Here is a 57,671-nt window from a genome sequence, read left to right on the forward strand (position 1 = left end):
CAAAAATTCCAAAAATTCCAAAAATTCCAAAAATTCCAAAAATTCCAAAAATTCCAAAAATTCCGTTTCTTGAAATTTTGCAAGTAAAATTTTAAAACCGCAAGTAAAATCCCAAATCCTTGGCAAAATTTCACTCATAACAAAGCTTGCAAAATCATACTTTAAACTAGCTTTTGTTACAATCGCAAGTTTTTAAATCTAAGGACAATTATGAAAAAGCTTATATTTTTTATCTCCGCCCTACTTTGCTCTTTGAGCCTTTACTCCGCAGATATCAACCCGGATGCGCCGCTTAAGCTCGATCCTAGTGTAGTGCACGGCGAGCTGGCAAATGGCGTGAAATTTTATATCCTCAAAAATGACGTGCCAAAAAATAGCGCGCTTTTTTACCTCAACGTAGCTGCGGGCAGTGTTGATGAAAATGATGACGAGCAGGGTCTTGCGCATTTTGTCGAACATATGGCGTTCAATGGCAGCGAACATTTTGATAAAAACGAGCTCGTTCATACCTTACAGCGCCTGGGAGTGAAATTCGGCGCTGATCTCAATGCACAGACTGGCTTTGAAAACACCGCATACAACATCCAAGCCCAAGTGAGCGACGAGACGCTAAAGGACATATTTTTGGTACTGCGCGATTATGCAGGCGGCGTAAAATTTGACGAGAACGAAACGCAAAAGGAAAAAGGCGTCATCTTAGAGGAAGCAAAAAAAGGCTTTGAGAGGCGTTTTTACGAAAAGCGCGCCACATATTTATACCCTAATTCCATATTTTCCAGACGCTTTCCGATCGGACAAAATGAAATCATCAAAGGCGCCACCGGCGAGCAACTAAAAAAATTCTATGCGCGCAACTACCTTCCTAGCGCCATTAGTATCATAGTCGTGGGCGACGTAAACGTTGAGCAGATTAAAAACTTAATCAAGCAAAATTTTAGCTCTCTTTCTGCGCACGGCGAAAAAATCCCGCGCGATCTTAGCCTACGCCCATTTGAAGGCGGGCTAGCAAGCACCGTAGAACCTGAGCTCGGCACTAATGTCGCTAGCGTGCTTTACGCAGGCAAATATGAGCCGCTAAGAAGCTACGGTGCACTTAAAAATGAGTGGCTGCAAGCCTACGTATCGAGGCTGATGGAGCTTGGATACGACGCGATGAATGTGAATGCCAAAATTCCGCTTAAAGCCTATTTCGGCTCGGACGATCTGTTTAAAAACCGCAGACTATACAGCATAAGCGCGAATATTTTTAATTTCGACGTCAACGCCACGCTAAGCAGTCTTTTTAGCGCGATCAAAGGAGTGCGCGAACACGGATTTAACAATGACGATTTTGATAGCGTTAAGGCAGAATTTAAACATCAAGTGCAAGCCGATCTGCTTAAAAACGATACGCAAAGTGCGCAAATAGGGGCATTACTTGATTTCGTACAAAACGGCAATGTAAAGCTTAGTAAGCAAGACGAGCACGATCTAAGCCTCAAGGCGTTAGAAGAAATAACGCTAGCGGATGTTAATAAATTTTTCTCAAAGATAACGGATGGAGTGAGATTTACGGAGATTATCTCGGCAAAGGATTTGGGCATTAGCCAAAAAGACGCGAAGCTGCTCTACGAAAAAGCAGTGCCGTTTAATTTTGCTGCTCCGAAGCTTGCTTCCAAGCAGCTTGCGGGAGCAGATCTAAAAGAGACGGAATTTAAAACGCAAAAAGGCGCTAGCGGCACTGAAATTTTGGAGTTTAAAAACGGCGCGAAGGTAATTTTAAAACCCCTTAAAAGCGAGAAAAATAAAATCGCCCTCGCAGCCGTTAAAAAAGGTGGCTACGCGCATTTCGGCAAGGCTCGTGGCGAAATTCTAACCGCGCTGCTAAACTCGGGCACCATAGGCGAGCTAAACGAATACGAGGCGGGACGCTTGACCTCAAAATTTGATTATAAGCTAAGATTTAGGATGGACGACGCAGACTGCGGTTTTAGAGGCGCAGGAGCGGATCTGGAGGCGATGGCACACGAGCTTTACGCAAGATTTAGCGAGCCACTAATTCATGCAAGCTCGCTTACAAAATATAAAACCGACGCGCTTTCGGCGATTGCGCTACGAGACGAGACGGCGGAATTTAAATTCGGCGAGCAAATTTTAAAATCTCTATATTCAGGAGATACGGCTCGCAAGCAGCCGCTTAGCGTAGATGACGTAAAGAGCGCAAATCTTGCCGATTTACAGCGCGATGCGGATGAAATTTTTTCAGGTGCTGGAAATTTTATTTTTGTGCTTAGCGGCGATTTCGAGCCTGCGCGCGCGAAACAAATCCTAGCCAAATATATCGGCAATCTAAAGCCAGGCGTAAACAGCGCTACGCCTAAAACTCTGATGTTAAATACTTCTAGCGGAGAGATTGTGCAAGACTACGGCGATAGTGATAAAAGCGAAGTTCGGATGATTTTTTCAAACTATGAGCTGCAAAATTTCGACTTTGCAGACACTTATAAATTTCAAGCGTTAAAAAGCGTGCTAAGTAATCGTATCGTCGAGCAGATCCGCGAGGCGCGCGGACAAATTTACTCGGCGATGGTGCATAGCGCCTATGTGCGTGAGCCACAAATCGCAGCGAGCTTGAATGTATCGTTTTCTACCGAACCGAAAGATGCCCGTGTGGTTGCAGCAAGCGTGAGTGAAATTTTAAAGCAGATCGAAAGCTCCGGCGCAAAAGATAGCGAGCTGGCAAATTTCAAAAAAGCGCAAATTTTATCGACCAAAAGAGCTGCGCAGACGAATGATTTTTGGCTTGCTAATATCACTGCGCACGAGCTTTACGGCTATCCGCTCTATGACGAAAAGAGCTACGCGGCAAGCATAAATGCGATAAAAAGCGCAGACGTGCAAGAAGCGGCGCAAATGCTAAGCGATAGGCTATTTACGGCGATTTTGAATCCAAAGGAGCGTTGATGTTTGCTTCATTTTTTAAAAACAAAAAATGGGCATTTTGGGCATATTCGGGAATATTTTTTCTAATTGCGATTAATTGGTATCAAACTACCTTAAATGTGAGAATAAACGAATGGTACCGCGCGTTTTATGATATGTGCCAAAACATAGATCGTCATACACTAAATGATTTCTATACACAGATGAAAGTTTTTTTATGGATAGCGATGCCATACGTAGTCTCTGCGATTTCAGAACGATATGTAGCTCGTATTTGGACATTTAAATGGCGAGAGGCGATGACCTTTTCTTATTTTTCATACTGGAAAAAGGTGAGTAAAGATATCGAAGGAAGTTCGCAACGTATCCAAGAAGATATCTTTCGCTTCTCAAGAACTATCGAGGAAATGGGCACGAGAGTGCTTTCGGCGGCTATGACACTGTTTGCATTCATACCTGTGCTATGGGGGCTTAGTAGCAATGTTCCTTTTGAATTTCTAAAAAAAATCCCGGGCTCACTTGTTTGGATTGCACTTGCAATCAGTATCGGTGGACTAATAATTTCTTGGCTGGTTGGCTGGTATCTACCGAGACTGGAATACAACAATCAAAAGGTCGAGGCGGCCTTTAGAAAAGAACTTGTTTTTGCGGAGGAGGATAAGATAAATTACGCAAGCGAGGAAAAAATTCTTTCGTTATTTGATAAGATCAAATATAACTATTTTAAACTGTATCTGCATTACTGCTATTTTGATATGTGGTTCAACTCATTTTCGCAGTTTCTAATGATCGTACCTTACTTGATAATGGGTCCTGGGTTATTTACTAAGGTAATTACGCTTGGAGTTATGGTGCAGGTAAGTAACGCTTTTAATCAAGTGCGCGGTAGTTTTAGTATTTTTATGAATAACTGGACGACGATCACGGAGCTTCGCTCAATCCATATGCGACTTAAAGAGTTTGAAAAAAATATTGACTACAAGGGCTAGATAAAATTTCGCCCGTATCTTCCGCCGGAATTTCACTTTCTAAATTTAAAGCGAAATTCCGGGCCGCAAGCTTTTAAAATTTCTACACTTTTACTGCTCTCTTTTTTCTTGATGAGTAATATTTAGCTTTATAAATTTATAGCTTCCTACGAGCAAGATCATCCAAATCGCGATGAAAACTAAAGATTTGACCATTTTTAATCCTTAAAATTGTTATAATGCGGCGCGTAAAAAGCGCCGCCGATATGAAATTTAACCAAGCGCAAAGGCGCACATAAACGCCTCCGTGTGAGCAGCTTCTTGCCGCCACACGGCGTGCGGAAGCCGCGCTAGAGCGGGTGCCTAATAATGCTCGTTTGAAAGCCCCTCTTTATCGAGCTTTTTAGCATCCATCGCACGCCAAACATAGCTGATATAACCCAGCACGAAAGGCACTAGAAACGACACGTAAAACATCGTCTTAAGCGTATAGAGGCTAGAGCTTGCGTTGCTTATCGAAAGCGAGCTTTGCAGGTCGAAATTTGACGGATAAAACGCCGTGTGATTTAATCCTAGGATCAAAAATACGCTCGTTACCGCGCATACGACTCCCACTCCGTAAAAAAATATCCCGCGCACGCTGCTTGTAAATGCACCTTTGAATATCCCCACCAGCACCATCACGACACCTAGCAGCAGCAACACTAGCGCCGCAGGCAGGCTTAGGTAGTTATGCAGATACTTAAAGCTCTCAAGGCTTACGACGCCGCCGGCGCTGACTGAGTAGCCCTGCTTTAGCAAGACCCACGCCAAAAACGCGATGAAAAAAACCAAAAACGCGCTAGCGTTAAATTTAAGCGAGGCTTTGAGCTTGGCGATCATTTCAGGCTCGGCGATATTGTTCATCAAATATAAGCTCGCTCCCGTTCTAGCGCAGAAAAATAGCGCAATTCCCAAGATGTAATTAAACGGATTTGCTAACGCCTCAAGTCCGCGAGCGGGGTTTTTCCACTGCACGAAATTATTCTCGCCCAGCGCAAACTCGCTGCCGCTAAAAAGCGTAGAGACGATGATGCCAAGCAGGATCGTGCCTAGCGAGCCGTTTATGAAAAGAAAGGCTTCATAGGTCTTAGCGCCCAAGAAATTATCGGGCTTTTTTCTGTATTCGTAGGCGACGGCTTGGATTATGAAGCAAAAAAGCAGAGCCATCCACGCCCAATACGCCCCGCCGAAGCTGGTCGCATAAAATAGAGGAAACGCCGCAAAGCACGCCCCGCCGAACATCACGAGCGTAGTAAACGTAAGTTCCCATTTCTTGCCGATGGAATTTATTATAAAATCCTTCTCGGTTTCATTCTTCGCCAGCGTAAAAAGCAGCGTCTGACCGCCCTGCACGAAGAGCATAAAAACCAAAATTCCGCCCAGAAGCGAAACCACGCACCACCAATAAATTTGAAAAATTTCGTGCATCTTAAAATCCTATCTTTATCTGTTTTAGCATGATCTTTATCTCGGCTATGAATAAAACCGTAAATAAAACCGCAAAGAGCGCAAACGAGATCATTATGTTCGTTCCCGCTAGGCTCGTAGCTGCGACGCCCACCGGCATAAGATCTTGTATCGCCCACGGCTGGCGCCCTACTTCGGCTACTATCCAGCCCGCCTCGCACGCGACGTATCCCAGAGGGATGCTAAATACGCAAAGCCATAGAATTTTCTTGTATTCGGCGAGATTCTTTCGCATCGCCAAAAATAGCGTCACGAAAAATAGCAAGATAAAATAGCTTCCCAAAGCCACCATCACGTGGAAACTATAAAAGGTAAGCGCCACGGGAGGGACGATCTGCTTCGCATCGTCAAGGTAGCCGTAGCCTAGATTTTGCATATTTTGGTTACCGAATAAAATTTCCCGCGCCTGCTGCATCGCCGCGGTGTCATTCGCGTCTTTGGCGAGCTTGTAATCCTTTAGCGCTTGCAGGGCGATTTTGCCTTTTTCTATCTTTTTATCCGCGCCTTCGATGCCGAATTTTTCGTTTCCAAATACCAAATCATCGATGCCCGGAGTGAAATTATCAAGCCCTCTCGTAGCCATCAGCCCCAGCGCGTAAGGCGCCTTGATCTCAAATAAAAACGGCTCCTTATCGTCTCCGGGAAGTTTGCTCGGATTTAAAACTCCCGCCGCGACGATGCCCGCGTTTACTTCGCCTTTATACAGGCCCTCCATCGCTGCAAGCTTCATCGGCTGCTTTTGCGCGACCTGATAGGCGCTCTCGTCGCCGCTAAATAGCACGAAAAGCGAGCTTAGCATACCGAAGCTTGCCGCTACGATGAAGCTTTTTTTAGCAAGCGCGAAGTCTTTGTTTTTTAGCATATAAAACGCCGAAATTCCAAGCACGAAAAGCGCCGCGGTAATGTAGCCGCCGCCAACGGTATGTAAAAATTTAGCCACTCCGAAGTGAGATAGCGCGATATCTAAAAAATTACTCATCTCGTTGCGCATCGTATCGGGATTAAAGCTCGTGCCTGCCGGGTTTTGCATCCAGGCGTTCGCGATTAGGATCCAATATGCGCTTAAATTTGATCCGATCGCCACGAGCCAGGTCGAGAGAAGATGAAATTTCTTACTCACGCGGTCCCAACCGAAGAACATTACGGCAAAAAAGGTAGCCTCCAAGAAAAACGCCAGCAAGCCCTCGATCGCAAGCGGCGCACCGAAGATGTCGCCCACGAACCAGCTATAATTCGCCCAGTTGGTGCCGAACTCAAACTCCATTATGATGCCCGTCGCGACGCCGATGGCGAAATTTATACCGAAAAGGCGAAGCCAAAATTTAGTGATCTTAAGCCACTCCTGTTTGCCTGTCGCGACATACAGGCTCTCCATAAACGCCACGATAAAGCTAAGCCCCAGCGTTAGGGGCACGAAAAGAAAGTGATAAAGTGCCGTGAGCGCAAACTGCGCCCTCGACCAATCCACGCTAGCAAGCTCTTGCATTCCTACTCCTTAGTCAAATTTTTATAGATGAAATCGATTTTTTCTTGATCGGTTTTAAATTTAGAATCCAAGTTTTCGTCGAAAATGAAAAATTTCAGTAGCACGAAAATTATAAATAGCTTGATCAAAATCACCGCCCACAGCGTTTTGCCAAGCTTCATCGAAGCGAATCCATGCGCGTAAAATTTTAAAATTTTGCCGAAAAACATCAAATTTTAACCTTTAGCAATTATTAGTTTATATTTTTTATTATATAGTAATTAATTAAAATCTAACTTTAAATTTTAAAAATTTCGCGCTGATTTTATCCTATTTCGGAAAAAATTCCAAACTCTATCGCGACGCGCCGTAGCGCGCGTTTTCAAAAAAGCCGAGCGATCTCGCCGCTTTTTATTAAAATTTTGCTTCGTTCCGGGCGGCGTAAAAGATAAAGCTAGCGGCGTCGTATCGTTTAACGCAGCAAATTTAAAGCAAGATAAAATTTTACCGTTTGAGCGATATAAATTTAGCGCCGCATCCAGCTCTAAATTTAGCGAAGATTTGCGGCGTGACTCATAAGTTTAATTATCTCTTGGAGATCAAATTTACCGCCGAAAAAGAGATTGAAAGCAAGTGCGCCCTGATTTACAAGCATCTCCTTGCCGTCTTTTGCGGGCAGATTTTTTGCACGCGCGGCTTGTAAAAACGGAGTCTGCTTGCCGTAGATCGCATCAAAGGCAAATTTTGCGCGGGATAAAATTTCATCTATTACTCTCTCGGGTGCAGGTAGCGCGTCATCTTTGAGCCCCGCGCCAGTGGCATTGACGATCAGATCGTAGTCTTTGGATTTGAAATTTTCGTAGCTAAAAAATTCCTCGCAGCCGAAGTCAAATTCCTTTGCGCTGCGATTTAGGATATCGAATTTCACGCCGTTTTTGCCTAGTGCGTAGCCGATCGCTCGCGTCGTGCCGCCCGCACCCAAAATAAGCGCATTGCGAATCTCGCTAAAACCCAAGATCGCGCAGAAAAAGCCTTGCGCGTCGGTGTTAAAGCCGTGCAGGGCACCGCCTTTTAACACTAGCGTATTTACCGAGCCGATCTTCTGTGCCGCCTCGCTTAGGACGTCGCATGCTTTAAATGCGTCGAGCTTAAAAGGCACGGTCACGTTCGCGCCCGCAAGCCTCAGAGCTTCAAATTTAGCTCGTAGCTCCTCGCCGCGCTGCAGCAAAACCCGCCCGTAGTAGGCGTCCAGCTCCAAAAATTTTATAGCGTAATTATGAAGTAGCGGCGAGAGAGAGTGGGCGATCGGGTTGCCGAAAACCGCGAATCTGTCCACTATTTCACTCGGTAGATATACGCTCCGCTATTGATGCTGCGCATATCGCTAAGCGCCTTTTGTAGCGCCTCGCCCTCGAAAGGTCCTACTAAAATTTTAACCATGCTCTTGCTTCCGACATGGGTCTGCAGAGCGATCGGATTATAGCCTTTTTTAGTGATTTTTTTGGTGTCAGACCCGTTTGGATCGTAGGCATTGGATGCGAAAACCTGCACATAACTACCGTTTGCCACGCTGGTGCTTGTGCTCTTTGCTGCAACGCCAGCCTTTACGTTCTCGCTTTTAGACTCCGGCTTGCTAGCTTCTTTTTTAGACTCAGGTTTTGCTGGCTCTTTCTTGGTCTCAGCTTTAGCATGTTCCTTTTTAGCTTCCGTTTTTGAAGGCTCTTTTTTAACTTCTGCTTTTGCTTGTTTTTCGGGTTCTTTTTTAGGCTCTACTTTTTGCTCGACTTTTCTAATTTCGGTTTTAGAAGGTTCTTTTTTGATCTCGTCTTTTGCAGACTCTTTTTTAGGCTCGGACTTTTTTACGTCCGTTTTTTCAGGCTTTTTGGCTTCGTCTTTAGGCTCAATTTTTTTACTCTCTATTTTAACTTCGGATTTTTTTGGCTCTTCTTTGATTTCGGGCTTTTGGATTTCTACTTTCTGTGCTTCAGGCTGAGCGCTTGCGACGACCTTGCTTTCGGAATTAGGCTCTTGGGTTTTTATCTCTACTTTGGTTGGAGCTGCAGATGCTGTATTGGGTTCTGATTTCACTTCTACAGGCTCAGGCTGCGAAGGCTCAGGTTTTTGAACTTGTACGGCAGGCTTTTGCTCCGCTTTGGCAAGCTCTTCTTCACTAGGCATAGTAAGACCTGCGTTAGTATCAATATCGTCTTTATTAATAGCCTTCATTATGATTAAAATGATTAAGAATAAAACTACGACGCCGGCTGCAACGGTAAGACCTTTTTTTAAATTCGCGTTCTTATCGACATTGCCGCTATTGATCACTATGTCGTCTATGCTGCTCATATCGAAATTTTTGTCGTTCATACTCTCTCCTAAGATTATTATTTACTTTGTAAATTCTACCACGCAAAATTTACGAAATAAATAATTCGGGTAAGCTTACCCGAATTTATTAAATTTAATACATCGCGCGGTCGTAGATGATAAAGCGATGCGCCAAATCCCGCACTTCCTCTTTAACCTGCGCCTGAAGCTTGGAATTTGAGATATCGCTTAGCACGTCGGCGATTTTATTTCCGATAAACTCAAATTCTTTCTCCTTCATCCCACGCGCGGTAAGTGCGGGGCTACCGACGCGGATACCGCTTGTTACGAATGGGCTACGCGTCTCGCCCGGCACGGTATTTTTATTCGTCGTGATGCCTGCGTTTTCAAGCGCGGCGCTAGCGTCCTTGCCGCTGAAATCTCTATTTAAAAAGCTCATTAAAATCAGATGGTTATCGGTGCCGCCGCTAACAAGATCAAAGCCGCGCTTAACCAGCGTCTCGCCCAAAACTCTAGCATTTGCCTTGACCTGCTTGGCATAGAGCTTCCACTCCGGGCTTAGATTGTGTTTAAAACCGACCGCCTTAGCGGCGATGACGTGCATTAGCGGGCCGCCTTGGATGCCCGGGAAGATCGCCGAGTTAATCTTTTTGGCAAATTCCTCGTCGTTGGTCATTATGATACCGCCGCGCGGACCGCGAAGCGTTTTGTGCGTGGTCGAGCTTACGACGTGGCAGTGCGGAAACGGATCCGTGTGTTCGCCCGCGACGACGAGCCCTGCGACATGCGCTACGTCGGCGAAAAGAAACGCGCCCACGCTATCAGCGATCTGTCTAAATTTAGCAAAATCTATCTCGCGCGTATAAGCGCTCGCACCGCAAACGATCATCTTAGGCTTTACTATCTGAGCAATCTCAAGCACCTTCTCGTAGTTTATGCGGCCGTCGAGCTCCACGCCGTATTCGAAGCTCTCATACATCTTTCCGCTGCTTGAGACCTTCGCGCCGTGCGTCAAATGCCCGCCGTGGTTAAGCGCCATGCCTAAAATTTTATCGCCCGGTTTCAAAAACGCGGCATATACGCCTTGGTTGGCTTGGCTGCCGCTGTTTGGCTGGACGTTTGCAAACTCACAGCCGAAGAGCTTTTTGCAGCGATCGATCGCGATCTGTTCGATCTCGTCTACGAACTCGCAACCGCCGTAGTAGCGCTTGCCGGGATAGCCTTCGGCATATTTGTTCGTTAGCACCGAGCCCATCGCCTCCATCACCTCGGGATAGGTGAAATTTTCGCTCGCAATCATCTCCAAATAATCGCACTGGCGAGCAAGCTCTTTGTTGGTTAAACTAAAAATTTCATTATCGAATTTTTCTAAATTTGACACGTTCACTCCTTCTCTAAATTTAGCGGTCTCATCGCAGGGAACAAAATCACGTCGCGGATCGACTTTTTATTCAGCAAAATCATCGCCAAGCGGTCGATTCCAAGCCCCCAGCCGGTAGTCGGCGGCATCGCGTAGCTAAGCGCGCGAACGTAATCCTCATCCATCTCGTGAGCCTCGTCGTCGCCTGCATTTTTGGCATCGATTTGAGCCTTAAATCTGGCGTATTGATCGAGCGGATCATTCAGCTCGTTAAAGGCGTTGGCTAGCTCTTTACCTGCGATGTAAAGCTCAAATCTCTCGGCTATCTGCGGATTTTCGTCGCTTCTGCGCGAAAGTGGGCTGATCGAGATCGGAAAATCCACGATGAAGGTCGGATTTATGAGCTTAGCTTCTACGTAATTATCAAAAAGTTCGCTCTGCAGGTGGCCCAGATCGAGCTTTTCATTGACTTCAAATTTATCCTCTTTGAGTTTAGCGACGATCTTTTCGCGATCATTTACGATCTGCGGCTTGATGCCGCCTATCTGCGTAAGCGCGTCGAGATACTTTATGCGCGCAAAAGGCTTTGAAAAATCGATCTCGCGCTCATCGTAGGTTAAAATTTCGCCCAGCCCAAGCCTCTTAAATAGTGCTTTAAATAGCTCCTCGGTTAGGTTCATCGCGTCGTTATAATCATGCCACGCCCAGTAGAATTCTATGCTGGTAAATTCCGGATTGTGCGTCAGATCCATACCCTCGTTGCGGAAGTTTCGGTTGATCTCAAAGACCGCCTCCATGCCGCCTACGACGAGACGCTTAAGATACAGCTCCGGTGCGATACGCAGGTAGCGATCGACGTCGAGGGCATTGTGGTGCGTGATGAAAGGCTTGGCATTAGCGCCGCCTGCGATTGGGTGCATCATCGGCGTTTCGACCTCTAAAAATCCATGCTTTTCAAAAAAGCTGCGGATCTCGCTAACGATGATCGAGCGCTTGATAAAATCCTCGCGGACCTCGGGGTTCATTATCATATCGAGGTATCTTTGGCGGTAGCGCATCTCGATATCGACAAGGCCGTGAAATTTCTCCGGAAGCGGGCAGATCGCTTTGGATGCGAGCGTTATTTTGCTGGCATGGATCGAAAACTCGCCCGTTTGGGTGACGAAAGCGTATCCGCGCACCAAAATTATATCGCCCACTTCGAGATTTTTCTTAAATTTAGCGTAATCCTCCTCGCCGATGCTGTCGCGAGAGTAATAAATTTGAATATTGCCGCTTTGATCTTCTATGTTTGCAAAGGTGGATTTGCCCGCGACGCGCTTCAGCTTTAGCCGCCCGGCGAGGCTTACCTCCTCGCTCGCTTTTTTATCCTCGGTATCTTTGATGTAGCCGAATTTCTCTTTAAACTCGGCTATGCTCATATCTTTTTTTAGAAAGTGCGGATAGGGATTAGCCCCTAAATTCCGAAGTTCCGACGCCTTGTCTATCCTTTGGATTTCTAACTGGCTATCAAACAATCTACTTCCTTTTTGTCGCACATTCAGGGCAAATTCCATACAGCTGCATCATATGTCCCGTAAGCGTAAATCCGTGCTCTTTGGCGACGGCAAGCTGCTTGCGTTCGATAGTAGCATCTTGAAATTCTATGATCTTATTGCAGCTTTTGCAGATTAGATGGTCGTGGTGAGGCTTGTTCGCAAGCTCAAATTTCTTACCCTGCGCGCCAAATGAGATCGATGTCGCCATACCTGAATCCTCAAGCAAATTTAAGGTGCGATACACCGTCGCTATGCCTACGTTTAAATCCGGAAATTTCGCTTTGATCTCGTTGTGAAGCGCCTCAGGCGTGAAGTGTTTGTTATTGTTATAAAGCGTGCGGAGTAAAACCTCGCGCTGCTTGGTATATTTTAGACCGCTAGCGGCAAGCGCCTTTTTAAACTCAACAATTAGAGCGTCAAACTCTAAATTTTCGATTTTTGCATTCATAATTTTGTCCTTTCTGTAGAATTTACTTCTGAACTGGCGTTAAAATCGCTAGGTTCAGTGCTTTGATTTTGATCCGAGTTCATACGGACGGTAGAATTCTGATCTTTTAAGAGCTTGTCATCCATCTTAGAACCAATAGAATCCAAGCTTTGTTTGATCTTCGGATCGTCTTTGAGATTTAAAATCCAGTTTCCGATTTTTAAGAAAATCGGCGCAGTTTTGCTGCTTTCAAAATACTTTTTGGTCTGTTCATTCATCGACATAGGACCACTTGCAAGTGTAACAATAACGGCAAAAATCAAGAAAATTTTACTTACGCTAAAAACGAAACCGCCGATCTTATCGACAAAGCCCAGTCCACTCCATTTAAAGAATTTTGAAATGATTTCGCCTATAATCAGACACGAGATCCATACGCCAAAAAGCACAGCGATAAAGCCGATGAGAACCTGCGTCGTATCGCCCGAAAGCACGCCGTTTGCATTCTGTAAAGCTGGAATTTTTGCTGCAATCCACTCGCCCGCCATAGTTTTATAACGCATCGCGGCAAAAAGACCGCCGATGAGACCCAAAATTCCAAAGATTTCTTTTACGATGCCATTAGTGATACCGCGCAATCCGAAGAGCACTACGAGTACCAAACAGCCGACGTCGAACCAATTAATACCTTCCATCAAGCACCCACCACGCCTATTAGCTCTTGTAGGTTAGTCGAGTACCTAAACGCCGTATCTTTTGAAATTTGATTTGCACGGATCGCTTTAACCATCGCTTGAGTTTGAGTTATCATACCGGTAGATTGCTGATTTAGCTGCATTTGAGAGTAAATTTGATGCACCTTGTTTTCGCGGATTAGATTCGCTACGGCATTGTTATTTAGCAAAATTTCATGAATCGCGATACGTCCACCGCCAAGCTTCGGCAAAAGCGATTGCGAGATGACCGCGGTAAGTGAGACAGAGAGCATATTTCGTACTTGGAGCTGCTCGCCGCCATCAAAGCTATCGATAATACGGTTGATCGTCTGCATCGCGGAGTTGGTGTGTAGCGTACCAAATACCAAGTGACCGGTCTCAGCCGCGGTAATGGCAATCGAGATAGTCTCTCTATCGCGCATCTCACCAACTAGGATAATATCCGGGTCCTCACGCAAGGCAAATTTTAACGCATTAGCGTAGGAATGGGTATCGGTGCCAATATTTCTGTGGGAGAAAAGCGCTTTTTTATTGGTATGGACGAACTCGACCGGATCTTCAACGGTGATGATGTGCTTGCGCTCTTTTTCGTTGATCTCGTTTAGCATCGCGGCAAGAGTAGTTGATTTACCACTACCGGTAGGTCCGGTAACCAAAATCATGCCTTTTTCGTGCTTGACTACCTCTTTAAAAATCGTAGGGGCTTTTAAATCGTCCAGGCTAGGAATATCGATAGGAATAATACGAAATGCGGCAGCCAAATCACCGTTCATAGTGTAGTAGTAGTTACCACGGAAGCGTCCGATATTAGGAAGCTCGATCGCAAAGTCGAGCTCTTTATTTTCCTCGAGCGCACTTTTTTGAGCATCGGTAATGAGCGCGTAGCAAATATACTCGATATCCGTGCCCTTAAGCGGATCCATGGCAAGCGGGCGCAATGTTCCGTCGATACGTATTTGAGGCGCCGAGCGCGAAACTAAGTGAAGGTCGCTCGCTTTGTTAAAAACGACGGTTTTTAGTAGGGTTTCGATATCTACTAAATTTCTTTGAACTTCTTCCATAAAATTCCTTTCAATCGATGATTTTCGGTACTACGAAGTAGCCGCCTTCGGACTGCGGAGCATGCTTTAAGACGCTTTCTGCGACGTCGCTTTTGCGTGGAATATCTTTGCGAAACGGAGTACCGCCTTTCAGCGTAGTGATAGCCGCTTCGCCGCTTTGCAAATCCAGCTCATTTAGAATTTCTACAAAATCTACAATATTATTTAATTGACCTTTAAATTCTTCTCGCTTAGCATCCGGAATTTTAAGAGCGGATAGCCTTTCCAGCTTGCTTAGCAAGGCGTCGTCTATTATCATAACTTTCCTTTTTCTGATAAATGCGACATTATATCATAAAAATTCTTTATCTTAGGCGGTATTTAAAATTTTTTATGCTACAATTACGCCGATTTTCTCAAACAAAGGACTGAATTTTGGCTTTAAAAGACGACATCGAAGGCGTGAAAAAAGAGATTGGTACAGAAGAGCAGTTTCTAGAAAGCGTCATAAAAAGTGAAATTTTCGTAAAAAAATACAAAAAGCCGCTGATATTTTTGGCTGCGGTTTTGATCGTAGCGTTTATCGGATATTACGCAAATGAATTTCTAAGCGATCGCCGCATAGCAAGTGCTAATGCGATCTATGACGAGCTGCTTAACAAGCGCGACGACGCTAAGCTAGCCGAGCTTAAGCAAAAAGATATAAATCTATACGCTCTTTATATTTTGCAAAACGGCTCTGCAAACGAGCGAGCAGCGCTAGAAAATACCCAAGGCATCGATGTTATGCTAAAAGAGATAATAAATCTACAAAACGGCAAACAAGGCGGAGTGCTACTCGCCGATTACGATTCTTTGCTCAAAGGCTACGACCTACTAAAAGAGGGCAAAATCGAGCAAGCTCACGCAGAGCTAGATAAAATTCCGCTCAACTCGCCAGTTCGTCAAATCGCACTTGCTTTGAAACACTATGGAGGCAATAAATAATGAAAAAAACGCTGATATTTACGCTTTTACTATCGTTTTTATTTTTAGGCTGCTCGACGAAGCGCCAGTATTTCGAACCTAGCGACGAAAACATCACAGGTGATATGAAATTTAACGGCTCACTGCCATCAGAAATCGTAGCGGTTAGTAAAGATGGTGCTACGCTAAAAGACGGCGAAGTCATCTCTAAAAACGGCTTGGTGAAAAATTTCAAAGTCTTAAAAAGTGAGAAATTTTTAGGCGAATATGACGGAAATTTCGTCGTAACCGACATCAATGGCACGCTTAAAGTAGTTGGTAGCACAGGTGCCGTAAAATTTGAAAAAGCCCTCGGCAGACAAGCGCTAAGTGCAAATATACGCGGCGATGATTTGGCTTTAGTGATGAGCGATGATTCGATTATGCTTATCAAGCTAAGTTCGGGCGCAGTGGTACTCGATCATAAAGTAGGCGATGCATTCGCAATCGATTCGCGCGTGGCGTCACCGCTATTTATCAACCAGCTTATCGCTTATCCTGCGCTAGACGGACTAGTTAGCATCGCAGAAAACGTAGGTGGGCGCTCGGCACGCGATTTCGTCGTAAGCAATCAGCCATTTTTTAACAACATTATTGCCTTGGAAAATAAAGGCGATAACCTTTATGCCGTAACTGCCACTAGGCTAATGCTGGTAAGTCCTACGGGCAATAAAAACCATAACGTAGACATCAAAGACGTGATTTTTAGCGGCGATAGAATTTATCTTTTCTTAAAAGACGGCAGAGTCGAGCTACTAGATCGCGGGCTAAATTTGATCAAATCGCGCAAATTCACCTTCGCGCAATTTAGTGGCGCACTGCTTAGCGGCGGCTATCTGTATATCATCGAGCGTAACGGCTACGTCATCCGTGTAAATGAAAATTTAGAGGGACAAGCGATCTACGAGCTAAATGGCGAGTTCGAGGATAAGTCCTTTATCGCAGGTAGCTCGTTTTACTACGACGATAAAATTTTAAATTTTGATGCTAGATAAAATTTCAAAACTTTGCGTTCGCGAAGGGCTCTTGCTTCAAAAATTCCAAACGCTAGATATCGCTAGCTTCACGCGCTCGCGCTCATACGGCGCGTATTTCGGCGTGGATCTAAAAAGCTACAACGTCCTTTTGTTTATGCGCGACGCAAAATCTCGCTTTGTAATGCGCGACGCGGAATTTCTGCTCTCGCTCGCAAGCGGCATTAGCGCAAGCCTAGGCAAGGTCGTAAAAAAGCGCGTGCTGTTTTACAACTCGCAGATGTGCTCTAAAAGCGCGAAATTTTTAAAAGAAAACGGATTTAGCCTCTATGCTTTTGTGTGACGTAGGAAATTTCAGGGTTAAATTTTATAAAGGCGGCGTAACGCAAAGTATGCCCGTAGCGGAGTTTATGCGGTACGAGCCGAAGGAGCGAATTTTTTTCATTAGTGTCAATGATAGCGTGAAAAAAAAGCTGAAAAACCCTCTGTTTGTCGATCTCGCGCCGCACTTTGAGCTAAAAACCGCCTACCGCGGGCTTGGGATCGACCGCATAGCGGCGTGCTCGGCCGTAAACACCGGCGTCGTCGTCGATGCGGGCAGCGCGATCACCGTGGATTTGATGTTTAAAGGCTCGCACCTAGGCGGATTTATAATGCCCGGTATCGGCACGCTTTTAAAGTCGTTCGCAAGCATCGCGCCCGTGCTGGACGTAACGCTTTCAACCAATATCGATCTGGATCCGCTGCCGCAAAAGACCGTAAGTGCCGTAAACTACGGGATTTTAAAGCCGATAGTGCTTACGATCGAAAACATCGCGGGCAATAATAAAATTTACTTCACGGGCGGCGACGGAGCCTATTTGATGCGGTATTTTCGTAACTCAATCTATGAAAAGGATCTGATCTTTAAATCGATGGTGAGCTTAATCGCAAAAAAGGGGCTCGCATGATAACCATAGCCCTACCAAAAGGTCGCATAGCCGACGATACGCTTAAAATTTTTAAAACCATTTTCGGGCTTGATTTTGCTTTCGAAGATCGCAAACTCATAATGCAAGAGGGCGATTTTAAATTCCTCTACGTCCGCAACCAAGATATCCCTACTTACGTTATGGGAGGCGCGGCGGATATCGGCGTAGTGGGGCTTGACGTGCTTGAGGAGCATCGCCCGGACGTGCTTACACTGCTTGATCTTAAAATCGGAAAATGCCGCGTCTGCGTGGGCGTGCATGCGGGCACCCAGCTAAACTACGGCGCTCCGAGCCTAAAAATCGCTACGAAAATGCCTAACATCACTCGCGAGTACTTCGCCTCAAAAGCGGTCGCCGTAAATATCATCAAACTCTATGGCTCGATCGAGCTAGCCCCGCTCATAGGGCTTGCCGACGCTATCGTCGATGTCGTGGAGACCGGCGCTACGATGAAGCAAAACGGACTACAACCCGCAGAAACTATAATGCAAAGCTCCGCACACCTCATCGCCAACAAAAACAGCTTCGTGCTAAAACGCGATGAAATTTTAAACCTGCGAGATAAACTAGCCCGCACGATCGCGTAAACGCTCGCTTGCCCGCCGCACGGTATTTGCGACCAGCGCGGCGCACTTCCGTAAATCATCATTGCTCGTCTCGGCGCTGTCGTTTAAAAACCGCCGTTACAGATAGAATTTTGCGGCAGCAACCGCACCGATTAAATTTCAAACCAGCTTACAAATTTGATCTATCAAGAAACGGAGGCGCTTTACCAAGCCGCGCAGCATAAAATTTTAAAATTCTATCGCTACAAATTTTAAAATTTAGCCCTAAATTTACAGCTCGCGAAATTCTAAACCTCCACGGCGCAGAATTTCAAAATTCCAAAATCCGCTTCACAATTTCACGTCGTAAAATTTAAAATTCTCGCGAACTCTAAATTTGAGCTCAAATTCCTGCGGCTTGGAAACGGCAGAATTTCGGAATTTCAACTCGCGAAATTTCGCCGCTCAAAATCGCACGAAAATTAATCGGCGCTACTTTTTAAGCATAAAAAATAGCCCACGCCAAAATCAAGATGCTAGCCGACCACATCGCAACTAAGTAAAGCTCCGCAAATCCTGCGTATAAGCCAACTGCCATGGCGACATTTGAAAAGCTGCTTCATAAGGCTTACAAAGCCCGCACAAGCAGCATTATCACCTATATTTTCGGGCAGGATAAATACACTTGGCGCGAGCAATATATACAGCGCAAAAAATTTCAAATACAGCCGTTTAACAATTTTGATAAATTTTGGATTTAAGACAGGTTGCATCCCGGCGCCCGGCTCGAGCCCAGTTCGCGCTAGCTTGATTTTTTTGGGCACCGTTTACTCGCCAGCTTTGTTTCGGATTTTTTCTGCGCATCTTGGGTCTGTTTTTGCGTGCTTTACTAAATTTGCTCGGCGAAATTTTACCGCGATAAAATTTTACGTAATAAAGCTATACCTAAAAATTTCAAATCCGCTAAAGTTTAAAATTTTAAAGCTGCGTGGAGATTCACCAAAGTAAAACTTCGCAAAAATTTAGCTAGAAATTTAAAAGTGTCCGCGCCATTTATTGTACCGAAGGTAGGTTAAGTGCGACAATATAATTCATGCTCTGTCGAGGTATGGCGAGCTGTTATTGCGGTAACTCAAACGGCATGCCACCAAGCCTCACCGACGCAATAAAGCAGAGGCGGTCTGCGTTTTTGTAAATTTTGACAGATAAAATTCCACCGCGATAAACACAATAAATTTAGATATCGAGAGCGATCCGTGCGGTTTTGATTTCTGTGCGTCGCACAGTAAATTTTACATGCGGCAAGCTTTGAGCCAAAAATATTGTCGTCTCTTATCACAACCGCGCCAAAGTTTAGGCTCTCTGCGGCGCCAAAAACCGCTTACGTGCAGCGCGGGCAAGAAATTTTAACCCGCCTAGTGCGCGATGAAAGAGCTTTGCGGCGCCTACGCCGCGATAATTTCGCGCACCTTTTCGCTGAAATTATCGCCCACGATGTATTCGGTCGGATAAACTAGCACCTCGCTGCCGTTGCGGATCCGCAGAATCAGCCGCTTGGTGTTTCTCAGCGCCGTGTCGCAAAAGGCGAGATGGTAAATTTTATAAATTTTCTCACGACTTAGCTCGCCCAAATTTAGCTCAAACTCGAAATCCTGCGCGTTTTTGCGCTGCGCCTCGCGCTCTTTGCGCGCCTTAAGAGCGGGATCCTCCGCAGCAAACCCGCCCCTGCGCTCCGCAAAATTTCCTCTGCCAAAGCTGCCACCTCGTTCGCCACCAAAGTTTCTGCTGGAGCCGAAATTGCCGCCGCTAAAGCCCTCGCGCTCCCTACCACCGAAGCCTCGCATCTTGCTAGGCGCGTAGCCGTCGATGTTTTGCGCGGCATCTAGGGTTAAAATTTCATCCAGATAAATTTGAAATTTCCCGCCGTAAGGGGATGTGTTTTTGCTAAGCCGCACCCAAAACGCCATCGGGCGCTCCAGCTGCGCATCCGTTAGCGCAGTGACCGCATCACAAATATCGCCGAACGCACTCATCTCGAAGCTGCCCGCAAGATCAAGCACCGTAAGATTTGCCATCTGCTTGCCCGATTTAGTCGTGCGGGTATGGACATTTTCAATCTTGCCGACGCATAAAATTTTAACGCCCGCGTCCTCGTCGCCCACCAGTTCGTCAAATTCGTTCGATTTGGTATGTGCAATCGCTCCAAGCTGCGAAGAGTAAGCTTTGAGCGGATTTTCGCTCAAAAATACTCCCGCGCGCGGACGAAAGCTCGCATCTCGAGCGTTTTGCAGGCTCATCATCGAAAGAAACGACAGCTGATACGCCGCGCCGCCGACCGCGCTTTTTGAAATTTTGATCATAAAGGCGTACGGGCGCTCCCGCTCCTGCGAGCTTAAGTTTTCGATCGCCTTTAGCGCGTTATCGAACACCGCGAGCTCGAAGCTGCCGTGCAGATCAAGCACGTTTAAAATCCCCATTTTTTTGCCCGTTTTCGTCATGCGCGTGGACAGATCCTCGATCCGCCCCACACTAAGCACCTCGGCGCTATCGCCCTCGATCTCGCTAAACGCCGAAGATAGCGTATAGTCGATGCCTTCCATCTCCTCTTTGTAATCATCCAGCGGATGTCCCGAAAGATACACACCCACGGTCTGCTGCTCAAATTTTAAAATTTCGCCCTGCGGAAATTCCTTGTCGGTATCGACGAAGCTTACGCTCATGCCGCTCGTCATATCCTCATCCTCGCCAAAAAGCGAGCTCTCGGCGTCCTTTTTAATCTCGGTGATCTTTTTCATTACCTCAAGGATATTTTCCATATTTTGAATCATCGCTAATCGGCTCTTACCCAGACAATCCATCGCGCCTGCGTAGATCAGCGACTCGATGACCTTTTTATTGACGCGAAAATTATCCACGCGCGAAGCAAAATCGTCGATACTTTGAAATTTAGCCTCGCTTTGAAGCTCCAAGATATTCTCGATCGCAGCACCGCCCACACCCTTAATCGCGCCTAGGCCGTAGATGATCGAGGTGCCCGATTTGGAATTTTCGTCGTCCACGACGCTAAAGCCTCTTAAGCTTTGATTGATCGACGGCGGCAAAAGCCCGATACCAAGGCGGCTTGCCTCGTCGATATACTTTGAAATTTTATCGGTATTGCCCTCCTCCGAAGTAAGCAGCGCCGCCATAAATTCCGCCGGATAGTAGGTCTTAAGATAGGCTGTTTGAAAGGTGATCATCGAATATGCCGCGGCGTGGGATTTGTTAAAGCCATAGGAGGCAAATTTCATAATCAGATCAAATAACTCATCCGCCTTAGCTACGTCAAAGCCCAGCTCTTTGGCGCCGTTTAGATACTGCTCGCGCATGTGGGCAAGCTTCTTCTCATCCTTCTTACCCATCGCGCGACGCACGAGATCGGCATCGCCCAAGCTAAAGCCGCCCACCTTCTGCACGATCTGCATGACCTGCTCTTGATAGACGATGATACCGTATGTGGGCTCTAAAATTTCTTTTATCTCGGGGAAGATATAGCTAGCGCTCAGCTCGCCGTGTTTGATCCTGATAAAATCAGGGATTAGATCCATCGGCCCAGGGCGATAGAGCGAGATCATCGCGATGATATCCTCGAAGCGGTCCGGGCGCAGGTTCATCGCCAGATCCTGCATGCCCGCACCCTCGATTTGGAAAATCCCTAGCGTGTTGCCGCTTTGAATCGTCTCGTAGGTCTTGCGGTCATTAAAATCGATCTCCTCCCAGACGATATCGCGACCGTAGCGGCGCTTGACTAGCTTGGCGGCATTATCGATCACATCGAGGTTTTTTAGACCCAGGAAGTCAAATTTTATCAGATCGACGTCCTCAAGATAGTTTTTGGTGTATTGCGTTACTAGGCGCGCATCCTCGCCCTTATCCTGCTTAAATAGCGGCGCTTTGTTCCACAGCGGCTCATTTGAGATCACCACTCCCGCGGCATGCATTCCTGCGTTGCGATTTAGCCCTTCAAGGCCCAGCGCAAACTCCCAAACCTGCTGTGCGATCGGATCTGCGTCGATAAATTCTTTCAGCTTCGGCTCAGCGTCGTAAGCCTGCTTGAGCGTGATGCCAAGCTTGTCGGGGATCAGCTTCGCCATCTTATCGGCTTGCGAAAGCGGCATATCGCAGACGCGAGCTACGTCGCGAATAACGCCGCGCGCAAGCAGCTTACCGAAAGTCGCAACCTGCGCGACGTTGTATTTGCCGTACTGATCGATGACGTAGTCGATCACCTCGCCTCTGCGTGCCTGGCAAAAATCTACGTCGATGTCAGGCATCGAGATACGCGACGGATTTAAAAATCGCTCAAAAAGCAGATTATACGGGATCGGATCGAGGTCGGTAATGCGAAGCGCATACGCGCAGATGCTGCCCGCCGCAGAGCCGCGACCGGGGCCTACGGGGATATCGTGATCCTTCGCCCAGTTGATGAAATCCTGCACGATAACCATATAGCCCGAAAAATGCATGTTTTTGATGATCGCAAGCTCCTTTTCCAGGCGCTCGCGATAAATTTCATGATTGGCAGGATCAATAAATTTAAGGCGCTCTTTAAGCCCCTCGCGGCACAGATGATCGAATAAAAAATCATCGTTTGCAAAGCTATAGCGCTCCGAGGGCTGGGGCAGCGAAAGCCCGAGCCTATCGGCGTATTCGATCGTAAATTTAAAATTCGGCGGCGTCGGCGCGTAGTCCTTCTCGTCGAAGGCAAATTTGAGATTGCACTTTTGCACGATCTCGGCGGTATTTTCGATCACTTCAGGGATGTCCGCGAAAAGCCGCCTCATCTCCTCGTCGCTTTTTACGTAAAATTCCGAAACGACATGTTTTAGGCGGTCGCCGTCGTTGATCGTCTTACCCATCGAGATGCACTGATAGACGTCGTGGGCCTTGGCACGGTCCTTGCGCGAGTAGTGAGCGTCGTTGGTAGCGATGATCTTGACGCCGATTTCGCGCGAGAGGCGGATGAGGTCTTTATCGACATTTAACTGCTCGCCAATGCCGTGGCGCATGATCTCGAGATAAAAATCCTCGCCGAAAATTTCCTTATACTCAAGCGCCGCTTTTTTCGCCGCTTCGTAGCCGCCCGCGCCACGCTTTAAATTTCGCTCGCTTCTATTTAGATGAAATTCCACCTCGCCCGCTAGGCACGCCGAGGAGCAGATGAGCCCCTCGCTGTGCTCTTTTAAAATTTTTTTGTTGATCCTCGGGTAGTAGTAGAAGCCGTCCAAAAACGCGCGCGAGCTAAGATACATCAGATTTTTGTAGCCCGTCTCGTTTTTAGCAAGCAGTATCAAGTGGTAGCGCTGGCGGTCGCTTTTATCGCCGATATCGTCGTGGTTGTGCAGATAGGTCTCGATGCCGATGATCGGCTTAATGCCGTGCTTTTTCATCGTCTGATAAAAGTCTATCGCGCCGAACATATTGCCGTGGTCGGTGATCGCGCACGCCTTGGTACCGCGGCTCTGTAAAAGCTCGGCGAGCTCGCTTACTTTATTCGCGCCGTCTAGCAGCGAATACTCAGTGTGAAGGTGCAGGTGGGTGTAGTCGCTCATTGTTGGTCCTTTTTTGATTTGGAGATTATAGTAAATTCGGGCTTTAGAAACGGTCAAATTTAATGAAATTTTAGCTTAAATTTCAGCACGAAATTTTACGAGCAAATTTTGTTACGGAATTTTACTTCGGAGGTTTTACATTCTGGGTTTTGCGGATTAAATTTTGATAAAATTTTAAGTTTAAAATGCTGTGATGAAATTTTGCTATCGTAAAATTCCACTTATATGGAATTTTGAGCTAACGCAATTCCGCAAAATTCTACGACTTAAATCATCGTAAAATTTTGCGGTTTAAAATTCCGCTTACAAAGCCTTGCGGCTCTATGATCTTGAGAATTCCACGATCGCTTTGGCAAGCTCTCTAGTAGGATCGACGAAAATTTTATCGCTTTTGATTAACGGCAAAAATAGCGGCAGCTCAGTGCAGGCAACGACATAAATATCAGCATCGATTTTGCCTAGCAAATTCTCAAAAGCCCCCACGTATTCGGCAGTCTTGCCCGCCTTAACGCCTTTGTAGATACAATCCATCAAAATCGCTTGATTTTCTTCGCCAAGCTCCACGCTGATTAGCCCCGCTTCTTTGAGCGGATCGTCGTAAATTTTAGCTTTTTTTGTACCGATAGTGGCTAGCACAGCGATTTTATGAGCGTTTGGATAATTTTTACGGATCGCTTTTACGGTGACCTCGGCGATATGAATTAGCGGGATTTCCGCCGCAGCTTCTACATCGTCTGCGAAAAAATGCGCCGTGTTACACGCCATCGCAAACGCCTTGCAGCCTGCATTTTTGAGCCTAACAGCGCTCTCGCTTAGGCGCGGAAGCGGATTTTCACCTTTGCCTAAGATAAATGCCGTGCGATCTTCAATCTGCGGATAGCTATCAATTACAAGCGGAATATTTTCTTGATCGCTGCTCGCCGCAGTCTCTTCTATGATCTTCATATACAGATCCGCACTCGCCAAAGGTCCCATTCCACCGATAATCCCAACTCTTTTCATAGCTCGTCCTTTCTAAATTTTACTTGGGTTAATTCTCCCACTTACTCATATCCATTTCGTTTTCGCTCTTTGCGACGTAGATCGACGCCACAACATCGCCCGTTACGTTCATCGAGGTTCGCCCCATATCCAAAATCGCATCAATGCCTAAAATCATTCCGTAAGCGATCGCTACGTTACCGCTTACCTTGACGCCGATAGACTCGAGCACTAAAAGCAGCATCAGCGCGCCCGCTCCAGGCACTCCGGCAGTTCCGATCGCCGCAAGCATCGAAGTGATGATGATCGTGAGGTAGTGGCTGCTGTTTAGATCGATACCGCAAGCATTAGCGATAAAGAGCGTGCACACGCCCAAATACACGGTCGTGCCGTTCATATTCACCGTAGCACCCACGGGCAAAACAAAGCCGTAGATCGCCTTTGGAATTCCCATATCTTCGGCGGTTTGCATCGTAATCGGAAGCGTGCCGTTGGAGCTGCGGGTAACAAAAGCCGTAAGCATCGGCGGACGCACTTTTTTAAGGAATTTAATCGGGCTAACTCCGATAAGCATACAAATAACGCAATAAACCGCAAATACTTGAATCGTAAGTCCCACGTATAGGGTAATCGTGACATTTAATAGCGAGCTGAAAGCCTCGATACCGCTTTTATTAAACACTACAAACATTAGCGCAAAAACGCCAATTGGTGCGTATTGCATCACCCAGTGCACGACCTTAAACATAATCTCGCTCATTCCGTCGAAAAAATTATAAACCGTATCAGCGGAATTTTTAATACGAGCATCACTACTGTCGCGGCAAAACGCAAGCCCTACGCCAAGAAATAAGCAAAACGCGATAATCGGCAAAATTTCGCCCTTGGCTATGGAATCAAAAGGATTCGTAGGAATTATATTAAGCAAAATTTTACTCATACTAGGCGCGTTCGCTGCCTTTTCGACAGCCTTGGACGCATCGCTTAGATCAAGCCCGCTACCTGGAGAAAATACAAACGCACACGCTAGGCCGATGACGATCGCAAAAAGCGTAGTTATAGCGTAAAATATGATCGCCTTAACGCCTACTTTGCCCAGGTGCGCGGGCGAGATGCTGCTCGTGCCCACGATGAGCGAGCAGATGATGATCGGCACCATAATCATCTTTAAAAGTCTCACGAAAAGATCTCCCAAAGGCGTTAAAATCGCCACCCACGTAGTATCACCCACCGGCATATTTTTAGGTAGTAACATACCAATCGCAGAGCCCAACACTAAAGCGATAATGATGCGCCAAAGCAAGCTTGAGTTAAAATAAAAGGCTAAAATTCCGCCTTTTTTCGTTTGATTTTCTGACATGGACATCTCCCTGCACTAAGAATTTTAACGGAATTCTACCGCAACTTGCCATAAAATAAAATTTAATCGGTCGCCAAATGAAAGTTAAATTTGAAAATTCAATCGCGAGCTTGCCGCATTTTAAAGCTGAAATTATGCGGCAAGCTTTGTCTTTTGAAGTTATGAAGCGGAATTTCAAAGGAAAAACGACGCATGAAATTTATAGAATTTTGCGGATTTTGATGTAGTGAAAAGCAAAAAATTTTGTGGTGGTGGGCTCACTAGGACTTGAACCTAGGACCATCCGGTTATGAGCCGGATGCTCTAACCAACTGAGCTATGAGCCCGCCGCGTGGTAAAAAAGAAATGTGATTTTACAAAAATAATCTTAAAACGGCGTTAAAATCAATCATAAATTTCACGCTTATCGCTAAGCGAGTGTCACGATAAACTCTATGGCGCTCAGCACGGCTTTTGTGCAAAATTTCGCGTCGCTTTGAAAGCGAGCAAACAACAAATCAAAGCAAGCGATTTAAAATTTTAAAATTTAACGGCGCGATCTAAAATACGTCGCAGTGCATAAGCTAATGACAAACGCGGCGCTAGGATTTACAGCGCATTACGGCCTTGCGTAATCTTGCGCCAAATTTAAATTTAAAATCGTGCCGAAGTGAAAATGCCTCATCACATACGGAATGTGAGCGAACCGCGGAAGCTAGCAATGCGCCGTATCGCATACGGCAAATGTCAAAAGATAGCCGTCGGAGCAAGTGCACATGCCGTATTGCGTACAAAAAACACAAGCAAAACTTACAGGCGAGCCGCATAATCGTATCGCGTAGCACGGGCGCCTCGCGCGATACGGCGCCGTTTAGCGTTCGCAAAGATGGCGGATAAAAAGATAAATTTTGATGCAAATTTCATCTTTACGCGTAAATTCTCTTTTAAATCCGCCGCGATAAACTCGCCGTACTCGCGAACCGATCAAAAGCTTTCTACGCTAATAGGCGATCTCGACAATATCTCGGCGCCGTAATGATTTTCAGACGCTCCCTTGCAAATCTTATTTTCGGCATCGGGCCCTTTTTCGATAGTGATCGTTTTCTTTTTGGCATCTAAGCTGATTACGAAGCATTTGTAGATATTCGCGCCCATTAGATACGCCGAATTCACTCCGTTAGATATTAAAGGAACATTCGTCATAGCCGAAAGATCGGATGAGAATTTTCCATATCCCATATTATAGGTCCTTATATCAATCTCAGCAGTCATTAAATTTGTCGTCAACTTAGAAATCTCCGCATCCTCCCTAGTAGCCAATAAGTTCACTCTTGGTAGCACAACCGCTGCTGCGAGCAAAACAAGCACCATGCTACATACCGTAGCTACTATCGTCACTACGGATAGCTTCTGAGGCATTACGTCATATTCGCAGTTTTGTAGCGACTCTGCGGCTGCGCTTTGCTGCACTCCGCTTATCTCGTCCGCTTTAGCCGCAGCCACTCTACGTCTTAGCTCCTCAGCTAAATCGTGGCTGATGCAAACCTTATCTACGGGATTAAAGATAGTGCCTAGCGACTTGGCAAGCACGATAGCGCACGGAATTCCGATGATGGTAATGAACTGACCTATAACCGTAAAAATTCCGCCGATAAAAAGCCAAATACCAAAAACTATGATGTAAATGACCTTTACGATATTTGCGTAAGTCTGATACGTCATATGCACCGCGTCGGTTATCGAGCCTTTATTTTTGCGCACCATATCGTGTGTAAAGGGCAAAAACAGGAATTTGCCGTATTCCATAAGACCTAGCCCCACGGGAGCGGTCACGACTAAAATGGTAAGGATCAAGCCCGACAAATAGGTCAAGATAGCAAGGATCCAACCAGCCATAAAAAACCAAATAATGTTGCCTAAAATACGCATATTTTACCTCTTTATAAATTATGTAAATCAAGCGAGCCGTCTACCTCAGACAGCTCACACAGCCTCTCTCACCTGTTTTGTAGAGTATTTTCGCAACTCGCGCGGAAGGATGCGCCGAAATACTATGGCGCAGCAAAGCGCTAAGAGATGCCAAGGTGCACACTGCGCGCGGCGCAACTGCACCTGCGGCTACGGCGTACAAAACGAGTCTTATGCATGCAAACCACCGTACGCAAAACAACTGCGGAATGATAGGGGGGGGGGGGTAACGATTGGTAACAAGCGCTTTTGCGCGATAAAATTTTGCCACGCAAATGGCTATGGCAAGGGAGTTTGCGAAATTTAAAATTTATTTTGAAAAAGTTGGGAATTTTAAAATTTCGACGCAGAAATTTAAAAAATTTTATAAATTTTCATGAAATTTACGAATTGAAATTTTAAAATTTTCATAGCGCGGTAAAGCGAAATTTTAAAATTCTGCCACGAATTTTGGCGCGGGCTTTAGCAAAAACTTTCGTCACTGATTTTAATACAAATTTGACGCGCAGACTTACTGTGAATTTATGTAAATCCAGCATAATGCTTTGCCTAGGATTTTTGTGTAAAGTCTTTGCGACAAATTTTAGCAAGAAACCTTGCGAGAGCTTTGATGCGAACCTTTTCGAAAACGCTCGTCATAAATTTTTAAACGAATTTTATGCCTTCGAGCATATCTAGTCAATAAATTTTACGCAAATAGCATCCTTATCGCGGCAGTAACTAAGTTTTATCGAAATAAAAATTTAGCAAACGATTTTTACGCCACCGCAAGCGTATTTGCTGAGATGAAATTTCAAAACAAAATTCCGTCGCCACGTAAGCAATGCCGCTATCGGGGTAAAATTTATAGACAAAATTTTTAGCGCCAAAACTGCTACTTGATATCTCACAAAATTTTAGTGTCACTCTATCATAGACAGATACTGAATTATTTTACAAAATTTTAATCTCACGCCGTCTCAAGCCGAGCGTTATGCTACTTATGCAAATTCTAGCTTCGCGCTGCGCAGAGCCAAGCCGATCTGAGCCGATGCTAGCCTAATCCTCCGCTTCGCCCTCCGCCGCGATCGCTTCGAGACTTAAAATTTCATCGACATCCTCCAGCTGCGCTACGCCGCTTCCGGCGATGCTTCTGATACTTGCGTGCATCGCGATCGCGCCGTCTCGCGCACGCGCGATCTGTTTTTCGCGCTGTTTCCAGATGCGCTCCATCGCGTTGCGTTCCTTATTTAGGCTTTCTTGCATGCCGACGAATGCCGATACGATCGTCTTTATCTGGTTGGCAAACTCGGGCGAGGTCAGATAGTCGTAGAGCATCGCCGTTTTGCTATCTTGATTTTGCCCCGATCTTTTGGCAAAAGCAAGCGCCACGACATGTTCGCGCAAGACGGCGCAAAGCCCCTTAAATTCCTCAAACGAACAGATCCAGATGCTAGCATCGCTCGGCGCTTGGTGCAGCCTAGGGCTGTGAGGCGGCATCTGCTCGGTTACGATAACGCCGATCTGCGCGCCCTCGCCTATCATATCGTCTTTGAGTTTGTCGATCCATTTGGGCTCGAAGCTTTTCGTGCGCTTGCTCTCGTATAAAATTTTACCGCAGCCCACAAACTCCCTCGTATGCACTATCTGCACGCAGTCTGCGCCGCGCGCGCCCTTTTTGACCTCGTCTATCTCGTCCAAAGGAAAATTGAGCCGCAGATACTCCTGCAGCGCGAGCTCCTGCACCTCGCCCTGAAGCTGCTGCGAGCCTACTTCCGAGCGGCGCTTGAGCTCGTTTATTTGGCCGATTAGGCTTTGGATCTGCTCATCTTTTTGGCGGAATTTCAGCTCGTTTTCCTGCGAAATTTGCTTCGAAAGCCGCTCGCGCTCCTGATTCACGCGGTTGGTTAGCTCGATCTCGGATTTAGCTTTATTCTCGGCTTCAAGCTCGCTAAATTTACGCTTTTGCGCCTCCATTTCGGCCTTTATTAAATTTAGCTCAGAAATTCTTTGCGATTTTTCTTGCAGCTCCTTTTGTAAAATTTCAAATTTCGCCGCGTTTTCGCTCTCGATCTGAGATTTCGCAAGCGTTAAAATTTTCTCCCGCTCGCTGTTTAGCGCAGAATCGGTCGCCGCTTTTACGCGCTGCTCGAAGGCGTTTTCCTTTGCTTGTAGCTGCGCCAGATGCTTCGCGTACTCCTCGCGCTTAGCGGCGATCTCGGCTTCAAATTTAAGCGTAGCTTCGTTTTGCTGCTGCTGCCATTTTCGCTTCTGCTGCAAAATTTCATCTTCAAATTTAGCCTTGATATCGCGCTGCAGCGCTTCGTCTATATCAATCTGAGAGCCGCAGTGCGGGCACTTTACGTTAGCCATTTTTGCTTCCCAAACTCTGTTCTTTCATCTTTTCAAATTCCTGCGAAATTTGCGCGGCATTGGGCTCGTCCGCCATCTTATCGAGCACGGAGTTGTAGCGATTTACGAGCAGTATCGCAAGCGCCGAAAAGCAAAAGCCCGGCAGCAGCTCGTAAACGAGGGCCGAAAGCCCCGATAAGATCCAGCAAATGACCGTGATGCCGCCTACTAGCATACCCACTAGAGCCGAGAGCGCGCTCATTTTTTTAGAATACAGGCTGAAAAGCAGCACCGCTCCAAAGCTCGCGCCAAATCCCGCCCAAGCGTTTCCGACGACGTTTAGCACCGTATCGTTTGAGCCGAACGCCAAGATCGCGGCGACCGCGGCGATGATCACGACGGCGATACGGCTGCTTAGCGTCTGCGTGCGCTCGCTCACCTCTTTTTTATAAAACGCGAAGATAAAATCCTTCGTAACCGCGCTTGCGCTTACCAGAAGCTGGCTTGAGATAGTACTCATAATCGCCGCCAGCACCGCAGAGATTATGACGCCTAGGATGAATGGGTGAAAGAAAATTTTACCGAGCTCCAGGAAAATTTTTTCGGGATCGTCTATGCTAAGGCCCTTTTGTGAAAAATACACAAAGCCGATCAGACCGCTAAGCATCGCGCCCGCAAGACCTAACACCATCCACGAAATTCCGATGCGGCGCGCGCTATCAAGCTCGCGCGAGCTTCTAATCGCCATAAAGCGTACGATAATATGCGGCTGTCCGAAGTACCCGAGCCCCCAAGCAAGCAGACCCAAAACGCCTAAGAAGCTTTGATTGTAAAATAGATCGAGGTGGCTCGCGCCGTATAGCCGTACCTGCGCCAAAAAGGAGCTGTCCGCAGGGATCTGCAGCGCGCGGTAAGAAAACAGAGGGATCAAAATAAGCACCGCAAACATCAGCGCACCCTGAAATGCGTCGGTGATCGCGACGGCCTTAAATCCGCCGAAAAAGGTATAAAACACGACAATTAAGATCGTAGCGACCGCGCCGTAGGTAAAGCTTAGCCCGAAAAAGCTCTCAAATGTCTTGCCGCCTGCGATGATGCCGCTGCTAACATAGAGCGTAAAAAATATGATGATCAAAAGTCCTGAGATGATGCGAAGCGTCTTGGTGCGGTCTTTAAAGCGGTTTTCTAAAAAATCCGGGATCGTGACGCTGTCGCTTGCTACCTCGGTGTAAATTCTAAGCCTTTTAGCAAGAAATTTATAGTTACACCACGCGCCCACGCAAAGTCCTAGGGCTATCCAGATATTGCAAATCCCCGTCGCAAACATCGCGCCCGGCACTCCCAAAAGCATCCAGCCGCTCATATCGCTAGCGCCCGCGCTAAGTGCCGTTACGAATGGGCCCAGGCGGCGGTTATCGAGCAGATACTCGCTTAAGCTCGCATTTTTGTCATAATAATACCTACCTATAAAAATAAGTGCGCCGAAATATATCGCGATTGCGCAATAGGTCCAAAAGCTCATCGTTGCCTCCTTTTAAAAAAGCTAATTTTACTCTATTTCAAATAAAATTTTACTTTCGGAATTTAGCCAGATTTTAACGAAATTTTAGTATTCTTGCCGTTTAAATTTTAAGAAAAAGGCGCCTTGGTTGAACGAGAAAATTTTAAAGGTCGTATTTGTTTTGACTGTAATCGCCGTGGGGCTTTATTTCACCTATCCCGAACTGAGCGAAGCGCAAAAAATTTCATACGCCAAAAGCTACGGCATTACTCTTATTTTGACCTCCGGCGGCATTATGATCGGTATCGCATTAGGATTTATGCTGGCATTTTTAAAATTTCTAAACAATAAATTTTTAAGCTTCATTATCGACGAATACGTAGATATCATCCGCGGAACTCCAATCGTTATCCAGCTGATGGTGTTCGTGTTTATAATTTTTGCTACGTGGAGCAATAATATCGCAGCTGCGATCTTTGCGCTAGGGCTTAATAGCTCCGCCTACGTCGCAGAGATCGTGCGCAGCGGCATAAACAGCGTCGATCGCGGCCAGATGGAAGCTGCGCGCGCGATGGGGCTAGGCTACGGCACGGCGATGAAAGAGATCGTCTTTCCGCAGGCGATAAAAAACATTTTGCCCGCGCTTGCGAATGAGTTTATTAGCCTATTTAAAGAGACCTCGGTCGTGGGCCTCGTAGCAATTACTGATCTTACGTTTTTTTCAAAAAGCATGCAGGCTGCGCTTTATACCGTCCAGCCGATACTTTTTGCCGCAGTACTTTACTATGCAAGCGTGAAATTTTTCTCGTTTTTAGTAAAAATGCTAGAAAGTAGGTTAAACCGCAATGATTGAAATATCAAATTTAACCAAATCCTACGGCAATTTATCGGTATTAAAAGGAATTTCAAAGACCATAAATAAAGGCGATATCGTAGCGATCATCGGTCCAAGTGGCGGCGGTAAATCGACCTTTTTGCGCTGCTTAAATTTGCTTGAAATTCCAAGCGGCGGCACTATTAAAATAGACGGCGAGGATATTACCGATAAGCGCACTGATATTAATAAAATTCGCCGCAAGGTAAGCATGGTGTTTCAGCATTTCAACCTCTTTGCAAATAAAAACGTGCTGGAAAATTTAACTCTAGCGCCCATAAAAGCGGGCATTTATACTAAAGAACAAGCCTTAGCAAAAGCAGAGGAGCTGCTGCAAAAGGTCGGTCTTAGCAATAAGGCCTATACTTATCCGCACAAGCTTAGCGGCGGACAAAAGCAACGCATCGCAATCGCTAGAAGTTTGGCGGTAAATCCGGACGTGATTTTATTCGACGAGCCCACCTCGGCATTAGATCCAGAGATGATCGGCGAGGTCTTAAGCATAATGAAAGAGGTCGCCAAAGAGGGCATTACGATGCTTGTGGTAACGCATGAGATGGGCTTTGCACGCAATGTCGCAAATAGGATTTTTTTTATGGAGGACGGCAAGATCGCTGTGGATGATACGCCTAAAAACGTATTTGAAAATCCGCAAAATCCGAGATTGAAAGAATTTTTAAATAAAATTTTAAACCACTAAAGGAGAGGGAAATGAAAAAATTTATGAGATTTCTAGTTGCGGGCGCTTTGCTTTGCGGTTCGCTAGTCGCTAAAGACATCACCAAAGATACGCTCATCGTAGGTACAAACGCCGAGTATCCGCCGTTTGAGTTCGTGGATGAAAACTCGAAGGTTACCGGCTTTGATATGGATCTGGTAGCCGAGCTTGCCAAGCGCGCGGGCGTTAAATATGAAATTTTAAATATGAGCTTTGACGGGCTGATCCCTGCGATTAAAAGCGGCAAGATCGATATGATCGCCTCTGGAATGAGCGCGACGCCGGCTCGTAAAAAGGCTATCGATTTCACAGCTCCTTACTATAAAGTCGAGAATTTATATGTCAAGCGCAAGGACGATAACTCGTTAAATTCTAAGGCGGATCTACAGGGTAAGCGTCTTGCCGCTCAGCTAGGCACCATTCAAGAGCTTGCGATCAGAGATATCAAAGGTGCCGAAGTTAGCGCTACGGAGAATGTTTTTGTAGCCGTCATGTCGCTTAAAAACAAAAAGATCGACGCGCTTTGCGTGGATTCGTCCGTAGGCTACGAATATCTTAAGAAAAACGACGATCTAACCGCATTTTTTAAAGAATCCGACGGCAGCGAGGGCTTTTCTATCGCATTTGATAAGGGCAAATATCCCGAGCTTCTGGCTAAATTTAACGCGGCGCTTGAGGAGATGAAAAAGGATGGAAGCTACGAAAAGCTTTTGGAAAAGTATAATTTAAAATAATCCGCAAAATTTAGGCGCAAATTCCTCTCACAGAATTTGCGCCACCTAAGAGGAATCCTATGAAAAAGATATTTCCAGCACTTGCGATTTTGCTCTGCACGCAGAGCTTTGCGGAGCAAAAAGACAGATACGGCATCGCCGCGTTTGCAGGTCTTGGCAATGACGGCAGAAGCTTCGTTTTTACCTTTAGAAAGGCTCAAAAAGATCGTTTCTTTCCCTGCGACCTAAAAAATTTAAACATAATCGCTGCGGGCGCTTCTAGGTGCATAACGGACGCTAAGGAGCTGAAAAAATTCGACAAAGAATATAAAAAAGCTCTCGAGTCTGTGATAAAACCCGGCAAGCGCTACTACGTAAATTTAATCGATCGCGGCAATGACGCCTATGTCTGCGACGCAAGCGATCCTAAAAGCAATCTGCGATTGGACCTAGTAGCGGCGGGATTTGCCGTGCCGACAACCGACGATAGCGAACTTCTTTTAAAAGCCGCCGAGGAAGCCAAAGAGGCTAAACGCGGAATGTATAGCGCAAAATTTTGGGATGTTACCAACTGCATCCTAAACGGCGTGCCGATGCCTAAAAAAGACGAGGATAGATGAGCGAAATTTACGTGCTTAGCGACGATACCTTAACGCCGCCGCAAACTATCTTTTCGCAGATAGATGAAATTTTACGCTGCGGCGTAAAGCTCGTGCAGTATCGCAGCAAGCTCGCCGCGCGGAATGAAGCTTTAATCCGCTCTCTCATCGGTCTTTGCGAGGATTACGGCGCCAAACTCATCATAAACGACGATGCGGCGCTTGCCAAAAAGCTTGGCGCGCACGGCGTGCATATCGGAAAGGACGATGGCGAGACAGCGCAGGTGCGCGAGTTTTTAGGCGCGGATAAGATCGTCGGCGTTAGCTGCTACGCTGATCTTGCTCGCGCACAAAAGGCGGAGGCGCAGGGTGCTAGCTACGTAGCCTTCGGCTCGCTAAGGCGCGGCAAGACAAAGCCCGATGCGCCGCTTTGCCCCGATGAGCTCGTGCAAGAGGCGCGAAAATTTTTAAATCTCCCAATCGCCGTAATCGGCGGTATAAATTTAGAAAATTTAAATGAAATTTTAGCCCTCAAGCCCGATTATATCGCGATGGTAGAGGCGATCTACAGGCCCGCTTCGATCACGCAGAATTTAGCAAATTTAAAGGAAAAAATGGATGAGTATATTTGACGCCGTGATTTTAGGCATCGTCGAGGGGCTGACTGAGTTTCTGCCCGTAAGCTCGACCGGGCATATGATCCTAGCTGCGAAACTGATGGACCTGCAGCAAACCGACACGCTTAAATGCTTCGAAGTCGTTATCCAGCTAGGCTCGATCCTAGCGGTCGTTGCGATATTTTATAAGCGGCTTTTAGTCGATTTTAAGCTCTGGTGTAAGCTCGTCGTGGGCTTTATCCCTACCGCGGCGATCGGCTTTTTGCTCTACAAAAGCATCAAATCGCTATTTGTGCCGCAGACCGTCGCCTACGCGCTGATCGGTTGGGGCATTATTTTTATCGCGGTCGAGCTCTTTCGCAAGGCGCGCCCGAGAGAAGGCGAGCTGGAGCATCTGGATCAAATTTCATACGTTCAGGCCTTCATCATCGGGCTTTCGCAATGTTTTGCGATGGTGCCGGGCACTTCGCGCAGCGGCGCCACCATCATCGCAGGGCTTTTGTGCGGGCTAAGCAGAAACCTAGCCGCGCGCTTTAGCTTCCTACTCGCGATCCCTACGATGTTTGCGGCGACTTTTTACGATACCTATAAAAATTTAGACACCTTCGCGCAAAACTCCGACAATATCACGACCTTTCTCGTAGGCGGCGCGGTGGCGTTTATAGTGGCACTTGCGGCGATCAAGCTATTTCTAAGCTTCGTTTCGAAGTTTGATTTCATCCCGTTTGGAATTTATAGAATTTTAATCGGCGTCGTATTTTTCATCTTCGTTTTTTAAACGCAATCATCAAAGGAATTTCATGAGCCTTGTAAAAAATATCGGCGCATTTTTAAAAGACAGATTCAGCCTTCTATCGGTATTTGATGGTGCGGTGCTAAACACATACGCGCTAGTTTTAGTATTAAATTTAGCCCTAGGGTTGCTTCTTATCGCGCGCGGCGGCGAGCTGCTCTCTGCGCAGGCGCTGTTTTTCGTAGCGTCTGCGATCTGCGGCGTGACGATACTTTTTTTCGCGCTTTACGCGCTTAGTTTTTACAGCGCCAGGCTATATAAAATTCTAGCCTTTATGCTTCTGGCGCTAAACGTGGTCTTTGCGATCGCTCAGATTTTTTTGATCTTTAGCCTGGAGCTTACCTACTCGCACGGCACGCTGGACGCGCTAGTGCAAACGACGCCCAAGGAGGCCTTCGAGTTCGCGCATGCGTTTTTAAATTTCAAGCTTATCGCGGCTTTTTTGGCGCTTTTGATCTTCGTCTTCGCCGCTCTTAGGCTTAGAGTGAGCCAGCGAGCGCGAATGAAGCTATGTCGCGCGATAAAGCTAGCCTTTTTGCTTAGCTTGCTCGTTTTTATCGCGCATGCGGCGTTTAAAAGCTACGTAGCCAAAAGCTCGAAAATGCGCGCCAGCATCATAATCGCGCTAAATAAAATTCCGATTTATAACTTTGCTTTCGTTACGAAGGATTATTTCGGCGCCGATTTTAAAAGCGTGCGCGAGCTGCAAGCCGGATACCAAAGCATTTACGCCTCGCATTCGCATAAAACCGCGCCAAACCGCATCTCAAACGTCGTTTTTATTATCGGAGAGAGCCTGCAGCGAAATTTTATGAGCCTATACGGCTACTATCTGCCTACCACGCCGAATCTGCAAGCGCTTGAGCAAAGCGGAAATCTAATCGCCTTTAGCGATGTCGTATCGCCTGGAGCTAAGACCAACGACGTGTTAAAATACGTGCTAAATTTCGGCAATTACGAGAGCGAAAAACAGCGCCCGTGGAGCGCCAACCTCGACATCGTAAATCTCGCACGGCTGGCAAACTACGAGACCTTTTGGATCAGCAACCAGGAGCGCTACGGGCAGTGGGCGGTCGCAAGCGGCGCGAGTGCGCAGATGACGGATCACTCGGACTTTACGAATCAAATCCCGGTTTATAAATACGCCTACTCGCTCGACGAAGTTATGCTTCCTAGCATAAAAAATTTCAAATCGGGCGCGAAAAGATCGCCCCTTGCGCGCAAGGACGAAAGCTCCGCCGCAGAGGTAAATGGCACGCAGAAAAAGGATAAATTTTTCATCCTTCATCTGATGGGTTCGCACCCGAGCTACGAGTTTCGCTATCCGAAAAGCTTTGCTAAATTTAGCGCCGCGGATATTTCGCGCGAGCCGCTTGATGAGGGGCAGAAAAAAGAGCTCGCGCACTACCTAAACACCGTGGCTTACAACGATTTTATCGTGAGCGAAATTTATAAAATTTTCGCAAGCGACAACACGCTGATAGTTTATTTCAGCGACCACGCTCAGAGCCTTTATCAGTACCGCGGCAAGCTAATCCACGGTGGCATCAACCGCTTCACGCTCGAAATCCCGCTGATTTTCATGGCATCGGATAAGTTCAAAGAGCAAAACGCTGATCTTTGGGCGCGTATCGCCGCAGCCAAAGACAGGCCGTTTTTAAACGACGATCTCATCCACGCGATCGCAGAAATTTTAGAGATGACCGACCTACCGGAGTACGATCCCACTCGCTCGGTGATAAACGCGGATTTCAACGCCTCGCGTCCGCGCATCATCGAGGGGGTCGATTACGATAAGATTTACAGGCTGCAGAAGGAATTCGGCGAGTAAATTAGGTGAAATTTTGCGCCTTTTGGCTGTGCAGAATTTCGCCTCTTAAAATGCGCTCTTATCGCAAGCGCTCGCGCCCTAATTTGGTTTTCGGACGGGCGTGTCTGCGTCAAATCTACGCTATCGCAAAGCTCTGCGGTAGAATTCTTGTGTTGCGAAATTCTGCTTAGCAAAATTCGGCTTTGCGGAATTTCAAATTTTACCGCTCAAATTCCGCGGCGCAAAACTCCTCAGCACAAAATTTACCGCCAGAATTCAGCTCTCAATTTAAAATTTCAAAATTCAGAGCCACGAAATTTTATGCCGAAGAATTTCACGTCCCAATCGGCACGAAGTATCTGCCGCCCGAGCCGCGCATAAAATTCTACGCTTCAAAATTCCAAGCCATAAAATTTTACGCTACGAAATTTCACCGACAAAATTTTATGTCGCAAAACCCCGCGCCGCGAAATTTAAAAGCGGCTCTTGCTATAAAATTCCGCGAGCTTAATTTATGCTGCCGCAGCGGTATTTGCCTGCTACGAAGGTGATTTTATCGCGGATCTGAGCGATCTGTCTTAGCGCCTCCGCCAAGAAATCCACGTCGTTTTCATCGTGGATAAACGAGAAACTAGCCCGCACCCAAGCGGGTTTGCGCGACATTTCGGTATCGGGCTGCAAACCGAGTAGATCAAAGCCGTAAGGTGCTGCGCAATCGCAGCCTGCGCGGGTCTGGATCTCAAATTTCTGCCCGAGTACCCCGGCTAGCGCGTCTGGGCCTAGTCCTTTCATATTAAAAGCAAAGATCGGCACGCGCGGCGCGGTGAGATTGCCGTAAATTTCAATCTCTGGGATTTTTGAAATTTTGCCTATAAAGCGCCTGCAAATAGCCTCTTCGCGCGATTTGATCGCTTCTATCCCCGCGCTTTTGCGAAGCTTTAGAGCGAGGTATGTCCGCACCAGCGCGATGATGCCGGGCGTGCCCGCCTCTTCCAAGCGCTCCTTGTCGATTATAAAGCGCTGCGTTAGGGCATCCGCGTATTTGATCGTGCCGCCTCCCGCGAATGTCGGCTCCTCGCCGCGCAAAAGTTCCTTTCGTACCGCCAAAATCCCGCTAGCGCCCACGCCGCCCAAAAGCTTGTGCGCGCCGAAAAACACTCCGTCGCAAAAGCTGGTATCTACGTTTTCGTGCGCGATGAGCGCGCTAGCGTCCACGAACAGCCGCCCGCCGTGCGCTTTTAGCATCAAGTAAGCGCGCTTGTAGTCTATCTTAAGCCCCGTCACGTTCGATGCTGCGGTAAGCACGCCGTAAATTTCGCGCCCTTTGTTTGCTGATAGAATTTCGCCCAAGCGCGCAAAGTCCATCAGCCCGCTTGGATCTAGCGGCACGCGTACGACCTCGCAAAGCCCCTGCCTTAGGCTAATTTCAACGGAGTGATGCTCAAAAGGCGAGATGATGAAAAGCGGCAGCTGCTTTAAGCTCTCGCGCCGCAAACCGAGCCTATCTCGCGTCGCGGGCGGCAGATAGATGCCTAAAATTTCCCAGAGCTTCTTTATCGCCGCGGTCGCGCCGAATCCGCACGAGATCAGGTAGTAGCGCTCCTCGCAGCCCAGAAGCTCTTTGATTTTCGCCCTTGCATTTTCGTAGTAATCGCTCGTAATCTCGGCGTTTGCTCCGCCTGCGGAGTGGACGTTGGCGTATGTTGCAAGCACGCGCTCGATCTCCTCTTCTATAGGGCGATACGCAAGTCCCGAGGCGGCGCAGTCGAAGTATTTGATCCCCTCTTTTAAGATGATGTTTTCTTTGATCGTTTGAAAATCCAAAGCGCGACTCCAAAATTTTTGCAAATTATATCCAAACTCGCTAAAATTACGCCCGCAAGGAGGGCGAAATTTACGAGTTAAAAGATACTGCGCGAAATTTAGGCGATGCTGGTATCGACGCGATTTTGCAGTTTCATTTCGTATTTGACGAGATAGGCTGTATAAGCGGCTACGCGGACGTTTTCGAAGCGATCGAAAATGAAATTTTGCTCTGCTTTGAACGTCTCGGCGAGCGCTTTAAATTTGGCGGCGAGCACGAAGAGCAGATCAAAAAGGCACTGATGAAATTCGCTAGAAGCGACCGCAAAAAAATAGGAATTTCAAAAATTTTGCCGCGATTTACAGCGCAAAAAATCACCGCAGATCTCATAAACGCGAAGTTTCTAATCACCGAAAAATCAAGCGAGCAAAGGGCGCAAAAAGCCCGTAAAAACGACCGCCTACCGCGCGCGCTACGCCGCTACCATATCACCGACAAGGTCCATTTTAGCAGCAACTTTGCAAGGTTCTGGTTTAGATTTATCGAGCCGAACCTGCCCGCGCTGCGGCGCGGCGAGATAGAGCGCGTGCTAAGCCTAATCAAAGCGGATTTCAACGCCTACGCGGGGCTCGGGTTTGAAATTTTAAGCAAAGAGCTACTCGCGAAGTATTTAAATTTAGAGATTTCGCAAATTTCGAGCTTTTGGAACAAAGAGGTCGAGATCGACATCTACGCGAAATTTGAGAGCTTTTGCGTTGCGGGCGAGTGCAAATACAAGGAGCGAAAAATTTCAAAAAACGTGCTAAACGAGCTAATGCTCAAATGCGAAAAAGCGTGCCTCGCGCCCGATCTGCTCGCGCTGTTTTCCAAAAGCGGCTTTAGCGGCGAACTGCGAAACCTAAAAAGTGATAAAATTTTACTCTTTTCGCTCGAGGATTTTAAAATTTTACTTTGAATACGGACGTAAAATAAATGATTATAAGGGAATTATCATGAAAAATAGGGTCTTGGCAGTATCGTTAGGCGTGCTTTTGAGCTTAAGCTTAGCAGGATGCGATAGGGGAGAAATAGAGGATATTCAAACGGAGGATTTTTATGCCGCCAATCCGGATAAAGCAAAAAGCGTCTCCGAGGCGTGCGCCCTAGCCGATCTATCCAAAGAATCGGCAGAGATTTACGACAACTGCGAACGAGCCGCGATGGCGTATTTTAAAATCTTCTATAAAAATATGATGCAAGCGGCATCAAGGCAAGAAGTAAAGGCGCAAGATGAAAAACAAAAAGCTATGTGCGAACGCAAAGAGGTGCGAAATACGGAATTCGACGTGGAATGCTTTTTGTTTCTAGCCGCCACGGGTTTGCCGATAAACTCTACAGCGCCTAAAAATAGGCTGACTTATCTACTGGAGGAATGCAGAAATGATACAATCAGCCCGAAATGTAGGCTTTTAAGAAAAGAGGCGAAATTTTTCACTGAAGGCTCTAGAATGAGCAAAGAAGAGGTCTACGAGGCATTATCGAAAAAATTGCAAATCGTGATAAAAGACTATATTAATTTTTACGTATCGCAAGGTAGATTCGATGACAATCCAAACAAGATAACAAGCATGAGGGTCGAGCAGATAGCTCCAAACTCGATTAGCATAGGCACGACGAGCTATGTCAGCTGCTTTACTATAACCGCAATCGATACGGGCAAAAACGCTAGTTTGGAGATACGAAAAGGCGCAAGCCAAAATGACGAATTCTGCATGCAAACATATAAACTACCCGAAGTTGCAAAAATTCTAAATGAAAACGGCGGCGTTATTAGGCTTAGATAGCAAAATTTTATATTTTCAAATTTGACGGCAAAGCTTCAAGAGCTTAATTTTAAAGTTAAATTCCGCCGCTTGAAATTTTAAAGCGACGGAATTTTGTAAAATTTCAGCTCGCACGGGCGGCTGTGCTGCGCGCGACTTGCGCTACCGCGAGCAAACTCGCGCTGTTCGCACACAAACCTCGCGCCCTAAATCCCGTAAATTTAGACTATTTTTTCACCTTGATCACGTATGGCACCGATTTGATCACTCCTTTGGAAAACAGCGTCTTGGTGTCCGCATACACGGCGTCAAGCTCGGCCTTTGAGACGTCCGCATCGCTTACCTGCACGTCTTTGTTATAGTATTTCTCGATCACGTCGATCGCGCCCTTTTGATCGCTCGGCGAGAGGGCTTTCAGCTGCTTTAAAATCAGCGCCGATTTGATAAACGCGCTCTTGCCGTGCACCGGCGCAAAGATCAATTTTACATTGCTATTGCGAAGATGCTTCGTGATCCTTTTCATCTCCTCGGCGCAATACGGGCACTCCGGATCACCCACGATGTAGGTCATATAGGGGTTGTTTTTATCAAACGACTCGATATAGGCGAATCTCGCGGGATTTATGCTCTTTAGCAGCTCAAGCGCGGCGGCGTTCCTGTCGTCCTTTAAAATTTGAGTTCTCATCTTAAATAGCGCCGCATCCGCCGCATCCGCGAACTTGGGCTCCTCGGTCACTGCCACTAAGCTTTTGGCGTCGTCGCTAGCCAAAAACGCCTCTTTTTTCTCGCCCGAGCGGACGATCAGCAAATTTAGCCCGTTTAGCGAGTTTAGCTTGTCGATCGAGATGAGCTGAGCGTTTTTATCATTTAGACTTTGCTTTAGGTTTTTTACGAACTCCGCTTCGTTCGCATTCGCGCCAAGCGCAAAAGCCGCACACGTAGCCAAAACGTAGATGATTTTTTTCATAGCTTCCCTCCCCTTAAAATTTCGCCAATTATATCAATTTAAAATAAAATTTGTTATAATCGCGCCCTATCAATTTAAGGAGAAATTTATGGCTTATTCAATGGGCGATCTAAAAAAAGGTCTAAAAATCGAGGTGGACGGAATTCCGTTTAAAATCATAGAATACCAACACGTAAAACCGGGCAAAGGGCCAGCTTTCGTGCGCGTTAAAATAAAATCTTTCATCGATGGCAAGGTGCTTGAAAAGACCTTCCACGCCGGCGATAAATGCGAAGCTCCGAATCTTGAGGAAAAAGAGATGCAGTATCTCTACGACGACGGCGAGGCGTGTCAGTTCATGGATACTGATAGTTACGAACAGATCGCGATTAGCGACGAGGACGTGGGCGAGGCGAAAAAATGGATGCTAGATGGTATGATGGTAAATATAATGTTTTACAACGGCAAAGCGATCGGCGTGGATGTGCCGCAGGTGGTGGAGCTTAAAATCGTAGAAACTGCGCCAAATTTCCGCGGCGATACGCAGGGCAGCAACAAAAAGCCCGCCACGCTTGAGACCGGCGCCGTGGTACAGATCCCATTTCACGTGCTCGAAGGCGAGGTCATCCGCGTAGATACCGTCCGCGGCGAGTATATCGAAAAAGCAAACAAATAACTTCTCTATTTTTGCGAAATTTTAATTTCGCAAAAATTCCTCTTTCTTTTAAAATTTATAAACTCCGTATGATAAATTTAAACCGCATCGGTTGCGTAAATTTTGATTAAAATAGCTTTTTAAATTTGCCGAGGTGCGGGATTATTCAGTCTAAATTTTGCGTAACGCCGATTTGGCAAATTTAGGATGATTTTACGATTAAATTTACGGATATGAAATTTGAGTATAAAAAACGTCCGAAAGCAAATCTTACGACTCGCTTTCGGGCTTTGAGCTAGGCTGCAACTTTAATTAGATTTAAAATTTCACCTTCACTTGGAAAACGAGGCTTAGCAAAATCTTTATTGAAGAAAAGCTTTCTGCCGTCAACTTCTACTAGAAAGTCTCCGCTGCCACCAGGGACCAACTCGACAACTGCATCCTTATAGACGCTTGTTATTTCATCTCTCACACGGAGAGCTTGCGGTCTATAAGATCAAGAATTACAATAAGTAATTACAACCTTCATCTTTATTCCTTTCTAAAAAAGTGCCACATTCTAGCAGAACTAGCTTAAATTTTAATATAAAAGTTGGGGTTCCGCGCGCCTCAGCATTTAAAAATTTATGAGCGAAATTTCGTCGTTTGCAAAGCCCTAAATTTCGCTGCTGTGAGCCCAAGGCTAGTCCTCAAATTTTAAAATTTCATCGTAGCAGAGATAAAAATCGCAGCCGTGCGTATGGAATTTCTTATCGCCGTGGAAGTGCCCGAAATACCACCGCTCAGGCCTTACGAGCTCAAAGATTCTCTCCAAATACTCAGACGTTTTATCGGGAGTGCTTTTGCCGCACCAAAGGTATTCTTTTAAAAATTTCATCGCAAACCACGGCGCAGTGTGGCTTAGCACCGCATCGATCCGCCCGCCCGTAGCGATGAAATCGCGCGCATTTCGTATCGCACAAGCAAACTCCTCCTCGCTCGGAATTTCGCGCGCCCACCAGCTAAGCCCCGGTATCCGATGCACCTTATCGACGCTAAGCGCGCCACCGAAGCACAAAAAATGTCGCCCTGCAATCTCGTAAATTTCGCCGCGCCGCAGCCAAAAAATATTCTCGCCGCCCACGCCCACGGTGCCGCCGAATTTTCGCTCGCGCGGCAGCTCATCCAACATATCGAAATTTTCGTGATTGCCGTCGATAAAAAGAAGCGTAGCGGGGAAATATCTTTCTATATTTTTGCGCGCCATAAACTCATCTATCCGCTCGCTCCAAAATAGCCCGAAATCTCCGAGCACGATGACGAAATCATCGGCGCTAAGCCCGCCCGCAAAGGCCTTGTTCGTTATTTTGCCGATCTCGTTTATGCCGTGCGTATCGCCGCAAAGATATATCATCTGCCTCTCCTTTTTTTGCTTTCTTAAATTTAACTCACCGCGCTTTGCCGCAGCCCATGCGAATAGAAATTTTAAGCGCTAAATTTTACGCGGTGCACGCCGCACGACCCTCTGTGCTCCGATCCGCAACCACGCAAATTTAATCCAAATCACAAGCGTAAATTTAGGCGAGGTATTTTAAAAAACGCAGGCATCAAGCCTGTTGCCACGTAAATTTAAAGCCGCAGCTTCCGATTTAAATTTCGCGGCGCAGATCTAAGCGGCGAAATCCGAGCAGGCGTAGCTTTGCTTACTGCCGCTAAATTTTAAATTTAGCGACGAACTTTGTAAATTTTACGGCGAGCCGCGTAAATTTAAAGACTAAATTTAAAGTCTGCCTCGCAATTTCGTCGCCAGCGCTGCGCCAATTTTTTCGTAGCCCTCTTTTTGCAAGTGGATTTCGTCAGGGCGAATCAGCCCGCGCTCGCGCCAGCCACGCCAGCCACCATCCTCGTCCATAAGACCGGCTATGTCGTAAAACATCGCCCCTTCGTCTCGCGCTAGATGCGCTAGCACCTCCGCAGCGCGTGAGGCGTTTGGCACTTTAGGGCTTCGCGGCGGCGCTACGAGCAAGATTTTTACACCAGGAGCTGCGGAGCGGACGGAGCGAAGCAGCCCACGGACGCTTTGGTAGAATTTTTGCTCGTCAAATTTCGGATCCATCGCATCGTTTGTGCCGTAAGCGATGACTACGAGATCGTATCTAAGTCCCGAAAAATCCCTACCAAAGGCATCTGCACCCCATTTTTCGTAGAGGTTGCTAAACGCGCCGTTGCTCGCGCAAGAGTCTGCAAAGCGCGCGTTTTTGCGGTAAATTTTATATCCTCCAAGTTCTGCTCCGTCACGCAGCGATCGAATTTCGATCGGAAATCTAAGTCGCAGCTTAGAATACTCCCATTTCTGCGGCACTTCTTGCGAAATATACGCGCTTAGCCCACTTGCATCGCGTACGCGAAAAATCTCGCCGCCCTGATCCGATTTATGTAAAATTTCGACGTAAAAATCGCCGCTAAGCTGCTTTAGCTCCAGTCGCACATTAGCGCCCTTTTTGCCGGTAGCGATCACTCCGCATAGTGGGAAATCGGGGTCTTGCTCGGTGCGGGATGAGATTACATTAAAGCCGCTTTGCTTAAATTCTATATTTTCGCTTTTGTGATATTTAGGCATCATTGCAGGCACGAAGCCGACGCTGTTTTGCACGAAAAAACCATGTCTGAAAGCATCTATCAGCGCGTCGCTTCCTAAATGCGAATCGCCAAAAAATTTCACTCCAAAGCCCGCAGAGCTTTTTGCGTTTGCGGAATTTATGCCGCGAACGCCTGCGTTTGCCGCGCATCCGCCTAATAATGCAGCAAATAAAATCACTATAAATTTACTCAACTTCAATCCTTGATAAAATTTCTTTCGCTACCGCTTCGCAACCCTCTTTGCTCATATGAATGCCGTCGTCTTGGCGCACGCGCACGAGCTTGGAGCCGCTTTGCAGATAGGTTTTATAGACGCCTTTTTCGCACACCAGCGGGGTTGTTTGCATAAAATACCCGCCAAGCGCCATACTAGCGTCGGCATATATTTGATTTAGCAGCTGCGTTTTCTCCTCAAAATCCGGCTTTTGCATACACGGCATCGCTAGCCACAGCACTCCCGCGCCGTGCGAGTGCGCCGTATCGTAGATCTCGCGCACTCTTGAGGCGTAAAACTCTCGCCAGCGCGGCGTTTTAATGCCATAAGTTTTACCCCCTGCGCGGTACTCCCAGACGTCGTTGGCGCCCAGCAGCACGACTACGAGCTTAACGCCGCCGTTTTCGCGAAGCGCGGTATCGAGCGTCTTTTGCCAGTCAAAGGATTTCTTACTCGCAAGCCCCGTAGATTGCTTGCTAAGATCGATCACCCTCAGGCTTCGCTTCGGGAAAAATTTCTTAGCATTCATCCCCACGTATTGCATCAGGCTATCGCCCATAAAAAGCACCTCATCGCCTGCATTTAGACGGATTTTGCCATCGTCGCTAAGCGAAATTTTAGCATCGATCTCCGCGGAGCTTTGCACCGTTAAATTCTGCTCCAAGGCCTGCGTAGCAGGGAGTTGAGAATCGAAATTTTCGCCGCTTTGCAAGGTTGCGCTTGCCGTGACGGGATTTTGCGACGCAGAGGAGCTGTGCGGCACAGAGCTTGTTGTAGTCTGGCTTTGTGACACGGAATTTTGCGAAGTAGAATTTTGAGGGATGGAATTTTGTGCGTAAGGCTCCTGCACCGAATGGCGCGTCTTTAAATGATGCGTAGAATTATTTAAGGCATAATTCTTCGCGGCATGGGCTTGCGGCTTGCTACCTTGCGGTTTAACGCTTTGCGAAGTATCGTGATCTCGCACCCTCGTACTTTGCAAAGCTTGATTTTCCGCCATACGATCTTGCGCAGGTTTTTTAAAATTTTTGCTTCCGCCATGCGGACTTGCGTCCTCATCCTTGCTAATATCCTCGCCTTTGATACGCTGCTCAAGCTTATCTGCGCCATTTGCAATCTTTTCGTAGATCTCTCCGCCTACGCGAAACGGCGAGCGGCGCAGCCATTCTTCCAGCCCAAAATCATCGTGAAATCTCTGCTCCAAATAATAAAGCAGCGAGCCTTGCATAAAAAATGCCGAGAAAAACAGCGCAAAAAGCAGAGTCGAAACAAACCTAAGCATCTAAAATCCTGCGTAGATGAAATTTGGAATTCCGCTTGGCATCAGCGCAAAAATCAGCGTAAAAATCACGCCGAGCGCGAGAGCTTTAGGCAAAAATGGCAGCTCGGCAAAAAGCGCGATCAAAGTATCTTTAAGAGCTGAAATTTTAGGATAAACAAAAATCCCAGCTAAAATCCCCGCAAGCGCCGCTAACTCGCTAATATCTCCAAAAGCTCGTGCGCGGGTAAAAGCACTCAAAATCGCCACCGCATCCGGCAAGGAATTGGCGAAAAAAATCCAAGCGAAACTTACAAAAATATAGGTGCAAAATAGCGCCAAATGCGGATTTAGCGGCTTTACGCCCACTTTGGCAAGACATTTTAAAAATACAAGCGCTGCTCCGTGCAAAAGCCCCCAAATCAAAAAATTTAATCCCGCGCCGTGCCAAATGCCTGAGAGCGCAAACGCGATTAGCAAATTTACGCAGGTGCGCGTAAAACCCCTGCGCGAGCCACCAAGCGGGATATAAATATAATCGCGTATAAACGTGGATAAGCTGATATGCCAGCGATCCCAAAACTCGCCTAAATTCTTAGCTGCATAAGGCATATTAAAATTCTGTGGCAGCTTAAAGCCCATAGCAAGCCCAAGCGCACGTGCCATATCGATAAAACCGCTAAAATTCGTATAAAGCACCACGCCATAAAGCAGCAGTGCGGCTAGAATTTGCGCCGCGGAGGACTCAGGCTCATCGCCGTAAACGCCTGAAATCACATCGCTATAATACGCGCCCAAATAGCCGCTAATAAGCAGCAGCTTAACTAAGGCAAAAATTATAAGCACATAAATTTCATCGGCATTGCCAAAGTGCTTGAAGCGATCAAACTGTGGCAGCACTGGCTCTACGCCCTTGGCAGCGCTAGCGCGCCCGATAGGACCCATCACGACGCTGGGGAAAAATGCTAAAAAGCACGCCAAGCTCAAAAAGCCCTGCTCGCCGCATTCGCGCCTATAAACCGAGACGAAATAGGTGATCGACATAAAAACATAATATGAAATTCCAAGCGGAAACGCCACACTATCGACGGCACCTAGGTGCAGCGCAGCAAGCGCGGCATTGAAAAGCTCCCTGACGTAGCCGTAATATTTGAAAAACGCGAGAAAAAATAAGCCACCAGCAACCGCCGTAAGCATCACTGCACGCGCCTTCGTAGTGGGTAATGGGAGTTGCCTCGCTAACCCCGCTTTTTGCACCTGCTTTGCTATGCCAGCTTGTTTTGTTGCGCTCATCTGCTTGGCTGCCGCTTTACGCGATAGCTTTTTCTTGCGCGAAGACTGCTTTGCGGGTGGTATGGCTTTCGCGACTACGCGATTAGCGTGCGCGATACACACCCCTGCAAAATATACGAAAGCACTATAGGCTGCAAGCACTAGCGCAAAGCGCGGATTTACGGAGCACATAAAGCCGTAGCTTGCTAACAGGATCAGGATTTTTTGCGCGAAAATATGATTTTTGAGCGTCCAATAAACGATTAAAAACGCTAAAAAAGCAAGGACAAACTCGGGCGAAAAAAATGTCATTCAATCTTTCCAATTTAAATTTTTAAAGCTCTTGCGGCTTTTAGACGCTTACAACGCGAGATTTTATGCGCAGGTGCGGCATTACGCTGTTAAATGCGCGAATAAATTTAGCGTCCAAATCCTTAGATTCACGGACAGCTTGCATGCAAGCTCTTGCCGCGTGAGCAAAATTCCGCCACAATGGCAAAATTTGAAACGCAAATGAGGGCTCGATGCACGAATAAAATTTTTAAACGCGCTGAGCGCTTTGCCATCAAATTCCCACGAAACCTCGCAAACGCAGTCTCGCAGATTCTACCCGCAGGATTTAAAAATAAGCGCCTTGGAATCATGCCATAATTAGACGCGCGCGATGCTGCTAAAATCCTACAAAATAAAATCTAAAAGCCTAAATTTTGCAGCGATGATAAAATTCCGCCCGTTAAAATCTATCGCGCGAAATTACTAAGTAAATCTCACTTTAAAGCGTGATAGAAACCATCTAAAAGCTGCGCCTTATGAGCCAAAATCATAGCTTTTAATTTTTACTGCAAATTGCAGATCTGCGCCGCCATAAAGGCTCTTTTAATTTTATGGTAACGCAAACGCGCCTTGCGCTAGCCTCGCTCGTTCTTTCTTACAAAAAACACAAGTTAAAATCAATGAGTTCCGCGTCGTAAAATTTTGGCTCTAGACTCGAATTTTAGCACAACAGCGCAAATTCGAGCTCACTAGGCAAAATTAGTCGTAAATTTATGCGCTACATAGATTTTAGTCTGAGCTGAAATTTAACCTAGCAGAGCCGAATCTTGCTTCGCAATCTAACCATTCTAACGAGATAATGTAAATTTTAATTTGCAATTTAAAATTTCTAGCGCAAAGATACCGGCTTTGGCTCGTGTTTTGAAATTCTAATTTAGCGGCGCGAACAGTTCATGAAACGCCGCGTAAAATTGCAAATTTCAGTGTTTTTTATTAGGCTGACGAGGTTTGTGCGCGCAAGAGCTGATTGCTAAAATTTTAAAATTTATCACTTGCCCCAGCCCGCCTTCAGGGCAATCGCGATAAAATTTACGCTCCGTATCTCAATCAAACGAGCAGTTGCGATGAAATTCTAAGCTAGCAGTCGAGATGAAATTTTACGTCGCATTTTAAAAAGATCCCGCGCATGCCCAACTGAGAAATCCGTAAATCTCGCGCAAAATTTCACATCGCCGTATTACTTAGCAGCTATCAAATATACTTGCCAAGCAGACGCGTAGAAATCTCTCACCGCCCTTTCATGCTCGTTCGAAGTAAATTTCGCACAGATATTTTAACGGTCCATGCTCGAAATAAACGCTCTACATAATTCTATCGCAAAACGGGACTGCCGGGTGGACTTTTACCCGACAGCAAAGTCTTTTTCTTCGCGGAATTTACCCCTCTGTGCGGATGATTCTTACCGCTTCGACCATATTTTTTAAGCTCGGCTCCACTTCTTCCCATTTGCGCGTTTTTAAGCCGCAGTCCGGGTTGATCCACAGCTGCTCTTTCGGAAGCACTTCAAGTAGCGCGCGGATCTGGCTTACGAGCTCATGCACGCTAGGAATTCGCGGGCTGTGGATGTCGTAAACGCCGGGACCGACCTCCTGCTTGTAGCCGACCGATCTAAAAATTTTAAGCAGCTCGTTGCCGCTGCGAGCGGTCTCGATGCTGATTACGTCGGCGTCCATCGCCTCGATCGTTTTGATGATGTCGTTAAATTCCGAATAGCACATATGCGTGTGGATCTGCGTCTGCGCCTTGGCTGCGCTAACGGCGAGCTTAAAAGCGTTTACGGCAAATTTTTCATACGCAGGGATATTTTCCACGCGTAGCGGATAGCCCTCTTTAAACGCCGCCTCATCCACTTGAATGATCTTAATGCCCGCGTCTTGCAGATCCGAAATTTCATCAAAAATCGCGAGCGCAAGCTGTTTTACGATCTGCTCGCGAGGCTTATCGTCGCGCACGAAGCTCCAGTTCATAATCGTAACCGGGCCCGTTAGCATGCCTTTCATAATCTTTTTAGTGCGGCTTTGAGCGTATTTGATCCACTCCACGGTCATAGGTTTTGGGCGGCTCACATCGCCGAAAAGTAGCGGTGGCTTCACGCAGCGACTGCCGTAGCTCTGCACCCAGCCGTTGGCGCTAAACGCGTATCCGCTCATCTGCTCGCCGAAATACTCGACCATATCGTTACGCTCGGGCTCGCCGTGAACCAGCACATCTAGACCGATCTCGTCTTGAAATTTGACGCAATCGTCGATATAGGCTTTGATCTGCTTCTCATAATCCTCGCGCGCTAAAAGTCCCTTTTTGTAGGCATTGCGAACCTGGCGAAGCTCGGCAGTCTGTGGGAATGAGCCGATCGTAGTGGTAGGTAAAATTCCATATCCAAGCTCTTTTTTCTGCACCTTGATGCGATCCTCGTAGCGGTCGGTGCGCTCAAGTTTGCTTAGCGAGTTCACGCGAGCAGAGACCTTTTCGTCGTGGATTAGCGGCGAGCTAGCGCGAGTTTTGGCGGATTTTTGATTCTGCTCGTAAGCTTTCATGCCGTGCTCGCACATCGGAATTTCAAAGAACAGATGGGTTAAAATCGAAATTTCGCTTAGTTTTTCGACCGCGAAGCTTAACCAGGATTTGATCTCCGGATTTAGCCTGTCCTCGTATTTTAGCGTGAAAGGCACATGCAAAAGCGAGCAGGATGTGCCAACGTAGATGCGCTCCTTTGGCACGTAAGCTTCGATGGCTCTGAGCTGAGCGAGCTTTTTATCGATGTCGCTCTTCCAGATATTGCGCCCGTCGATCACGCCCGCGAAAAGCACGGTCTTGGCGTCTTTTAAAATTTGAAGCTCTTTTTTGATATTCTCTTCGCTTGCGTAAACGAAATCAAGCCCGATCGCCCATACATCGGTCTTTACTATCTCGCGCACAGCCTCGGTCGCATGCTCGAAATAGGTCATAAAGATGATTTTTACGTTGCTTGCGACCTTGCTTAGGCGCTGATAAATCGGCACAATCTTTGGCGCTAACTCAGCCGCGCGATCTGTCACGAAGATCGGCTCGTCGATCTGAACCACGACTTCGCTATCAAGCTCGCTAAGAAGCTTTAGCAATCCCTCGTATTTCGCGACAAGGGCATCTAAATGCGCGAGTGGATCGCTTTTGTCGCTTGATTTGCTAAGCGCAAGATAGGTGATAGGTCCAATTAAATTTATCTTTAGCGCGCAGGAATCCTTAAAATCATTATTTTTCGCGGCCTTGTACTCGCTTAAAATTTTACTAGGATTTAGGCTAAATTCCGTATACGCAGAGATCTCAGGCACGATATAGTGGTAGTTTGTGTTAAACCACTTCGTCATCTCCATCGCGACTGCGTCTTTACTGCCGCGCGCCATCGCAAAATACTGCTCGTGCGCCGAAAGAGCCGCGAAGCGCTGCGGAATCACGCCGAAAAGCACACTGGTATCGAGCATCAGATCGTAGTATGAAAAGTCGTTTACGCTAATGAAGCCGCTCCAAGCATCCAGCTGATATTTGATGTGACGATCTTTTAGCTCTGCAGCAACCCGCTCTAGCGCGTTATAATCGCACTTGCCCGCCCAATAGCTCTCCAAAGCCTTCTTTAACTCGCGCTGCTCTCCGATACGCGGAAAGCCCGTAACGTAACTCTTCATCTCTATCCTTTAAGTAAAATTTTGGTATGAAAATATTGATTTTATCTAAAATTTCTTTTGACGTCATTAAAATTTTAACCTAATCTCTAAAATGAACGAAATTTTATCCAAAAGCACAGGAGTGGAATTTCGCCGATAAAGCTCGAGATGGAATTTTATTGACGAAATTCTATGAGTTAAAATTTGATGATGGAATTTGAAGACGTTAAATTCATCAATAATTTAAACCTCGTCGCAAGATTCTACTAAAACTTAGTAAAGCCTTGCGACGAAGCCAACCGCACCCGATACACCGCAAAACCACTGAGCATCAAGGCTCTATGAAAGCAGCGCAACGCCTCAAATATGAAAATTCTTAGAATTTATAATTATATCCTGCGTAAACGCCGTATTTTTTACCGTCGTTATCTTCGATATAATCGCCGTCTTTGTACCACGCCTTGCTTGCTTTAAAGCCCATTTCAATCTCGCTATTGGAGCCAAACTCATACGCGGTACCTATCTTGCCGCCCAAAATAAAGCCGCCCAGTGTATCGTCCGCTCTAACCCAGCGACCATTGCTATAGTCTATTTTAACTTCGGTATCTAGCACCGAAAGCCCAGCGTAAGCGCCTAGGACGAGCTTAAATCTGCCGAAAAGCTCCGGCGTAAAATCCGCACCGGCTACGAAATCGTGCGTGCTCCATTTAACCTTTCTTTTCGAATTGGCATTCGAGCTAGAATCCTCGCCCTTAAATCCGTAAAAATATCCACCGTAAGCTCTAAACGTGCCGAAGTCATATCCGGCTTTAACGCCGATTTGCGGCTGTCCGTCATCAAAACCCGCAGCTTGGTTTTTGAAATTGTATCCGCCTTCGCCACCTATGAAAAGCCCCTCCGCCATCGCGCTTACTGCAGCTAAAGAACTAAGAAGCGCCACTTTTGCAACTAAATTTCTCATATCTACTCCTTTTGGTGAAATTTCAACCTCTATGTTAGCGTTAGCTTATAAAACGTGGTCTAAATTTAAAGTAAATATAACACCCGACAAATAGGAGGATATTCAACACAACAAGAAATACTAGGCCTTGCAATTCTATACCTCTTATTATATATCTAAGCTTACTTTAGCAATCTATAGATCCTCGCAGAATCGGTTAAAGAAACCGGCTCGAATAGCTCTTTGTCGTAATTTTCCAGTACAAAAAGCTGAATAAACGTCGAGTTAAAGACCCTTTTATCCAAAACTAAAATCCTTTGATAGTCTGGCAAAAATATAACGAACAAATCGGAGCTTTCATCTACCTGCTTTGATAATTTAACGAGTTTGCCGTCTACTTCGCCTACATGATAGTAGGAGTTAATACTCATTTTTTCACCGTCATGAATCAGATATTCCGGATCAGCGCTAGGTAATGTGCATTCACTGCCCACTATTATGCTCACTCCGTCTTCACCCATCCTAATGTCATATCCTACATAAGCTAATGGTGTATAAAACTCCTCGCCCGTAGTTATATCTATAGCGGAAAATTTTAAAATATTTGGAAGCATATCCAACATACGCGGTACGAAGTAATAATACACCTCTCTGGTTTTTTGAGGAAGCTTGAAATTTTTATTTTCCAGGGATTTTAAAAATTTATTGATATCGGGCTCATTATAATCCTTTTGCATTTGAAGCAAGCTCGAGCTAAAATTTTCATTCATACGCCTTTCGATATATTCGACATTTAGCCTCGCCATATTAGCCGAGCTTATCTGATCTTTATTAAAAGAAAACGCCGTTAAAAATGCGTAATCTCCAAACTGCCTGCCTCCAGGATCTGCCACCACTTTTACGTCGGCATAATATCTGATCAAATACCCGTAGTCCCACCACGAGACCACATAATCCTCTCTGTCTACTTTACTTTTCAGCTCGGCAAGCGGGGCCACGGCGCCCCTCATAAGCACGGGCGCGACACGAAATTTATAAATATAATCTAGACTTGGTAGCAGCGCCAAGCAAGTCAGCACAATTAGCATAGAATTTCTAAGCCAAACTCGTATCTCAAAATAATTTAAAGTAAAATATAGAAAATAAGCAAAGCCAAAAGCAATTATCGGCGTGATATACATCGTAAATCTAACTCCGCCGAAAAATGCCAAAAATCCAAGTAATAGCATCGGCAAAGCCAAAATAAACGAGCGAAATTTAATAAACATAAAAATTAAGCCGGCCATAGCGCATATAAATATAAAAATATTTCCGCTAGAATAGCCCATAAATTTCATAAAATCCGTATTGGCTACTTCGTTGATTGTGCTTCCGACCCCATAGAAATAAAAAGCACCCGATACTTTACCTACGCTCTTGCCGACGTATGCTCTCATTTTACTCAAGATAGGATCAAGCCCACCGAAATATATAAACAAAGCAACTACCAAAACACCCAATATCCAAAGAATTTTCTTGTTTTGAGAGCTTGGAATTTTAATCATTAAAAAATATAACGACGCGATAAGCACGATTCTAAGCAATAAAATATAATTTACTATTATCGTATAGTCGCCATAGTATGTTTTAAAATTTATCACCGCTACCGCCATAAGAATCGTAGCTTTGTAATTTATCTCATTTCGTCTATCAAATATCAAAGTGTAAAATAAAAACATGCCCATTATGGCTAAATTTAACGAATACGAGCTTGGATACCACCAGCTATAAAGCGCCATAAAGACCGCGGGCAAGATTAAATTTAGTTGCGAGCCGTTTTGAGTGAGTCTGATTAGAGCCCAGATTGTCAGCATGGGCAGGACGATATTTAACATATCGCTATCGAAATAACCGCCTAACGTCCTCATATAATATCCCGGTAATATGGTGGCAAGTAGTGCCGCGATGATGCCGGCGCCCAGGATCTTATACTCTCTTGCTATCAAAATAATCGGTACGGCCACCAGCGGCGCGAAAAACACGCTCATATAGATCGTAATGCTATTTAGGCTGACGGGTAAAATTTTACTAAGTAAAAATGCTAGAGTTGGGATCGACGCGCCGTACGGGCTAAGATCGCCCGGCTGGTGAAAGCCCGCTATCATATCGCGCGCGCCCTCGGCATTCGCAAAGGCGTCGTTTGTTGTCATAATGAGCTCGCCGCCAAAAGAAAACTGCTCGATCCCGCTAGCCCAATATATCCAAAAAAACCTGCACGCCACGCCGAATATATAAACCAGCGTCATGATCAGAAAAATATCCATGCGTGGGCATTCACCGTTTGTAATTCTAAATTTTTGCATTTTTTTCCTTGATTTGCCGTTTGAAATACCGAGCGGCAGGGTTAAAATTTGCCTCTACAAATTTTACTCGCTTTATCGCGCCCACGTTACGTTTTTAACGACATTGTTTAATTTGCGTTTATTATAGCAGAATTTATCGATATTAAAAGCAAAATTTTAAAAACAACCGAAGTCAAGCCGTTTAGAATTTAAATTTGTGATATGTGATTTTGGCGACCATCAAAAAATACGATATGTAAAGATAGAGATTAAGATGTAAACTAAATATCCAATATAAGGCAGATACAAAACAACACTAAGCCAATAAACATGCGTATATCTAGCATATTATAAATTCCATCTTCTGGGTGCGGAATGAACAAATATAGGACAATAAACATAACGAACGCTTTAAAAAAATATATAACAATGTTTTATTCATAGGCATATATTTAGCGATCTATGCTATGGCTAAATAGCAGAAACAACCGGTCGTTGCAAGAAACTTGCGCCGAGCCGGTGGATTTTTGTGGTTTAGACGAAATTCTCGCCTAATACGCGTCGCACATAAACTTACAGACGGTTTTCGTGCGCAGATTAAGTATGATCGAGCTTAGGCATCTGCCGTCCTTATTACCGCTTAGCAAGCGCACGACATCGCCCTCTTTCCACTGCGTGCTATCGCCCTCGATCGTTCTGTAATGCGCGCCGTTAATGACAAGCGATTCGCCGCCTTTTAGAGTTTTGTCGATCTTTAGGTCGCTTGCGATCTGGCTTAGATCGCCTTTTAGGGCATTTGCGATTAGTTTTTCCTCAGCCTGCTCATGCGTCTTCATCGAGCTTTTGGCAAAGTCCGGCATCTGCAAAGTTTCGGTCTGAGCCGAAGCAAACACAGCGAGCACGCAAGCGGCGTAAATTAGTTTCATATTTTCTCCTTGGTTTTTTCAAAATTTCGGCGATTATAGCAAAGTTTACTTAAAAATTTCGGTCTAAATTTAGCTAGAGTTTAAATTTAAGAAAGCGCCCGTCTGTTTAAAACAGAGCCGGACTCGATGGCAAATTATAAAATTTCGCCGCAATTTAAAATTTACTTATTAAATATGCAGCAAGCGCGCTTAGCCAAACAAACAGCGCTATGATCCAAAACATCACTCGCGGCGTACCCGCGGAAAATGCCGCAAGCATCGCCGAGGAGAGGATGTCGCTGCCGTATTGCAGCGAGCCGATGAGCGCAGCGACCGAGCCCTTCATCTCCTGCGGCACGCTATCAAGAGCGGCGGCATTGGAGCAAGAAGCGATGATGCCGTTCATGCTAAAAACGAAAAACATCGGGATTATCACGCTAAGAACGCCGCCAGTTTTGAAAAACGCAAACGCAAACAGCACGCTGGCAGCAAGCGCGGCAACGAGAGTGGAGACTATGAGTAGACGGTTTAGCGCATAGCGCTTTACCAGATTTTTGTTTACGAAACTTAGCGCCATGACGCCCACGATGTTTATGCCGAATAAAAATCCGTAGTATTTGCTAGGAATGCCGAAATAATCGATATATACAAACGATGAGCCCGTGATAAAGGCATAGGCGGCTACATAGAAAAACGTCACGCTAAGAGTGTAGCGCATAAATTTGGCGTCTTGCAATAATCTTAGATAGTTTCTAAAAGATGATACGATGGGCTTTGTGGAGCGCTTTTGCAGCGGCAAGGTCTCCGGTAGAGAAAAAATCATTGCAAACATAATCGCGCTAGCTAGCGCCATCAGCCAAAATATCCCGTGCCAAGAGCCGAACTCCAGTATCGCGCCGCCCAATAACGGACCCACTATCGGCGCTATCGCCATGATGATAACTAGCGTAGAGAGCATCTGTGCGGCCTGCGAGCTACCGAAAAGATCGCTAATCATCGCCCTGCTTAGCATCGGTCCTACGCACGCACCCACGGCCTGAAACACGCGCCAGAACACTACGCTAGTCATAGTGTCCGACATCGCGCATCCTACTGATCCGATCGCAAAGAGCGCCATACCGATAAAAAGCGGGATTTTACGCCCGATCCTATCGCTGATAGGCCCCATACGAGCTGTGCGATAGCAAAGCCGATCAAAAAGCCCGTTATCGTGAGCTCCGCATCGCCATGCAACTGTCGCTCCATCGTAGGCATAGCGGGCAGATATACGTCCGTAGATAGCGATGTACATGCCATGAGCGCGCTTAGTACGACTAAAAAAGATAGTGAAGTTCTTGAAGAGTTCAAATTTTTCCTTTTGT

Annotated in this window: 49 protein-coding genes and 1 tRNA gene; 19 read left to right on the top strand and 31 right to left on the bottom strand. The window is 46.3% G+C overall.

The window, feature by feature from the left end; translation table 11 throughout:
* The first annotated feature begins 210 nt into the window (after nucleotides 1-210).
* Complete coding sequence (locus tag Q0224_RS05460) at nucleotides 211-2,943, top strand: pitrilysin family protein (RefSeq protein WP_297949732.1); 2,733 nt, start codon at nucleotides 211-213, stop codon at nucleotides 2,941-2,943.
* Nucleotides 2,943-3,911, top strand: a complete 969-nt coding sequence (locus Q0224_RS05465; RefSeq protein WP_297949734.1) for a putative transporter — start codon at nucleotides 2,943-2,945, stop codon at nucleotides 3,909-3,911. Before Q0224_RS05460 ends, Q0224_RS05465 begins: the two co-directional genes overlap by 1 nt.
* 342 nt (nucleotides 3,912-4,253) lie before the next feature.
* Here the strand turns inward: Q0224_RS05465 and Q0224_RS05470 are convergent, their stop codons facing one another.
* From Q0224_RS05470 to gatC, 11 genes are all read right to left on the bottom strand, one after another.
* On the bottom strand, nucleotides 4,254-5,360 hold the full coding sequence (locus tag Q0224_RS05470) for a cytochrome d ubiquinol oxidase subunit II (RefSeq protein ID WP_297949736.1): 1,107 nt from the start codon (nucleotides 5,358-5,360) through the stop codon (nucleotides 4,254-4,256).
* Nucleotide 5,361: 1 nt separating this feature from the next.
* Nucleotides 5,362-6,885: a cytochrome ubiquinol oxidase subunit I gene (locus Q0224_RS05475; protein ID WP_297949738.1), complete on the bottom strand. Its 1,524-nt coding sequence runs from the start codon at nucleotides 6,883-6,885 to the stop codon at nucleotides 5,362-5,364.
* 2 nt (nucleotides 6,886-6,887) lie between these two features.
* Nucleotides 6,888-7,094: a DUF4492 domain-containing protein gene (locus Q0224_RS05480; protein WP_005871229.1), complete on the bottom strand. Its 207-nt coding sequence runs from the start codon at nucleotides 7,092-7,094 to the stop codon at nucleotides 6,888-6,890.
* 320 nt (nucleotides 7,095-7,414) lie between these two features.
* Nucleotides 7,415-8,200, bottom strand: coding sequence for a shikimate dehydrogenase (locus Q0224_RS05485; protein WP_297949740.1), 786 nt, complete (start codon nucleotides 8,198-8,200; stop codon nucleotides 7,415-7,417).
* Nucleotides 8,200-9,231: a hypothetical protein gene (locus Q0224_RS05490; protein WP_297949742.1), complete on the bottom strand. Its 1,032-nt coding sequence runs from the start codon at nucleotides 9,229-9,231 to the stop codon at nucleotides 8,200-8,202. Before Q0224_RS05490 ends, Q0224_RS05485 begins: the two co-directional genes overlap by 1 nt.
* Nucleotides 9,232-9,325: 94 nt before the next feature.
* A complete protein-coding gene (locus Q0224_RS05495) occupies nucleotides 9,326-10,573 on the bottom strand; it encodes a serine hydroxymethyltransferase (protein ID WP_297949744.1) in 1,248 nt (415 codons plus the stop codon).
* Nucleotides 10,574-10,575: 2 nt separating this feature from the next.
* Nucleotides 10,576-12,069: a lysine--tRNA ligase gene (gene lysS / locus Q0224_RS05500; protein ID WP_297949746.1), complete on the bottom strand. Its 1,494-nt coding sequence runs from the start codon at nucleotides 12,067-12,069 to the stop codon at nucleotides 10,576-10,578.
* A gap of 1 nt (nucleotide 12,070) precedes the next feature.
* Nucleotides 12,071-12,538 (bottom strand): Fur family transcriptional regulator, encoded by a 468-nt coding sequence (locus Q0224_RS05505; protein WP_297949747.1) that lies wholly within the window; start codon nucleotides 12,536-12,538, stop codon nucleotides 12,071-12,073.
* Nucleotides 12,535-13,212, bottom strand: coding sequence for a CvpA family protein (locus Q0224_RS05510; protein ID WP_297949750.1), 678 nt, complete (start codon nucleotides 13,210-13,212; stop codon nucleotides 12,535-12,537). The genes Q0224_RS05505 and Q0224_RS05510 overlap by 4 nt, the downstream gene beginning before the upstream one ends.
* Nucleotides 13,212-14,294, bottom strand: a complete 1,083-nt coding sequence (locus tag Q0224_RS05515; protein WP_005871218.1) for a type IV pilus twitching motility protein PilT — start codon at nucleotides 14,292-14,294, stop codon at nucleotides 13,212-13,214. Before Q0224_RS05515 ends, Q0224_RS05510 begins: the two co-directional genes overlap by 1 nt.
* A 10-nt stretch (nucleotides 14,295-14,304) precedes the next feature.
* Nucleotides 14,305-14,592 carry an Asp-tRNA(Asn)/Glu-tRNA(Gln) amidotransferase subunit GatC gene (gene gatC, locus Q0224_RS05520; RefSeq protein WP_291939991.1) on the bottom strand — a complete coding sequence of 96 codons (288 nt, stop codon included), beginning with the start codon at nucleotides 14,590-14,592 and terminating at the stop codon, nucleotides 14,305-14,307.
* A 116-nt stretch (nucleotides 14,593-14,708) separates the two neighbouring features.
* Between gatC and Q0224_RS05525 the strand changes: the two genes are divergently transcribed.
* From Q0224_RS05525 to Q0224_RS05550, 6 genes are all read left to right on the top strand, one after another.
* A complete protein-coding gene (locus Q0224_RS05525; protein ID WP_297949752.1) occupies nucleotides 14,709-15,260 on the top strand; it encodes a hypothetical protein in 552 nt (183 codons plus the stop codon).
* Nucleotides 15,260-16,273 (top strand): L-seryl-tRNA selenium transferase, encoded by a 1,014-nt coding sequence (locus tag Q0224_RS05530; RefSeq protein WP_297949754.1) that lies wholly within the window; start codon nucleotides 15,260-15,262, stop codon nucleotides 16,271-16,273. The genes Q0224_RS05525 and Q0224_RS05530 overlap by 1 nt, the downstream gene beginning before the upstream one ends.
* The gene (locus tag Q0224_RS05535) at nucleotides 16,263-16,595 is read left to right on the top strand and encodes a hypothetical protein (protein ID WP_297949756.1); all 333 of its coding nucleotides are present in this window, start codon (nucleotides 16,263-16,265) and stop codon (nucleotides 16,593-16,595) included. The genes Q0224_RS05530 and Q0224_RS05535 overlap by 11 nt, the downstream gene beginning before the upstream one ends.
* Nucleotides 16,582-17,202 carry a type III pantothenate kinase gene (locus tag Q0224_RS05540; protein WP_297949758.1) on the top strand — a complete coding sequence of 207 codons (621 nt, stop codon included), beginning with the start codon at nucleotides 16,582-16,584 and terminating at the stop codon, nucleotides 17,200-17,202. The genes Q0224_RS05535 and Q0224_RS05540 overlap by 14 nt, the downstream gene beginning before the upstream one ends.
* Nucleotides 17,199-17,810, top strand: coding sequence for an ATP phosphoribosyltransferase (hisG, locus tag Q0224_RS05545; RefSeq protein ID WP_297924251.1), 612 nt, complete (start codon nucleotides 17,199-17,201; stop codon nucleotides 17,808-17,810). The genes Q0224_RS05540 and hisG overlap by 4 nt, the downstream gene beginning before the upstream one ends.
* A gap of 554 nt (nucleotides 17,811-18,364) precedes the next feature.
* The gene (locus tag Q0224_RS05550; protein WP_297949761.1) at nucleotides 18,365-18,529 is read left to right on the top strand and encodes a hypothetical protein; all 165 of its coding nucleotides are present in this window, start codon (nucleotides 18,365-18,367) and stop codon (nucleotides 18,527-18,529) included.
* A gap of 684 nt (nucleotides 18,530-19,213) precedes the next feature.
* Here Q0224_RS05550 and dnaE read toward each other — a convergent pair.
* The 7 genes from dnaE to putP all read right to left on the bottom strand — a co-directional run bounded on the left by dnaE (nucleotide 19,214) and on the right by putP (nucleotide 31,500).
* Nucleotides 19,214-23,359, bottom strand: a complete 4,146-nt coding sequence (gene dnaE / locus Q0224_RS05555; protein ID WP_297949763.1) for a DNA polymerase III subunit alpha — start codon at nucleotides 23,357-23,359, stop codon at nucleotides 19,214-19,216.
* Nucleotides 23,360-23,680: 321 nt separating this feature from the next.
* A complete protein-coding gene (locus Q0224_RS05560) occupies nucleotides 23,681-24,361 on the bottom strand; it encodes an amino acid racemase (protein WP_297949765.1) in 681 nt (226 codons plus the stop codon).
* A gap of 28 nt (nucleotides 24,362-24,389) precedes the next feature.
* On the bottom strand, nucleotides 24,390-25,700 hold the full coding sequence (locus tag Q0224_RS05565) for a dicarboxylate/amino acid:cation symporter (protein WP_297949767.1): 1,311 nt from the start codon (nucleotides 25,698-25,700) through the stop codon (nucleotides 24,390-24,392).
* Between the two features lie 249 nt (nucleotides 25,701-25,949).
* Nucleotides 25,950-26,026: transfer RNA gene (locus tag Q0224_RS05570), tRNA-Ile, on the bottom strand.
* Between the two features lie 637 nt (nucleotides 26,027-26,663).
* Entirely contained in the window at nucleotides 26,664-27,608 is a 945-nt protein-coding gene (locus tag Q0224_RS05575) for a YccF domain-containing protein (RefSeq protein WP_297949769.1), read from the bottom strand.
* 1,077 nt (nucleotides 27,609-28,685) lie between these two features.
* Nucleotides 28,686-29,999 (bottom strand): DUF2130 domain-containing protein, encoded by a 1,314-nt coding sequence (locus tag Q0224_RS05580; RefSeq protein WP_297949771.1) that lies wholly within the window; start codon nucleotides 29,997-29,999, stop codon nucleotides 28,686-28,688.
* Complete coding sequence (gene putP, locus Q0224_RS05585) at nucleotides 29,992-31,500, bottom strand: sodium/proline symporter PutP (protein WP_297949773.1); 1,509 nt, start codon at nucleotides 31,498-31,500, stop codon at nucleotides 29,992-29,994. Before putP ends, Q0224_RS05580 begins: the two co-directional genes overlap by 8 nt.
* A 169-nt stretch (nucleotides 31,501-31,669) precedes the next feature.
* On the opposite strand from putP, the gene Q0224_RS05590 reads away from it, so the two are divergent.
* The 8 genes from Q0224_RS05590 (at nucleotide 31,670) to Q0224_RS05625 (ending at nucleotide 38,154) form a co-directional block, all read left to right on the top strand.
* Nucleotides 31,670-32,332: an amino acid ABC transporter permease gene (locus tag Q0224_RS05590; RefSeq protein WP_297949804.1), complete on the top strand. Its 663-nt coding sequence runs from the start codon at nucleotides 31,670-31,672 to the stop codon at nucleotides 32,330-32,332.
* Entirely contained in the window at nucleotides 32,325-33,053 is a 729-nt protein-coding gene (locus Q0224_RS05595) for an amino acid ABC transporter ATP-binding protein (protein ID WP_297949775.1), read from the top strand. Before Q0224_RS05590 ends, Q0224_RS05595 begins: the two co-directional genes overlap by 8 nt.
* An 11-nt stretch (nucleotides 33,054-33,064) precedes the next feature.
* Complete coding sequence (locus Q0224_RS05600; protein WP_297949778.1) at nucleotides 33,065-33,805, top strand: basic amino acid ABC transporter substrate-binding protein; 741 nt, start codon at nucleotides 33,065-33,067, stop codon at nucleotides 33,803-33,805.
* 59 nt (nucleotides 33,806-33,864) lie between these two features.
* On the top strand, nucleotides 33,865-34,404 hold the full coding sequence (locus Q0224_RS05605) for a hypothetical protein (RefSeq protein WP_297949779.1): 540 nt from the start codon (nucleotides 33,865-33,867) through the stop codon (nucleotides 34,402-34,404).
* Nucleotides 34,401-35,015, top strand: a complete 615-nt coding sequence (thiE, locus tag Q0224_RS05610) for a thiamine phosphate synthase (RefSeq protein WP_297949780.1) — start codon at nucleotides 34,401-34,403, stop codon at nucleotides 35,013-35,015. Before Q0224_RS05605 ends, thiE begins: the two co-directional genes overlap by 4 nt.
* Nucleotides 35,002-35,778 carry an undecaprenyl-diphosphate phosphatase gene (locus Q0224_RS05615; protein ID WP_297949781.1) on the top strand — a complete coding sequence of 259 codons (777 nt, stop codon included), beginning with the start codon at nucleotides 35,002-35,004 and terminating at the stop codon, nucleotides 35,776-35,778. The genes thiE and Q0224_RS05615 overlap by 14 nt, the downstream gene beginning before the upstream one ends.
* A gap of 22 nt (nucleotides 35,779-35,800) precedes the next feature.
* The gene (locus Q0224_RS05620; protein WP_297949782.1) at nucleotides 35,801-37,624 is read left to right on the top strand and encodes a phosphoethanolamine transferase; all 1,824 of its coding nucleotides are present in this window, start codon (nucleotides 35,801-35,803) and stop codon (nucleotides 37,622-37,624) included.
* 182 nt (nucleotides 37,625-37,806) lie between these two features.
* A complete protein-coding gene (locus tag Q0224_RS05625; protein WP_297949783.1) occupies nucleotides 37,807-38,154 on the top strand; it encodes a hypothetical protein in 348 nt (115 codons plus the stop codon).
* Here the strand turns inward: Q0224_RS05625 and Q0224_RS05630 are convergent.
* A complete protein-coding gene (locus Q0224_RS05630; protein ID WP_297949784.1) occupies nucleotides 38,111-39,427 on the bottom strand; it encodes an aminotransferase class V-fold PLP-dependent enzyme in 1,317 nt (438 codons plus the stop codon). The two genes, Q0224_RS05625 and Q0224_RS05630, sit on opposite strands and share 44 nt — an antisense overlap.
* Before the next feature lie 125 nt (nucleotides 39,428-39,552).
* Here Q0224_RS05630 and Q0224_RS05635 point away from each other — a divergent pair, with 125 nt between their 5' ends.
* Both Q0224_RS05635 and Q0224_RS05640 read left to right on the top strand, forming a co-directional pair.
* Nucleotides 39,553-40,362: a DUF234 domain-containing protein gene (locus tag Q0224_RS05635; protein WP_297949785.1), complete on the top strand. Its 810-nt coding sequence runs from the start codon at nucleotides 39,553-39,555 to the stop codon at nucleotides 40,360-40,362.
* A 37-nt stretch (nucleotides 40,363-40,399) separates the two neighbouring features.
* Entirely contained in the window at nucleotides 40,400-41,230 is an 831-nt protein-coding gene (locus Q0224_RS05640) for a hypothetical protein (protein ID WP_297949786.1), read from the top strand.
* Nucleotides 41,231-41,435: 205 nt separating this feature from the next.
* Here Q0224_RS05640 and Q0224_RS05645 read toward each other — a convergent pair whose 3' ends face one another.
* Entirely contained in the window at nucleotides 41,436-42,176 is a 741-nt protein-coding gene (locus Q0224_RS05645) for a hypothetical protein (RefSeq protein ID WP_297949787.1), read from the bottom strand.
* An 88-nt stretch (nucleotides 42,177-42,264) separates the two neighbouring features.
* Between Q0224_RS05645 and efp the strand changes: the two genes are divergently transcribed.
* Nucleotides 42,265-42,831: an elongation factor P gene (gene efp / locus Q0224_RS05650; RefSeq protein WP_297901281.1), complete on the top strand. Its 567-nt coding sequence runs from the start codon at nucleotides 42,265-42,267 to the stop codon at nucleotides 42,829-42,831.
* Nucleotides 42,832-43,105: 274 nt separating this feature from the next.
* Here the strand turns inward: efp and Q0224_RS05655 are convergent, their stop codons facing one another.
* The 11 genes from Q0224_RS05655 to Q0224_RS05705 all read right to left on the bottom strand — a co-directional run bounded on the left by Q0224_RS05655 (nucleotide 43,106) and on the right by Q0224_RS05705 (nucleotide 57,657).
* The gene (locus Q0224_RS05655; RefSeq protein ID WP_291940039.1) at nucleotides 43,106-43,339 is read right to left on the bottom strand and encodes a SelT/SelW/SelH family (seleno)protein; all 234 of its coding nucleotides are present in this window, start codon (nucleotides 43,337-43,339) and stop codon (nucleotides 43,106-43,108) included.
* Between the two features lie 153 nt (nucleotides 43,340-43,492).
* Entirely contained in the window at nucleotides 43,493-44,203 is a 711-nt protein-coding gene (locus tag Q0224_RS05660) for a metallophosphoesterase (RefSeq protein ID WP_297949788.1), read from the bottom strand.
* Between the two features lie 366 nt (nucleotides 44,204-44,569).
* The gene (locus Q0224_RS05665) at nucleotides 44,570-45,622 is read right to left on the bottom strand and encodes a GDSL-type esterase/lipase family protein (RefSeq protein WP_297949789.1); all 1,053 of its coding nucleotides are present in this window, start codon (nucleotides 45,620-45,622) and stop codon (nucleotides 44,570-44,572) included.
* Nucleotides 45,615-46,925: a DUF459 domain-containing protein gene (locus tag Q0224_RS05670; protein WP_297949790.1), complete on the bottom strand. Its 1,311-nt coding sequence runs from the start codon at nucleotides 46,923-46,925 to the stop codon at nucleotides 45,615-45,617. Before Q0224_RS05670 ends, Q0224_RS05665 begins: the two co-directional genes overlap by 8 nt.
* Nucleotides 46,926-48,485 (bottom strand): MBOAT family O-acyltransferase, encoded by a 1,560-nt coding sequence (locus Q0224_RS05675; RefSeq protein ID WP_297949791.1) that lies wholly within the window; start codon nucleotides 48,483-48,485, stop codon nucleotides 46,926-46,928. It abuts the gene before it with no gap.
* Between the two features lie 1,397 nt (nucleotides 48,486-49,882).
* On the bottom strand, nucleotides 49,883-52,165 hold the full coding sequence (gene metE, locus Q0224_RS05680; protein ID WP_297949792.1) for a 5-methyltetrahydropteroyltriglutamate--homocysteine S-methyltransferase: 2,283 nt from the start codon (nucleotides 52,163-52,165) through the stop codon (nucleotides 49,883-49,885).
* Nucleotides 52,166-52,520: 355 nt separating this feature from the next.
* Entirely contained in the window at nucleotides 52,521-53,105 is a 585-nt protein-coding gene (locus tag Q0224_RS05685; protein WP_297949793.1) for a hypothetical protein, read from the bottom strand.
* Nucleotides 53,106-53,266: 161 nt separating this feature from the next.
* The gene (locus Q0224_RS05690; protein WP_297949794.1) at nucleotides 53,267-55,426 is read right to left on the bottom strand and encodes an STT3 domain-containing protein; all 2,160 of its coding nucleotides are present in this window, start codon (nucleotides 55,424-55,426) and stop codon (nucleotides 53,267-53,269) included.
* A gap of 530 nt (nucleotides 55,427-55,956) precedes the next feature.
* The gene (locus tag Q0224_RS05695; RefSeq protein ID WP_297949795.1) at nucleotides 55,957-56,331 is read right to left on the bottom strand and encodes a hypothetical protein; all 375 of its coding nucleotides are present in this window, start codon (nucleotides 56,329-56,331) and stop codon (nucleotides 55,957-55,959) included.
* A 154-nt stretch (nucleotides 56,332-56,485) separates the two neighbouring features.
* Entirely contained in the window at nucleotides 56,486-57,478 is a 993-nt protein-coding gene (locus Q0224_RS05700) for a Bcr/CflA family efflux MFS transporter (RefSeq protein WP_366939505.1), read from the bottom strand.
* Nucleotides 57,400-57,657, bottom strand: a complete 258-nt coding sequence (locus tag Q0224_RS05705; RefSeq protein WP_297949796.1) for a hypothetical protein — start codon at nucleotides 57,655-57,657, stop codon at nucleotides 57,400-57,402. Before Q0224_RS05705 ends, Q0224_RS05700 begins: the two co-directional genes overlap by 79 nt.
* Between the last annotated feature and the right edge of the window lie 14 nt (nucleotides 57,658-57,671).

Origin of the sequence: uncultured Campylobacter sp., assembly GCF_938002845.1 — a bacterium.
Taxonomy (GTDB): domain Bacteria; phylum Campylobacterota; class Campylobacteria; order Campylobacterales; family Campylobacteraceae; genus Campylobacter_B.

Bases quoted from the DNA above. Each gene is read 5' to 3' on its own strand.
- Q0224_RS05460 (WP_297949732.1), top strand. From the start codon at position 211: ATGAAAAAGCTTATATTTTTTATCTCCGCCCTACTTTGCTCTTTGAGC.
- Q0224_RS05465 (WP_297949734.1), top strand. From the start codon at position 2,943: ATGTTTGCTTCATTTTTTAAAAACAAAAAATGGGCATTTTGGGCATAT.
- Q0224_RS05470 (WP_297949736.1), bottom strand. From the start codon at position 5,360: ATGCACGAAATTTTTCAAATTTATTGGTGGTGCGTGGTTTCGCTTCTG.
- Q0224_RS05475 (WP_297949738.1), bottom strand. From the start codon at position 6,885: ATGCAAGAGCTTGCTAGCGTGGATTGGTCGAGGGCGCAGTTTGCGCTC.
- Q0224_RS05480 (WP_005871229.1), bottom strand. From the start codon at position 7,094: ATGTTTTTCGGCAAAATTTTAAAATTTTACGCGCATGGATTCGCTTCG.
- Q0224_RS05490 (WP_297949742.1), bottom strand. From the start codon at position 9,231: ATGAACGACAAAAATTTCGATATGAGCAGCATAGACGACATAGTGATC.
- Q0224_RS05505 (WP_297949747.1), bottom strand. From the start codon at position 12,538: ATGAATGCAAAAATCGAAAATTTAGAGTTTGACGCTCTAATTGTTGAG.
- Q0224_RS05510 (WP_297949750.1), bottom strand. From the start codon at position 13,212: ATGGAAGGTATTAATTGGTTCGACGTCGGCTGTTTGGTACTCGTAGTG.
- Q0224_RS05515 (WP_005871218.1), bottom strand. From the start codon at position 14,294: ATGGAAGAAGTTCAAAGAAATTTAGTAGATATCGAAACCCTACTAAAA.
- gatC (WP_291939991.1), bottom strand. From the start codon at position 14,592: ATGATAATAGACGACGCCTTGCTAAGCAAGCTGGAAAGGCTATCCGCT.
- Q0224_RS05530 (WP_297949754.1), top strand. From the start codon at position 15,260: ATGAAAAAAACGCTGATATTTACGCTTTTACTATCGTTTTTATTTTTA.
- Q0224_RS05535 (WP_297949756.1), top strand. From the start codon at position 16,263: ATGCTAGATAAAATTTCAAAACTTTGCGTTCGCGAAGGGCTCTTGCTT.
- Q0224_RS05540 (WP_297949758.1), top strand. From the start codon at position 16,582: ATGCTTTTGTGTGACGTAGGAAATTTCAGGGTTAAATTTTATAAAGGC.
- hisG (WP_297924251.1), top strand. From the start codon at position 17,199: ATGATAACCATAGCCCTACCAAAAGGTCGCATAGCCGACGATACGCTT.
- Q0224_RS05550 (WP_297949761.1), top strand. From the start codon at position 18,365: ATGGCGACATTTGAAAAGCTGCTTCATAAGGCTTACAAAGCCCGCACA.
- dnaE (WP_297949763.1), bottom strand. From the start codon at position 23,359: ATGAGCGACTACACCCACCTGCACCTTCACACTGAGTATTCGCTGCTA.
- Q0224_RS05560 (WP_297949765.1), bottom strand. From the start codon at position 24,361: ATGAAAAGAGTTGGGATTATCGGTGGAATGGGACCTTTGGCGAGTGCG.
- Q0224_RS05565 (WP_297949767.1), bottom strand. From the start codon at position 25,700: ATGTCAGAAAATCAAACGAAAAAAGGCGGAATTTTAGCCTTTTATTTT.
- Q0224_RS05575 (WP_297949769.1), bottom strand. From the start codon at position 27,608: ATGCGTATTTTAGGCAACATTATTTGGTTTTTTATGGCTGGTTGGATC.
- Q0224_RS05580 (WP_297949771.1), bottom strand. From the start codon at position 29,999: ATGGCTAACGTAAAGTGCCCGCACTGCGGCTCTCAGATTGATATAGAC.
- putP (WP_297949773.1), bottom strand. From the start codon at position 31,500: ATGAGCTTTTGGACCTATTGCGCAATCGCGATATATTTCGGCGCACTT.
- Q0224_RS05595 (WP_297949775.1), top strand. From the start codon at position 32,325: ATGATTGAAATATCAAATTTAACCAAATCCTACGGCAATTTATCGGTA.
- Q0224_RS05600 (WP_297949778.1), top strand. From the start codon at position 33,065: ATGAAAAAATTTATGAGATTTCTAGTTGCGGGCGCTTTGCTTTGCGGT.
- Q0224_RS05605 (WP_297949779.1), top strand. From the start codon at position 33,865: ATGAAAAAGATATTTCCAGCACTTGCGATTTTGCTCTGCACGCAGAGC.
- thiE (WP_297949780.1), top strand. From the start codon at position 34,401: ATGAGCGAAATTTACGTGCTTAGCGACGATACCTTAACGCCGCCGCAA.
- Q0224_RS05615 (WP_297949781.1), top strand. From the start codon at position 35,002: ATGAGTATATTTGACGCCGTGATTTTAGGCATCGTCGAGGGGCTGACT.
- Q0224_RS05620 (WP_297949782.1), top strand. From the start codon at position 35,801: ATGAGCCTTGTAAAAAATATCGGCGCATTTTTAAAAGACAGATTCAGC.
- Q0224_RS05640 (WP_297949786.1), top strand. From the start codon at position 40,400: ATGAAAAATAGGGTCTTGGCAGTATCGTTAGGCGTGCTTTTGAGCTTA.
- Q0224_RS05645 (WP_297949787.1), bottom strand. From the start codon at position 42,176: ATGAAAAAAATCATCTACGTTTTGGCTACGTGTGCGGCTTTTGCGCTT.
- efp (WP_297901281.1), top strand. From the start codon at position 42,265: ATGGCTTATTCAATGGGCGATCTAAAAAAAGGTCTAAAAATCGAGGTG.
- Q0224_RS05660 (WP_297949788.1), bottom strand. From the start codon at position 44,203: ATGATATATCTTTGCGGCGATACGCACGGCATAAACGAGATCGGCAAA.
- Q0224_RS05670 (WP_297949790.1), bottom strand. From the start codon at position 46,925: ATGCTTAGGTTTGTTTCGACTCTGCTTTTTGCGCTGTTTTTCTCGGCA.
- Q0224_RS05675 (WP_297949791.1), bottom strand. From the start codon at position 48,485: ATGACATTTTTTTCGCCCGAGTTTGTCCTTGCTTTTTTAGCGTTTTTA.
- metE (WP_297949792.1), bottom strand. From the start codon at position 52,165: ATGAAGAGTTACGTTACGGGCTTTCCGCGTATCGGAGAGCAGCGCGAG.
- Q0224_RS05685 (WP_297949793.1), bottom strand. From the start codon at position 53,105: ATGAGAAATTTAGTTGCAAAAGTGGCGCTTCTTAGTTCTTTAGCTGCA.
- Q0224_RS05690 (WP_297949794.1), bottom strand. From the start codon at position 55,426: ATGCAAAAATTTAGAATTACAAACGGTGAATGCCCACGCATGGATATT.
- Q0224_RS05695 (WP_297949795.1), bottom strand. From the start codon at position 56,331: ATGAAACTAATTTACGCCGCTTGCGTGCTCGCTGTGTTTGCTTCGGCT.
- Q0224_RS05700 (WP_366939505.1), bottom strand. From the start codon at position 57,478: ATGGGGCCTATCAGCGATAGGATCGGGCGTAAAATCCCGCTTTTTATC.